The 57,083-nt window shown below is 66.5% G+C and carries 50 protein-coding genes and 1 pseudogene (2 of these 51 cut by a window edge); 27 read left to right on the forward strand and 24 right to left on the reverse strand.

Features of this window, described 5'->3' with window-relative positions; all coding sequences use genetic code 11:
- Both ACO1P8_RS18400 and ACO1P8_RS18405 read right to left on the reverse strand, forming a co-directional pair.
- On the reverse strand, positions 1-602 hold the 5' portion of the coding sequence (locus ACO1P8_RS18400) for a Bug family tripartite tricarboxylate transporter substrate binding protein (RefSeq protein WP_486297332.1). It extends 370 nt beyond the left edge of the window; only the first 602 of its 972 coding nucleotides appear in the window; its start codon is at positions 600-602; the stop codon falls past the left edge of the window.
- A gap of 105 nt (positions 603-707) precedes the next feature.
- Positions 708-2,546, reverse strand: a complete 1,839-nt coding sequence (locus tag ACO1P8_RS18405; RefSeq protein ID WP_486297333.1) for a gamma-glutamyltransferase family protein — start codon at positions 2,544-2,546, stop codon at positions 708-710.
- A 139-nt stretch (positions 2,547-2,685) separates the two neighbouring features.
- On the opposite strand from ACO1P8_RS18405, the gene ACO1P8_RS18410 reads away from it, so the two are divergent.
- The 3 genes from ACO1P8_RS18410 (at position 2,686) to ACO1P8_RS18420 (ending at position 4,802) form a co-directional block, all read left to right on the forward strand.
- Positions 2,686-3,786 (forward strand): LysR substrate-binding domain-containing protein, encoded by a 1,101-nt coding sequence (locus ACO1P8_RS18410; RefSeq protein WP_486297334.1) that lies wholly within the window; start codon positions 2,686-2,688, stop codon positions 3,784-3,786.
- Between the two features lie 238 nt (positions 3,787-4,024).
- Positions 4,025-4,495, forward strand: a complete 471-nt coding sequence (locus ACO1P8_RS18415; protein WP_486297335.1) for a Spy/CpxP family protein refolding chaperone — start codon at positions 4,025-4,027, stop codon at positions 4,493-4,495.
- A gap of 22 nt (positions 4,496-4,517) precedes the next feature.
- Positions 4,518-4,802: a hypothetical protein gene (locus ACO1P8_RS18420; protein ID WP_486297336.1), complete on the forward strand. Its 285-nt coding sequence runs from the start codon at positions 4,518-4,520 to the stop codon at positions 4,800-4,802.
- Between the two features lie 61 nt (positions 4,803-4,863).
- Here ACO1P8_RS18420 and ACO1P8_RS18425 read toward each other — a convergent pair whose 3' ends face one another.
- The 3 genes from ACO1P8_RS18425 to ACO1P8_RS18435 form a co-directional block, all read right to left on the reverse strand.
- Entirely contained in the window at positions 4,864-5,847 is a 984-nt protein-coding gene (locus ACO1P8_RS18425) for a Bug family tripartite tricarboxylate transporter substrate binding protein (RefSeq protein ID WP_486297337.1), read from the reverse strand.
- Positions 5,848-6,028: 181 nt separating this feature from the next.
- Positions 6,029-6,568 (reverse strand): 3-isopropylmalate dehydratase small subunit, encoded by a 540-nt coding sequence (locus ACO1P8_RS18430; protein ID WP_486297338.1) that lies wholly within the window; start codon positions 6,566-6,568, stop codon positions 6,029-6,031.
- Positions 6,561-7,871, reverse strand: coding sequence for an aconitase family protein (locus ACO1P8_RS18435; RefSeq protein ID WP_486297339.1), 1,311 nt, complete (start codon positions 7,869-7,871; stop codon positions 6,561-6,563). The genes ACO1P8_RS18430 and ACO1P8_RS18435 overlap by 8 nt, the downstream gene beginning before the upstream one ends.
- A gap of 94 nt (positions 7,872-7,965) precedes the next feature.
- Here ACO1P8_RS18435 and ACO1P8_RS18440 point away from each other — a divergent pair, with 94 nt between their 5' ends.
- Positions 7,966-8,937, forward strand: a complete 972-nt coding sequence (locus tag ACO1P8_RS18440) for a LysR family transcriptional regulator (protein ID WP_486297340.1) — start codon at positions 7,966-7,968, stop codon at positions 8,935-8,937.
- Between the two features lie 26 nt (positions 8,938-8,963).
- On the opposite strand, the gene ACO1P8_RS18445 is transcribed toward ACO1P8_RS18440, so the two are convergent.
- From ACO1P8_RS18445 to modA, 4 genes are all read right to left on the reverse strand, one after another.
- Complete coding sequence (locus ACO1P8_RS18445) at positions 8,964-9,356, reverse strand: winged helix-turn-helix domain-containing protein (protein WP_486297341.1); 393 nt, start codon at positions 9,354-9,356, stop codon at positions 8,964-8,966.
- A gap of 82 nt (positions 9,357-9,438) precedes the next feature.
- A complete protein-coding gene (gene modC, locus ACO1P8_RS18450; protein WP_486297387.1) occupies positions 9,439-10,548 on the reverse strand; it encodes a molybdenum ABC transporter ATP-binding protein in 1,110 nt (369 codons plus the stop codon).
- Between the two features lie 11 nt (positions 10,549-10,559).
- Entirely contained in the window at positions 10,560-11,237 is a 678-nt protein-coding gene (gene modB / locus ACO1P8_RS18455) for a molybdate ABC transporter permease subunit (protein WP_486297342.1), read from the reverse strand.
- 12 nt (positions 11,238-11,249) lie between these two features.
- Positions 11,250-12,005 (reverse strand): molybdate ABC transporter substrate-binding protein, encoded by a 756-nt coding sequence (gene modA / locus ACO1P8_RS18460; protein ID WP_486297343.1) that lies wholly within the window; start codon positions 12,003-12,005, stop codon positions 11,250-11,252.
- A gap of 225 nt (positions 12,006-12,230) precedes the next feature.
- Here modA and ACO1P8_RS18465 point away from each other — a divergent pair, with 225 nt between their 5' ends.
- A complete protein-coding gene (locus tag ACO1P8_RS18465; RefSeq protein WP_486297344.1) occupies positions 12,231-13,343 on the forward strand; it encodes an alpha/beta fold hydrolase in 1,113 nt (370 codons plus the stop codon).
- 81 nt (positions 13,344-13,424) lie between these two features.
- Here ACO1P8_RS18465 and ACO1P8_RS18470 read toward each other — a convergent pair whose 3' ends face one another.
- Positions 13,425-14,924 (reverse strand): NAD(P)H-hydrate dehydratase, encoded by a 1,500-nt coding sequence (locus tag ACO1P8_RS18470; protein ID WP_486297345.1) that lies wholly within the window; start codon positions 14,922-14,924, stop codon positions 13,425-13,427.
- Between the two features lie 83 nt (positions 14,925-15,007).
- Positions 15,008-15,772 (reverse strand): sulfite exporter TauE/SafE family protein, encoded by a 765-nt coding sequence (locus ACO1P8_RS18475; protein WP_486297346.1) that lies wholly within the window; start codon positions 15,770-15,772, stop codon positions 15,008-15,010.
- A 79-nt stretch (positions 15,773-15,851) separates the two neighbouring features.
- On the opposite strand from ACO1P8_RS18475, the gene ACO1P8_RS18480 reads away from it, so the two are divergent.
- The gene (locus ACO1P8_RS18480) at positions 15,852-16,751 is read left to right on the forward strand and encodes a LysR family transcriptional regulator (protein WP_486297347.1); all 900 of its coding nucleotides are present in this window, start codon (positions 15,852-15,854) and stop codon (positions 16,749-16,751) included.
- On the forward strand, positions 16,748-17,044 hold the full coding sequence (locus ACO1P8_RS18485; RefSeq protein WP_486297348.1) for an Rdx family protein: 297 nt from the start codon (positions 16,748-16,750) through the stop codon (positions 17,042-17,044). Before ACO1P8_RS18480 ends, ACO1P8_RS18485 begins: the two co-directional genes overlap by 4 nt.
- A gap of 13 nt (positions 17,045-17,057) precedes the next feature.
- Here ACO1P8_RS18485 and ACO1P8_RS18490 read toward each other — a convergent pair whose 3' ends face one another.
- From ACO1P8_RS18490 to ACO1P8_RS18500, 3 genes are all read right to left on the reverse strand, one after another.
- Positions 17,058-18,428: an MmgE/PrpD family protein gene (locus ACO1P8_RS18490; RefSeq protein ID WP_486297349.1), complete on the reverse strand. Its 1,371-nt coding sequence runs from the start codon at positions 18,426-18,428 to the stop codon at positions 17,058-17,060.
- Between the two features lie 144 nt (positions 18,429-18,572).
- The gene (locus ACO1P8_RS18495; RefSeq protein ID WP_486297350.1) at positions 18,573-19,601 is read right to left on the reverse strand and encodes a tripartite tricarboxylate transporter substrate binding protein; all 1,029 of its coding nucleotides are present in this window, start codon (positions 19,599-19,601) and stop codon (positions 18,573-18,575) included.
- A 27-nt stretch (positions 19,602-19,628) separates the two neighbouring features.
- Positions 19,629-21,047 (reverse strand): MmgE/PrpD family protein, encoded by a 1,419-nt coding sequence (locus ACO1P8_RS18500; RefSeq protein ID WP_486297351.1) that lies wholly within the window; start codon positions 21,045-21,047, stop codon positions 19,629-19,631.
- Positions 21,048-21,256: 209 nt separating this feature from the next.
- On the opposite strand from ACO1P8_RS18500, the gene ACO1P8_RS18505 reads away from it, so the two are divergent.
- Positions 21,257-22,144, forward strand: coding sequence for a LysR family transcriptional regulator (locus ACO1P8_RS18505; RefSeq protein WP_094841840.1), 888 nt, complete (start codon positions 21,257-21,259; stop codon positions 22,142-22,144).
- Between the two features lie 13 nt (positions 22,145-22,157).
- Here ACO1P8_RS18505 and ACO1P8_RS18510 read toward each other — a convergent pair whose 3' ends face one another.
- Positions 22,158-23,327, reverse strand: coding sequence for an alpha-hydroxy acid oxidase (locus ACO1P8_RS18510; RefSeq protein WP_486297352.1), 1,170 nt, complete (start codon positions 23,325-23,327; stop codon positions 22,158-22,160).
- Between the two features lie 418 nt (positions 23,328-23,745).
- Between ACO1P8_RS18510 and ACO1P8_RS18515 the strand changes: the two genes are divergently transcribed.
- The 3 genes from ACO1P8_RS18515 to ACO1P8_RS18525 are packed head-to-tail and all read left to right on the forward strand — an operon-like array spanning position 23,746 to position 29,590.
- Positions 23,746-26,961: an efflux RND transporter permease subunit gene (locus ACO1P8_RS18515; RefSeq protein ID WP_486297353.1), complete on the forward strand. Its 3,216-nt coding sequence runs from the start codon at positions 23,746-23,748 to the stop codon at positions 26,959-26,961.
- A 2-nt stretch (positions 26,962-26,963) separates the two neighbouring features.
- Positions 26,964-28,166 carry an efflux RND transporter periplasmic adaptor subunit gene (locus tag ACO1P8_RS18520; protein WP_486297354.1) on the forward strand — a complete coding sequence of 401 codons (1,203 nt, stop codon included), beginning with the start codon at positions 26,964-26,966 and terminating at the stop codon, positions 28,164-28,166.
- Positions 28,163-29,590 carry an efflux transporter outer membrane subunit gene (locus ACO1P8_RS18525; RefSeq protein WP_486297355.1) on the forward strand — a complete coding sequence of 476 codons (1,428 nt, stop codon included), beginning with the start codon at positions 28,163-28,165 and terminating at the stop codon, positions 29,588-29,590. The genes ACO1P8_RS18520 and ACO1P8_RS18525 overlap by 4 nt, the downstream gene beginning before the upstream one ends.
- A 63-nt stretch (positions 29,591-29,653) precedes the next feature.
- Here the strand turns inward: ACO1P8_RS18525 and ACO1P8_RS18530 are convergent, their stop codons facing one another.
- The 3 genes from ACO1P8_RS18530 to ACO1P8_RS18540 all read right to left on the reverse strand — a co-directional run bounded on the left by ACO1P8_RS18530 (position 29,654) and on the right by ACO1P8_RS18540 (position 32,801).
- Positions 29,654-30,526: an isocitrate lyase/PEP mutase family protein gene (locus ACO1P8_RS18530; RefSeq protein WP_486297356.1), complete on the reverse strand. Its 873-nt coding sequence runs from the start codon at positions 30,524-30,526 to the stop codon at positions 29,654-29,656.
- 189 nt (positions 30,527-30,715) lie between these two features.
- The gene (locus ACO1P8_RS18535; RefSeq protein ID WP_486297357.1) at positions 30,716-31,771 is read right to left on the reverse strand and encodes an isocitrate/isopropylmalate dehydrogenase family protein; all 1,056 of its coding nucleotides are present in this window, start codon (positions 31,769-31,771) and stop codon (positions 30,716-30,718) included.
- Between the two features lie 52 nt (positions 31,772-31,823).
- Positions 31,824-32,801: a tripartite tricarboxylate transporter substrate binding protein gene (locus ACO1P8_RS18540; protein ID WP_486297358.1), complete on the reverse strand. Its 978-nt coding sequence runs from the start codon at positions 32,799-32,801 to the stop codon at positions 31,824-31,826.
- A gap of 219 nt (positions 32,802-33,020) precedes the next feature.
- Here ACO1P8_RS18540 and ACO1P8_RS18545 point away from each other — a divergent pair, with 219 nt between their 5' ends.
- Positions 33,021-34,490: an NAD-dependent succinate-semialdehyde dehydrogenase gene (locus ACO1P8_RS18545; protein ID WP_486297359.1), complete on the forward strand. Its 1,470-nt coding sequence runs from the start codon at positions 33,021-33,023 to the stop codon at positions 34,488-34,490.
- A 277-nt stretch (positions 34,491-34,767) separates the two neighbouring features.
- Entirely contained in the window at positions 34,768-36,348 is a 1,581-nt protein-coding gene (locus tag ACO1P8_RS18550) for an NEL-type E3 ubiquitin ligase domain-containing protein (protein WP_486297360.1), read from the forward strand.
- A 17-nt stretch (positions 36,349-36,365) separates the two neighbouring features.
- On the opposite strand, the gene ACO1P8_RS18555 is transcribed toward ACO1P8_RS18550, so the two are convergent.
- Together ACO1P8_RS18555 and ACO1P8_RS18560 are read right to left on the reverse strand one after the other, a co-directional pair.
- Positions 36,366-37,157 carry an SDR family oxidoreductase gene (locus ACO1P8_RS18555; RefSeq protein WP_486297361.1) on the reverse strand — a complete coding sequence of 264 codons (792 nt, stop codon included), beginning with the start codon at positions 37,155-37,157 and terminating at the stop codon, positions 36,366-36,368.
- A gap of 64 nt (positions 37,158-37,221) precedes the next feature.
- A complete protein-coding gene (locus ACO1P8_RS18560; RefSeq protein ID WP_486297362.1) occupies positions 37,222-37,854 on the reverse strand; it encodes a LysE family translocator in 633 nt (210 codons plus the stop codon).
- A 211-nt stretch (positions 37,855-38,065) separates the two neighbouring features.
- On the opposite strand from ACO1P8_RS18560, the gene ACO1P8_RS18565 reads away from it, so the two are divergent.
- Together ACO1P8_RS18565 and ACO1P8_RS18570 are read left to right on the forward strand one after the other, a co-directional pair.
- The gene (locus ACO1P8_RS18565; protein WP_486297363.1) at positions 38,066-38,626 is read left to right on the forward strand and encodes a hypothetical protein; all 561 of its coding nucleotides are present in this window, start codon (positions 38,066-38,068) and stop codon (positions 38,624-38,626) included.
- A 231-nt stretch (positions 38,627-38,857) separates the two neighbouring features.
- Entirely contained in the window at positions 38,858-40,456 is a 1,599-nt protein-coding gene (locus ACO1P8_RS18570; RefSeq protein ID WP_486297364.1) for an NEL-type E3 ubiquitin ligase domain-containing protein, read from the forward strand.
- Positions 40,457-40,492: 36 nt separating this feature from the next.
- Here ACO1P8_RS18570 and ACO1P8_RS18575 read toward each other — a convergent pair whose 3' ends face one another.
- The gene (locus ACO1P8_RS18575; RefSeq protein ID WP_486297365.1) at positions 40,493-41,194 is read right to left on the reverse strand and encodes a TetR/AcrR family transcriptional regulator; all 702 of its coding nucleotides are present in this window, start codon (positions 41,192-41,194) and stop codon (positions 40,493-40,495) included.
- Positions 41,195-41,448: 254 nt separating this feature from the next.
- Here ACO1P8_RS18575 and ACO1P8_RS18580 point away from each other — a divergent pair, with 254 nt between their 5' ends.
- The 11 genes and pseudogenes from ACO1P8_RS18580 to ACO1P8_RS18630 all read left to right on the forward strand — a co-directional run bounded on the left by ACO1P8_RS18580 (position 41,449) and on the right by ACO1P8_RS18630 (position 53,071).
- Positions 41,449-42,237: an alpha/beta fold hydrolase gene (locus ACO1P8_RS18580; RefSeq protein ID WP_486297366.1), complete on the forward strand. Its 789-nt coding sequence runs from the start codon at positions 41,449-41,451 to the stop codon at positions 42,235-42,237.
- 41 nt (positions 42,238-42,278) lie between these two features.
- Positions 42,279-43,559, forward strand: a complete 1,281-nt coding sequence (locus ACO1P8_RS18585; protein ID WP_486297367.1) for a metal-dependent hydrolase family protein — start codon at positions 42,279-42,281, stop codon at positions 43,557-43,559.
- An 8-nt stretch (positions 43,560-43,567) separates the two neighbouring features.
- The gene (locus tag ACO1P8_RS18590) at positions 43,568-44,512 is read left to right on the forward strand and encodes a branched-chain amino acid ABC transporter permease (RefSeq protein WP_486297368.1); all 945 of its coding nucleotides are present in this window, start codon (positions 43,568-43,570) and stop codon (positions 44,510-44,512) included.
- A gap of 28 nt (positions 44,513-44,540) precedes the next feature.
- Entirely contained in the window at positions 44,541-45,749 is a 1,209-nt protein-coding gene (locus tag ACO1P8_RS18595) for a branched-chain amino acid ABC transporter permease (protein WP_486297369.1), read from the forward strand.
- Entirely contained in the window at positions 45,746-47,032 is a 1,287-nt protein-coding gene (locus tag ACO1P8_RS18600; protein ID WP_486297370.1) for an ABC transporter substrate-binding protein, read from the forward strand. The genes ACO1P8_RS18595 and ACO1P8_RS18600 overlap by 4 nt, the downstream gene beginning before the upstream one ends.
- A complete protein-coding gene (locus tag ACO1P8_RS18605) occupies positions 47,029-47,883 on the forward strand; it encodes an ABC transporter ATP-binding protein (protein WP_486297371.1) in 855 nt (284 codons plus the stop codon). The genes ACO1P8_RS18600 and ACO1P8_RS18605 overlap by 4 nt, the downstream gene beginning before the upstream one ends.
- Positions 47,873-48,394: pseudogene (locus ACO1P8_RS18610) on the forward strand (ABC transporter ATP-binding protein); the annotation flags it as partial. The gene ACO1P8_RS18605 and the pseudogene ACO1P8_RS18610, both read left to right, overlap by 11 nt.
- A gap of 477 nt (positions 48,395-48,871) precedes the next feature.
- On the forward strand, positions 48,872-50,137 hold the full coding sequence (locus ACO1P8_RS18615; protein ID WP_486297388.1) for a Tm-1-like ATP-binding domain-containing protein: 1,266 nt from the start codon (positions 48,872-48,874) through the stop codon (positions 50,135-50,137).
- The gene (locus ACO1P8_RS18620) at positions 50,118-50,948 is read left to right on the forward strand and encodes a phosphoenolpyruvate hydrolase family protein (protein ID WP_486297372.1); all 831 of its coding nucleotides are present in this window, start codon (positions 50,118-50,120) and stop codon (positions 50,946-50,948) included. Before ACO1P8_RS18615 ends, ACO1P8_RS18620 begins: the two co-directional genes overlap by 20 nt.
- Before the next feature lie 12 nt (positions 50,949-50,960).
- A complete protein-coding gene (locus tag ACO1P8_RS18625; RefSeq protein ID WP_486297373.1) occupies positions 50,961-52,631 on the forward strand; it encodes a flotillin family protein in 1,671 nt (556 codons plus the stop codon).
- Entirely contained in the window at positions 52,628-53,071 is a 444-nt protein-coding gene (locus tag ACO1P8_RS18630) for an SRPBCC family protein (protein WP_486297374.1), read from the forward strand. The genes ACO1P8_RS18625 and ACO1P8_RS18630 overlap by 4 nt, the downstream gene beginning before the upstream one ends.
- Positions 53,072-53,157: 86 nt before the next feature.
- On the opposite strand, the gene ACO1P8_RS18635 is transcribed toward ACO1P8_RS18630, so the two are convergent.
- The 3 genes from ACO1P8_RS18635 to ggt form a co-directional block, all read right to left on the reverse strand.
- On the reverse strand, positions 53,158-54,672 hold the full coding sequence (locus ACO1P8_RS18635) for a glycosyltransferase family 39 protein (protein WP_486297375.1): 1,515 nt from the start codon (positions 54,670-54,672) through the stop codon (positions 53,158-53,160).
- Between the two features lie 222 nt (positions 54,673-54,894).
- Entirely contained in the window at positions 54,895-55,128 is a 234-nt protein-coding gene (locus ACO1P8_RS18640; protein WP_486297376.1) for a SlyX family protein, read from the reverse strand.
- Complete coding sequence (gene ggt / locus ACO1P8_RS18645) at positions 55,128-56,831, reverse strand: gamma-glutamyltransferase (RefSeq protein WP_486297389.1); 1,704 nt, start codon at positions 56,829-56,831, stop codon at positions 55,128-55,130. Before ggt ends, ACO1P8_RS18640 begins: the two co-directional genes overlap by 1 nt.
- Before the next feature lie 167 nt (positions 56,832-56,998).
- Between ggt and ACO1P8_RS18650 the strand changes: the two genes are divergently transcribed.
- A protein-coding gene (locus ACO1P8_RS18650) for an MASE1 domain-containing protein (RefSeq protein ID WP_486297377.1) crosses the window boundary here: on the forward strand, positions 56,999-57,083 show its beginning. Its footprint extends 1,190 nt past the window's final position; the window shows 85 of its 1,275 coding nt (coding positions 1-85); it begins with the start codon at positions 56,999-57,001; its stop codon lies beyond the right edge, outside the window.

Consider the following 57,083-nt stretch of genomic DNA (forward strand, 5'->3'; position numbering starts at 1 on the left):
AGCTGCGTACGGCCCGCCACCGTATCCAGCACGGCGGGCGCGCCGCCGCGATACGGGACGTGCACCATCTGCACGCCGGTCGCCTTCTGGAACAGCGCGGCGCTCAGGTGGTTGGTGGAACCGGCGCCGGCCGATGCATACGCGATCATGCCGGGGTGGGCCTTGGCATAGGCGATGAATTCCGCGACGTTCTTCGCCGGCACCTCGGGATTGACCACCATCGTGTTGGTGACCAGCGCCAGTTCGGCGATCGGGCTGAAGTCCTTCACGCCGTCGAAAGGCATCGTCGCGTACAGCGCCTGGTTCATGGTGTGCGTGCTCATCGAACCGATCAGCAGCGTATAGCCATCGGGTTTGGCGCGCGCCACATACGCCGAACCGATGTTGCCCGACGCTCCCGAGCGGTTCTCCACGACCACGGACTGGCCGAAGGATTGGCTCATATGCTGGGCCAGCAGGCGGGCCAGGATGTCGGTGGAACCGCCGGCGGCCCAGGGCACGATCAGGGTGATCGGCTTTTCCGGATAGGCGGCCAGGGCCAGGCCCGGCAGGATCGCCAGCGCCACGGCGGCGGCACGCAGGAAACGTTGTATCGATTTCATCTGAAAAATCCCCACGGATAGGTCGCGCGCGATGCGGCTGTCGCGCGCTGGGTGAACACATGGCCACGGCCCGCATGCCGCGACCACGCAAAAACAATCGGTGTGCTAGCGGCCCACGGCGTACCCTTGCATGCCGCGTGGATTGGCGCCCGCGCGCAGCAGGCGGCCGCCACCGGCCTCCGGCTCGCGTGTGCAGGCGCTGATACGTCCTTCCGACCAATCGGCGCCCGCCTTGACCTCATGCCCGGCCTCGCGCAGCGCCTCCAGGGTGGCGATCGGAAAGCGCGATTCGGCGGTAATGCGATTCAGCGTGGTGGTACGCGGCCAGAATGAACCGGGGAAGTGATCGATATGCCAGGACGGGGCCTCGATGGCTTCCTGCAGGTTCATGCCGTGCAGCGCGTGGCGCAGGAAGAAAGCCACGGCCCACTGGTCCTGCTGGTCGCCCCCCGGCGTACCGAAGGCCATGTATGGCTCGCCGTCGCGCAGCGCCATGCCGGGCGACAGCGTGGTGCAGGGGCGCATGCCGGGCCGCAGGCTGCCCGGCAACCCTTCTTCCAGCCAGGTCATCTGCAGCCGCGTCGTGATGGAAAAGCCCAGTTCCGGCACGGCGGGACTGGAAGACAGCCAGCCGCCCGAGGGCGTAGCCGCCACCATATTCCCGTCACGATCGATGACGTCGATGTGGCAGGTATCGCCCACGAACACCTCGCGTTCCAGCCATTCTTCGACCGGCGGCAATTGCGCGAACGTCGGTTCTCCGACGCCGAAGCGGGTATCCGATTGCGCCAGCGTGCGCGCGGCCGCGGCCAGATCGGGCAGCCGGAATTCGCGGCCGCCGGGACGTCCCGGACGCAACTCCGCGGAGGACCGCGAGCCGATCGAAGCCGCGCGCTCGCGCGCATAGTCGTCGGACAGCAGCGCATCCAGCGGCACATCGACCGCATCCGGATCGCCATACCAGGCCAGCTTGTCGGCGAAGGCCAGTTTGGCGGCCTCCGCCACCTTGTGCACGAATTCGGGAGAGTCGGGGGCGGTGTTCTCGATGCCCAGATGTTTCAGTATCGCCAACTGCTGCAGGAAGACCGGGCCCTGGGACCACGGGCCGCACTTGGCCACCGTATAGCGGCCCAGCTGGGTTGTCACCGGAGCTTCATAGCGTGCCTTCCAGGCCGCCATGTCGTCCAGCCGCAGCAGCCCCGTATTGCGCTCGCCCGTCGTGTCGCGGATTGCTTCCGTGCGGTAGAAGCGGTCGATGGCCTGTGCCACGAAACCGCGGTACCAGATATCGATGGCGGCATCGATGCGCGCGCGGCGGTCGCCCTTGGCGCTCGCCTCGTTCAGAATGCGGGTGTAGGTGTCGGCGATGGCCGGCGTGCGGAACAGGTGCTCCGGATGCGGTACCTTGCCGCCCGGCATCCACACCGCCGCGGACGATGACCACTCGTCGCGGAACAGCGCCTGCACCGCGTAGATCGCCTGTACGATGCGCGGCACCAGTGGGAACCCGTTGCGCGCGTATTCGATCGCCGGACGCAGCACGTCCGCCAGTTCCCAGGTCCCGTGATCGCGCAGCAGCGTCAGCCAGGCGCCGAACGCGCCCGGCACCGTTGCCGGCAGCAGGCCGATCCCGGGCACCAGATCCAGTCCAAGCTGCCTGAAGTACGCGGGCGTAGCCAGCGCGGGCGCGCTGCCCTGCCCGCACAGCGCCTGGATGCGGCGGTCTTTCTCGTTCCAGAACAGCATCGGCACCTCGCCGCCGGGACCGTTCAGATGCGGCTCCACGACCTGCAGCACGAACCCCCCCGCCGCCGCCGCGTCGAAGGCATTGCCGCCACGCTCGAGCACGCTCATCGCAACCTGCGACGCCAGCCAGTGCGTGGTCGAAACGACGCCGAACGAACCCCGGATTTCGGGGCGGGTAGTAAACGCGGAGGTGGCCATGGCGATTGCCTTGTTCCTGAAACACTTGGAAGTATATTGATCCGGCAATAACGGAAGCGATGTTTTTTATAATGGGTCCATAACCAAATGGCTATGGCGTGGACGCCCGGCCGTCCCCGTCCGAAGGAAATCCGTACCCATGCAAGCCACGCCCTCGCGCCTGTTATCCCGCCTGAAGCTGCGCCACCTGACACTGCTGACCAGGATTTCGCCGGGCGATTCGCTTACCCGCGTCGCCGAATCGCTGGGCGTAAGCCAACCCGCCGCGACCAAATCCCTGGCGGAAATCGAAGACTTGTTCGGCGGGCCTCTTTTCCTGCGCACCGCGCGGGGTCTGCGCCCGACTCCGCTGGGCGAACTCGCGGTCGTGCGTGCCCGCCATATGTTGCAGGACATCGACCATTGGGCCTTGGAAATGGACGCCTTGCGCGGCGGTCATTCGGCGCATTTGCACGTCGGCGCCATCCCGTTTATCTCGGCGCGGGTGCTGGTACCCACCATCGAACGGCTCTACGCACGCTACCGGATCACGGTAAGGCTGGAACGCGCCACGACCGACCAGTTGCTGCAATCCCTGCGGGCGCACGAACTGGACTGCGTGATCGGCCGCGCCTCGGTCATGATAGGCATGGACGAACTGCACCATGAAGTGCTCTATCCGCAACGTCCGGCATTGATCGCCAATCCCCGCCTGGCCCGCCGCCTGGTCCGGCGCCGTCCCGACTGGCGCGAAATGGCGGAACTGAATTGGATCCTGCCCGCCCCCGCGACGCCCATCGGCAACATGGTCAGCGAGCTGTTCACGCGGGCCGGCGTGCGGCCTCCGTCGCCGCGCATCCAGACCTACTCCATGGACGTCATCTCGTCGCTCATGCGCAACGACGATAGCCTGGTTTCCATCGTCCCCGAAGACATCGCGGACGATCTGGCTCGCGGCGGCCACGTCACGCGGGTGGCATGGCCCTTCGACTGGTCGCTGCCGCCGATCAGCCTGATACGCCGCCGCCGCGACGTCGCACTGGAAGCGGAAGAACGCTTCGTCGACATCCTGCGGTCGGTCTGCCGCGAAACGATTGCCGGGCCGTCGCCCTGGGATGAGCGGCCCGGTCCACCGCTGCCGGATGCGGCCACCGCCGCAACGGCAGGGACTTCCGCCATGCCCTCGGCGCCGGCAGCGCAGGCCCGCGCCAGGCCACCGCGGCGCGGGCCTGCGCGCTCGCACACTTTGGAGGACTCGTAAAGAATGGCAAGCCGGCCGCTCGCTGCCTTGGCCGCGATTGGGCCGGGACGCTCGAGAAAGGCCGTCGATGCACATTCGACGTGGCAAAGCTGACAGTACGATTCATCACCAAATAACGGGGACGGCGCAAATTCCGCTCACCTCCGATCAGTATCCTTGGCAACGCTTCGCCCCCCGGAGCAGGCCCGCGGGGCCTTCCGGACCGGGCTTTCCAAGTCGCTTTCCCAAGGAGATCAGAATGAAACTGCGCATCACCATGCTGGCCGCCTCGCTGCTGTTCAGCGCCGCGGCCATGGCCCAGACCTCGGCGGTCACAGCCACCGGCGCCACCGCGCCCGCCCAGGCCAACGCGCGGGTCGAACAGCACATCAAGACGCTGCACACCCAGCTGAAGATCACGCCCGCCGAAGAACAGCAATGGGCGGTCGTCGCGCAGACCATGCGCGACAACGCCATGCAGATCGATCAGTTGATCTCGTCGCGCGAGAAGAGAGGCACGATGACGGCCCTGGACGACCTGGATTCCTATGCCCGGATCACTCAGGCCAACTCCGACGGCGTGAAGAAGCTGGCCGCCGTATTCGCGCCGCTGTACAACGCCATGCCGGAAGACCAGAAGCGCAACGCGGACAAGGTTTTCGCCGAATCCCACGAACGCCACGTCGCGCACAAGCAGCACAAGGCCGCCCCCGCGCCCAGCCATGGCTGAACGCCGTACGAAGGATCCCCATATGAAACAAGCCATCCTGGCCGCCCTGGCCGGACTCGCCGCCGCCGGCGCCGTCCCCGCGGCCCACGCCCAGCTCAGTATCAATCTGGGCATCGGCACGCCGGTCTATACCGCTCCGCCTCCCATCGTCGTCGCGCCGCGGCCGGTATATGTCGCGCCGCCGCCGGTGGTGTATCGAGGACACGACCACTGGGGCCATTACCGCCGCCCCGTGGTGGTCGAACATCCTGACTGGCACCATGGCCATCATGACGACCACGGCCATCACGACGACCATCACCACTAGGAACGCCTGATCCCGGCGCGCGCCTCGCCCCGGCCCGGCGAACGGACGGGTGGCGAGGCGTTCATTCCAGCGTGATGTGCATCCCGTCCCCCAACTGCCGTATGGTCGAGACGTAGTGTTTCAACATCTCGTCGAACTGCTGGGGCGTACTGGACTGCGGCTCGGCACCCAGGTCATTCAAGCGCTTGCGCACCTCCGGCAAGGTCAGGACGCGGGCGATCTCCTTGCTGAGTTTCTCGCGCACCTGCATCGGCGTCTTTCCCGGCACGAGGGCGCCGAACCAATCGTCGGTATCGAACTCGCTCATCCCCGGCTGATTGACCACGGCCACGCCGGGCATGAATTTGTCCGCCGCGGCCGAGGTCGCGCCCAACACCAGCAAGCGTCCATCCCGCGCCAGCGGCAAGGCATTGGGTCCCGGGGCGAACGCGTATTGCACACGGTTCTGCATGACATCCGTGACCGCCTCCGGCGTGCCGCGATACGGTACGTGCACGGCGGCGAACCCGTAGACCGCGGCGAACTGCGCGGCGTGCAGGTGGCCGGTGCTGCCCATGCCGGCCGACCCGTAGCTGACGCCTTCCGGCCGTGCCTTGGCGTAGGCCGCGAGTTCCTCCAGCGACTTCACGCCCAGGCTGGGGGAGACCACCAGGAAACTGGGCGATCGCGCCATCAGGCCTACACCGGCCAGATCTTTCAAAGGATCGTAGGGCAGCTTGCGATCCAGTGCGGAACGCACGCCGAAGGCGCTGGGCGCCACCAGCACGGTTTGCCCGTCCGGCTTGCTGCCGACCACGTAGGAGGCGCCGATGACGCCGCCCGCGCCCGCGCGGTTTTCGACGATCACGGGAACGCCCCATGACTGCGTGATGTGCTGCGCGACGACCCGCGCAAGGACGTCCGTGGTACCGCCGGCGGTGGCGGGCACGACAAAGCGGATGGGACCGTTCGGATAGGGATCCGCGGCATGGACGGCGCTGGACGCCAGGCAAAAGAGGCTGGCAGCCAGCGCCGCGCGCAGGAAACGCGATCGAGATAGATACATGATGGCAACAGGCGCGCGACCTCGACGGCGCGACGCCACTCCTGTGACGATTGAACACAGCGCCGCCCGGCTCCATAACGATCCGTCGCGGCGTTCCCCGCATCGGTGCCGTGCATTGCTATCCGCCGGCACCTATGCTTTTGCCGTCTCCACCCTCTACGAGGTGGGACCTTCAATATCTTCAGGCGCGAGCGTCTTCCTCGTGCCGCGTTTCCCACCAGTGCCGGAGCCAGCCTTCGTTGCCGCCGCACGCGAGCAGCTCGCGCAGCGCCTGCGGCACGGGGGGCAAGGCGCGCTCGACGCCGCGCGTGTGATTGAAGAAGCGACCAGTCAGAAAATCCACCTCCAGGTCATCGCCTGTCTGGCAGTACGCCGTGACATCCTCGCAGTGGTTCAGCACGCGCAAGCCGGTACTGATCGCCGCGCGGTAGGCCTGCACGGACATCGACTCGCAAACCAGGCCCAGTCCCAGCGCCTGCATCGCCACGTAGCCATTCCCCTTGGGCCCCATCCCGAAATTGCGGCCGGTGACGATAATGTCGCCCGGCCGGCTGCGCTGCGCGAAACCGGGATCGGTCTCCTCGAACAAATGCGGCGTCAATACGGCAGGATCCATTTCGCGCGCGGTAATGAAGTGCGCCGGAATCACGCCGCCCGGATGCGGCACATCGTCGCCCAGTTTGTAGCAGCGGCCGCGCAATATCCATTGATAGTCATTCATAGGCAGCCTCGCTAAGGCGGTACAGGGCGGGATCGGACTCCAGGCCGCGTGGATCGGCGATGGCGCCGGCCACCGCCGACGCCGCCACCGTGGCCGGGTTACCCAGGAACAGGCGCGCATCGACAGGCCCGAAGCGCCCGGCGTTGTTGTTCGTCGCGGTGGATATGGAGACTTCCCCCGATGCGAGCGGGCCCACCACGGCGTCGTTGCAAGGCCCGCATCCTGCCGGCAGCAGCATGGCCCCGGCGTCGAGCAAGACCTGCATCACGCCCTCTTCGGCCAGCCTCCGCGTCGACCGTTCCGTACCGGGCACGATGAACAGGCGCACGTGCCCGGCAACGCGCCGGTCCTTCAGGATGCTGGCCGCACGCAGCATATCTTCATAGGTGCCCGATCCACAGGAGCCGATGAAAGCATGGTCGATACGGGTGCCCGCGGCTTCGCCGATATCGACGGCATTGCCGACATTGCCGGGCAGGGAAACCTGCGGAGCAATCCGGTCCAGGACGATCAGGTGCCGCGATTCGAATTCCGCATCCGCATCGCTGTAGACCGGTTCGAATTCGCGCTGCGCATGTCGCCTGCAGTACGCCAGGATCGTGTCGGACGGCGGCACGAACACGCCCGCGGCACGCATTTCCGTGGGTGTGCTGCACAAGGCAACGCGCGCGCCGAAGCCGAAGGCATCCAGGTCGCCGCCGAACTCCACCACGCGGTAATCCAGATCCACATCCATTGCCTTGCGCTTGACCTGGCGTGCCAGGTAAAAGCCGATATCGCGGGCCATCACCCCGCCCGCCAGCCCCCCGCGCAACTCCACCAGCACGGTACGCGGCACCTCCACCCAGGTCGTGCCCGTCGCGAGCACGCGCGAGATCTCGTTGCCAACGCGCATCCCGAAGGCACCCACGGCGCCGGCATTGGTGGCATGGGTATCGTTATCGAAATAGAACATGCCCGGCAGCACCTTGCCCTCTTCCATCGGGAAGATATGGCCATGGCCGCCGCGGCCGGCGTCGTAGAACTGGTCCACGCCCCATTGCGCCGCCGCCTTGCGATTGAAAGCGCCCCGCTCGGCGGCCCGGGCGCTGCCGTAGACCACATCGTGGTCGCTGACCATCATGACTTTGCGCGGATGCATCACGCGGCCTATGCCAATACGGTCCAGCTCCACCTTGGCTTCTTTGATCAACCCATCGTGGATCATCACCATATCGGGCTGCGGGTACACCAGGTCACCGGCACGCACACCGGGTTTACCCGAGGTTCGAGCCAGTACTTTTTCGATCGCGGTATAGCCCATATCCATGGTCCTGCGGGGGAAGCGATGGCACAGTGTCATCCCGCACAGTTGATAAGTAAAATAACAGTCAACTATCCACTCATTGCAGAACTTTATGAATCTGAATCTGCGCCAGTTGGAGGCCTTCGTCCTGCTCGCGCGCCTGGGAGGGTTTTCCCGGGCCGCCGATCAGCTGCATCTGACGCAGGCCGGGCTCAGCATCCTGATCCGCCGCCTGGAGGAAAGACTCGACACGCGCCTGGTCGAACGCACCACCCGCAGTGTGGCCCTGACTCCCGCCGGCAACCAGGTGCTGCCCATCGCCGAACGCATGCTGGCCGATGCGCAATCCGTCCTGGCCTGCGGCCATGGCGCGGCCGCCGACCAGGCGGGCCGCATTTCGCTGGGCCTGGCGCCCCAGCTCGCCGGCACCGTCCTGCCGGAAGTGTTGAAGGCATTCCGCGACGATTATCCGCGCGTGTCCGTGGTCTTTCGCGAATGCGTGAACGAAGAAATCATCGGCCGCATCTATGCGCGAGAGATCGACTTCGGCCTGGGATTCGGCATACAGAAGAACAGCGAACTGGACAGCCAACCCTTGGCGGAGGACACGCTTGCGGTCGCGCTGCCGCCAGGCCACCCTTTGGCCCGCAAGCGCGTCGTGCGCTGGAAAGACATCCTGCAGGAGCCCATCATCACGCTTACCGTGGGCAGCACGGTGCGCACCCTGACCGAAAATGTCTTCATGTCCGCGGGACACGCATTGCGCCCCGCCTATGAAGCCACCAATACGATCACGGCCCTGGCCCTGGCCCGCGAAGCGCTCGGCGTGGCCGTCGTGCCGACCAGCATCGGGCCCGCGGCAAGCGCGCAGGACATGATGCTCAAGCCGTTGCGCGACCCCGTCGTACGCCGTTCGCTGAATCTGATCACGCGACGCGGATCGGTGCTGTCCGATCCGGGACGGCGATTCATCGACCTCTTCGCTGCCGCCATCGCCAAGATCGATCCCTATCCGGGCAATGCGCGGAAGGTGCCCGCCTCGGACGGACACGCATCAAGCAGTTCGCGGCGGTCCCGAGCCTGATCCGTGTGAGCGCACCACGCGTGGGATCAAGGCTTCATCAGCGAGGCCAGTTCCCGTATCTGCTCCGTGCAAGCATCGTAAGCGCGGATTTCTATGCCGCGATACAAGGCGACGATACGCTCGCCCACCGGCGTCAGGGTGCTGCCGCCGCCGCTGGCGCCCCCCGGACCGGACTCGGTGGCCGGTTCGGCCAGCGCACGGTTCAACTCGTCCACCAGCAGCCAGGCCCGGCGATAGGACATGCCCAGGCTGCGCGCCGCCGCGGAAATCGAACCGTGTTCGGCGATGGCCTCCAGCAGCGCCACCTTGCCGGGCCCGATGGCCAGCAGGTCTCCTTTGCGTATGCGCAAACGAAAGCGGGCGTCGGGCTGTCCCGCGAGGGTGCCTGGTTTTGGGCTTTTGGTGGAAGAACTCGCCATGGCTGCAAGAATACTTCAACGGCGCGAGCCGCAAGCACGCCAGGCGAAGAAGCCATGGAACCGTCGTCGACGGCGACTTCGTTCACGCCAACAGCGACACCGACTTGATCTGCGCCCAGAGCCGCTTGCCTGGTCCGACCTGCAGGCGGTCGTGCGAATAGCGCGTGATGCGCGCGAGCAGCGGCGTGCCGTCCACGTCCAGCCGCACCATGACGTGGGCGGGATTATCCGCCGGCGCGCTATTGCGCACCTGCACGGGCAGTACATTGAGCATGCTGCTGTCGTCCTGCCGGCTCAGCGCAAGGCTGACATCGCGCGCCTTGACGACCAGCCGCATCGGGCAGCCGTGCGGCACGGCGCCGTGGACGACGCGCAAGGTCGATGAACTTGCCGGCAGCGCGACGGATAGCAGGCGATAGGCATCGTCATAGCCCGCGGCAACTCCCTGGACCACAACCGAGGCATCGTCGGCCCGCGCCGGCGGCAGGCCGAGGTCGGCCAGCGTTTCGGCAATGGGCCCGCTGGAGACGGCCTGGCCGTCTTCCATCAACACCACGTGGTCCGCCAGTCGCGCGACTTCCTGCGCCGCATGGCTGACGTAGATCATGGGGATATCCAGTTCGTCATGCAGGCGCTCCAGGTAAGGCAGGATTTCCTGCTTGCGGCGTTCGTCCAGCGCGGCCAGGGGCTCGTCCATCAGCAGCAGGCTGGGGCTGGTCAACAATGCGCGCGCGATGCCGACACGCTGCCGTTCGCCGCCGGAAAGGCCGTCCGGCATGCGCGCCAGCAAATGGTCGATGCCCAGCAAGGCCGCCGCGTCGGCCGGATGCACGCGCCGCGCGCCTGGCGCCACGCGCTTGTAGCCGTAATGCAGATTGGCGCGCACATCCAGATGGGCGAACAGGTTCGCATCCTGGAATACATAGCCCACCGCCCTGCGGTGCGCCGGTAGCGCCAGTCCGCGCGCGCTGTCCTGCCAAACCTCGCCGTTCACGCGCAAATAGCCGGGATCGGGCGTCGCCAGGCCTGCCAGGCAGCGCAGCAGGCTGGTCTTGCCGGATCCCGAAGGCCCGAACAGCGCCGTCACGCCGCGGCCGGGCAGGCGCAGATCGACATCCAGGCAGAAGCGTCCCTGCCGCAAGCGGAAACGTGCCTGTATCGCATCATCGCGCGCGGCGCGCGGCCCTGGGATCGTCGTGGCGCTCATACCCGGCTCCAGGGATCGCGGCGCCGCCCGTACAGCAGCAACAGGATGATGAACGACAGCGCGACCATCCCCGCTGCCAGGACGTGCGCGCGGGTATATTCCAGCGCCTCCACGTGGTCGTAGATCTGCACGGACACCACTCGCGTGCGGCCCGGAATATTGCCTCCTATCATCAGTACCACGCCGAACTCGCCGACCGTGTGCGCGAAACCCAGTACCGCGCCGGTCAGATAGCCCGGTCGCGCCAGCGGCAGCGCGACGGTCCTGAACCGGTCCCACGGCCCGGCGCGCAACGTGGCCGCGGCTTCCAGCGGCAATCGGCCAATGGCGACGAAGGCGTTGTATAGGGGTTGCACCACAAAGGGCAGCGAATACACCAGCGACCCCACCACCAGCCCGGCGAAGCTGAAGGGCAAGGTGCCGATACCCATGGCCTGCGTCAACCGGCCCACATAGCCGTTGGGGCCCATCGCCAGCAGCAGATAGAAGCCGATGACGGTGGGCGGCAATACCAGCGGCAGCGCCACCACGGCGCTGACCGGACCGCGCCAGCGTGACGACGTCCGTGCCAGCCACCAGGCGATCGGCGTGCCGATGACCAGCAGCAGCAGGGTCGTCAGCCCCGCCAGCTTCAGCGTCAGCCAGATCGCGGCCGCATCCTCGGCGTTCAGCATGGTTGCTCCGTATCAGCGCTTATAGCCGTAGGAAAGAATGATCGCGCCGGCCTCGGGAGTTTTCAGAAAGTCGACGAAGGCGCGCGCGGCGGGATTGTCGCGCCCCTTGGCGAGGATAACCGCATCCTGGCGGATCGGATCGTGCAGCGATTCGGGCACGATCCAGGCGGAACCGCCGGTCAGCTTGCCGTCCTTGTACACCTGGGACAAGGCGACGAAACCCAGCTCGGCATTGCCGGAAGCGACGAACTGCTGGGCCTGGCTGATGTTTTGGCCCTCGACGATCCGGGCACGCAGGGCGTCCATCAGGCCCAGCTTTTGGAGCGTCTGCACCGCCGCCAGGCCATAGGGAGCGGCCTTGGGATTGGCGATCGACAGATGGGCGAAACCGCCTTGCCGCAGTATTTGCCCTTCGTTGTCGACATAACCCGGCTTGGCGGACCACAGGGCCAGCGCGCCCGTCGCGTAGGTAAACCGGCTGCCGGGCACGGTGTCCCCTTCCCGCTCCAGCCTTGCCGGCGTGCTGTCATCGGCCGCCAGGAAGACCTCGAAGGGCGCGCCGTTCTTTATCTGCGCGTAGAACTGCCCGGTCGCGCCATACGCGGCTGCCACGGTGTCCCCGGTCCTGGCGTGAAATGCCTGGGCGATCGCCTTCATGGGCGCGGTGAAATTGGCCGCCACAGCCACCTGGACTTCGGCGGCCGACGCCGTGCCGGCGAACAATGCCGCGGACAGGCCCATGGCCAGGACGATGGATTGCAATTTCATGAAGACTCCTGTTTCCAAGGGCCAGCACCGGACGGCCGGACCCGTTATGTTTGTCGATATACGACGGGCGATATAGTACGCATAAGCCCGTGGCCGCGCCAGCCCATTCCGGGCCCGGTACCGCCGCACCGGCGGATAGCGGGCCGACTTTTCCCGTCATCTTTTAGAATCGATACACGGCGCGCTGCGCGCCTTCACGGGTACACGCCAATGCCGATGCTTCGCATGCCTGAATCGCTGGCCCGCCGCCTCCAGTTGCTGGCGCACGCCTGGCTACGGCGCGCGGCCGTGCTGGGCGCCCTGGCGCTGACGGCCTGCGCCAGCTCCTACCAGCCCATGGGGCCGGCACGGGCGGTTCCCGCGATAGAGGGCAATACGCTGGTCTCGATAGACGGCGCGCGCCTGCCGCTACGCACGTGGCAACCGCCGTTGCCGCCGTGGGCCGCCATCGTCGCCCTGCACGGGATGAACGACTATTCCAATGCGTTCGACAACGCGGGACGCTATTGGGCCAGCCTGGGCATTGTGACGTATGCCTACGACCAGCGCGGATTCGGCGCCGGTCCGCGTCCGGGCATCTGGGCCGACACCGCGACCATGATCGCCGACCTGAACGCCGCCGTGGACGCCGTGTCGGCCGCGCATCCTGGCCTGCCCGTGTACGTATTGGGTGAAAGCATGGGCGGCGCGGTCGTCGCCTCCGCGCTGGCCGCCGCCCCGCCCGCGTCGGAGGCGCCCTTGTCGCGACGCGTGGCGGGGGCGGTCCTCTCCGCGCCCGCCATGTGGGGAAGACAGGTCATGAACCCTTTCTACCGCTTCACGCTCTGGGTCGGCTACAACACCGTGCCCGGCATGGAGGTCGAACCGCCGCGCGGCCTGAAAATCATGCCGTCGGACAATATCGAGATGCTGCGCGCGCTGGGCGCGGATCCGCTGGTCATCAAGCGCACGCGCATCGATGCGCTGAAGGGGCTGGTCGACCTGATGAGCAGCGCCGAAGCCGCCCTGCCCGCCATTCCGGGCAACGTCCCCCTGCTGGTGCTGTTCGGCCGGCACGAGCAGGTCCTGCCGGACAAGGTGGTCGCGGAAACCTTGAAGCGCATCGAAGACGCGCCCGGCGATGCGCGCCCACGGGTAGCGGTCTACAAGGACGGCTACCACATGCTGCTAAGGGATTTGCAGGCCGAGACCGTCTGGCGCGACATTGCCGCATGGATGCGGGCGCCCATGGTGGCCGCGCTGCCTAGCGGCGCGGAACAGCGCCAGCAGGCCGCGCAGGCTCCGCCAACGCGTCCCGGGGCCCCGCAAGCGTATGCGGGCGGCAACGCCCCGCCATAAGCCCTGCTCTGCACGCCGTCATTCGCAAGCCGCAATTCGCCGGCTCTGCGGTGTGCGAGGTTCCGCCCCACGAAGGGGCTTTCAGGCGGGCAGCCCGACGGTCCGCCCGCTAGCCGCCCGGTCTTTCAAGGCGCGCAATACCCCCGGTATCAGCCCAGGCAGGTCCTCGGCAATCAATCCGGGGCCATGCGCGGCCGCGGCCGCCCCGTGCATCCAGGCCGCCGCGCAGGCGGCGTCGAAAGCCTCCATGCCTTGAGCCAGCAACCCCGCGATCATCCCCGTCAACACGTCGCCGCTGCCGCCGGTGGCCAGATCGGGCGGAGCGTTTCCGTTGATCGCGGCACGGCCGTCCGGTGCCGCGATGACGGTATCCGCGCCTTTCAGCAGCACCACGGCGCCGCTGCGCTGGGCGGCGCGCCGTGCGCGGCCCAGTTTATCGCCGGCACGATCGAACAGGCGGCCGAACTCGCCCTCGTGCGGGGTCAGCACGCAAGGCCCGCGTATGGCGTGAAACAGCGTGGCCGATTTGTCGGCGAAGGCGGTCAGCGCATCTGCGTCCAGCACCACCGCGCGGCGGGTGGCCAGCGCGGCCACCGCATGCGCGCGCGTGGCGTCGGATATGCCTGCCCCCGGCCCGATGGCGATGGCATTCTTGCGCGCATCCGACAGCAGGTCGGCAAACGACGTGTCGTCCGCGATCGGCTGGACCATCACGCTGGTCAGCGCGGCTGCATAGACCGGCCATGCGGCGCGTGGCGCGGCCAGCGTCACCAGCCCGGCGCCCACGCGCGCGGCCGCCAGCGCGGACAGGCGCGCCGCCCCGGTCATGACTTCACCGCCCACGACGACGGCATGGCCGCGCGCATACTTATGACCGTCCACGCAAGGCCAGGGAAAGCGCGGCAGCCACCATGCCGGGGCGTTCTCGTACGTATGCGTCGCCATGGTCTCGAGCACCGATCGCGGAATGCCGATATCGGCCACTATTAGCTCGCCGCACAGGGCGCGTCCCGGCAACAGCAGGTGACCCGGCTTCTTGCGGAAGAAGGTGACGGTGCAGGCCGCGGGCATGGCGGTGCCCCGCACTTCGCCCGTTCCCCCATCGACGCCGCTGGGCGTATCGATGGCGCATACCGGCAGCCCGCGATCGGCGGCCGCACGCAGCGTGGCCGCCGCGGCGCCCTCCACCGGACGCGCGAGGCCCGCGCCGAATATCGCATCGATGACCAGGCCCGCGCCCTCCAGCACCGAAGGGGCCATGGGCAGCACGTCGCCCTGCCACAAGCCCGCATGATGCGCGGCGTCCCCGCGCAGGGCATCCACGCGGCCCAGCAAGGCCAGCGTGACGGGCCAGCCGGCCGCCGCCAGATGGCGGGCTACGACGAAACCGTCTCCGCCGTTGTTCCCGGGACCGCAGAGGACCGTCACCGGACGCAAGGTCCAGCGATCCCGCACGGCGCGCGCGACCGCCGCGCCCGCGTTTTCCATCAAGACGATGCCCGGATGTCCCGCCGAGACCGCGGCCTGGTCGGCCATCGCCATTTCCTTGGGCGTCAGCAACACATGTTCGTCTTTCACCATGGGCCTCCGTCGATACATCGTGAATGCGGCCACGCGCCGCGGCATTCATCGAATGTAGCGCAGTTGCCCGGCGGAAGATGCCTTCAACCGGCCAATAGCAGATGCAGGCCAAGCGTGCCGATGCCCAGGAAGAAACACCGGCGGAACACGACCGGGCTGACGCGGTGACGCAGCCATTGGCCGGCCGTCATGCCCGCCAGGGCGGGCGCGAGCGCGAGCAGCGAAGCCCAGGCCTCTCGGCCGCCCAATTGGCCGCCATGGATCAAATCGCCAGCCAGCGCGATGGTCGAAGCGGTGAAGGCCAGTCCCATCGCCTGCACCAGTTCGTTGCGGTCCAGGCCCAGCGCCTGCAGGTAAGGCACGGCTGGAATGACGAATACCCCGGTCACCGACGTGATTGCGCCGGTGGTGGCCCCTACCACCGGTCCCGCCCAGCCTTGCGCGCGCGCGGGCACGCTCAGCCGCACGGCGCTCAACCCGACCGCAGCGTAGATCAACAGGGCCGCGCCCAGCGCATGGCCGGCCCAGGAAGGTTCCCGTCCCCCCAGCCAGAAGGTCGCGAGCCAGGTACCGATGGCCACGCCGGCCAGCATGGTCCACAAGCGGCGCAGCAGGTACAGGAAACGTCCTCCGGCCGCCAGCTGCCAAAGGTTGGTGACCATGGACGGAATAATGAGCAATGCCGCAGCCTGTGGCGGTGCCATAGCCACACTGAGCAGCGCGATCGATACGGTGGGCAGTCCCAACCCGATCACGCCCTTGACCAGACCCGCCAAGCCGAAGCTGACCACGACCAGCAGAACCAGGGCAACGCCGCCATCGCGGTAGAAATCGAACAAGCTATCCATGGCCGGCATCATGCTACGGCCCCACCGCCCGGAAAAGCGGGATTACACTGAGGCAGCCTTCGTTAAAAACGAAACCTCCATGCACTTTGACCTTACCGACCTGCGGCTGTTCCTGCACACGACCGACAGCGGCAGCATCACGGCGGGCGCGGCGCGCAGCCATCTCGCGCTGGCGTCGGCCAGTGCCCGGCTGCGCGGCCTGGAGGCCTCGCTGGGTACCGCATTGCTGACGCGGGGCAGGCGCGGCGTGCAGCTTACGGCGGCCGGACACGCCCTGGCCTACCATGCGCGCAGCCTGCTGCGGCACGTGGACCGGATGCAGGAGGACCTGGGCGATTACGCCAGCGGATTCAAAGGCCGCATACGGCTGCTGTGCAACACGGCGGCCGCCACGGAACACCTGCCCGAGCCGCTGGGCACGTTTCTGCGCGCACATCCCAACATCGACATCGACCTGCAGGAACAGCCCAGCCATCGCATCCTGCCGGAATTGCGCGAGGGCACGGCGGATGTAGGGATAGTTTCGGATGCCGTCGACCTGAGCGGCCTGTACATCACGCCCTTCCGGCGCGACCGGCTGGTTTTGCTGGCCTCGCGCGGCCACGCGTTGGCGCGCCGCGCGCGCGTGCGCTATAGCGAAACGCTGGATTACGACCATGTGGGTCTGCCCATCTTTACGGCGCTCGGCGTCTACCTCGACGACCAGGCGGCGCGTATCGGCCGGTCGCTGCGGGCGCGCGTCCGGGTGCAGGGATTCGATGCCGTGGCGCGACTGGTCATCCAGGGGACCGGCCTGGGCATCATGCCGGAGTCGGCCGCCCGCCGCTGGAGCGGGCACGGCGGCGCGCGGCTGCTTATACTCGACGAAACCTGGGCCGACCGGCAGTTGATGCTGTGCGCGCGAACGCTGGAGGCCTTGCCCAACTACGCGCGCGCGCTGATCCAGGCTTTGCAGCCGCCGGCCGGAGACCCGACATGACATCGTCCACCCCTCCCCGCGTTGCCATCACCTATTGCACGCAATGCCAATGGCTGCTGCGTGCAGCGTGGATGGCGCAGGAACTGCTTTCCACATTCGGCACCGATCTGGGCGAAGTGGCGCTGCTGCCCGGCACCGGCGGCATTTTCCAGGTCCATTGCGGCGGCGCCCTGTTGTGGGATCGCAAGGCGCGCGGCGGGTTCCCGGACGCCAAGACGCTGAAGCAGCTGGTACGCGACCACATCGATCCCGGCCGCGACCTGGGCCACGTGGATCGCGTGCATCCGGCGTAACCTCGTCGCACGCCTACTTCATGTAGAGCTTGCGCAGCGCCCGCACGTCCTTCATCTTGTCGATGTTCCACAAGGCATCGAGCAGTTCGGCGGCGCGGCCCTTGCCCAGGACGGGCGCCAGCAAGTCCATGGCTTTCTCGTTTTCCTCGGCCGGCGACAGCGGGTTTTCGAAGCTTCCCTTGGCGGCCATCGTCTGTCCGTGCAGTACGCGGCCGTCCTTCAGATGCACCTGCATCACGCAACGCCAACGGCGCTGCACGTCCGTCAACGAGGGATCGCCCACCGCCTGCACACGGGCGCGCATTTTCAGCACCCTCGGGTCCTTCATCCTATCGAAATCATGCGCGGACTTGAAGGTCAGCTTGCGATCGAGCAGCATCACCGCCAATAAATGCTGCACCGATATATCCGGCATCGGACGGTTGTTGACGATTTCCAGCTCCTTATCCGGTATGTTCGCCACGACCTTTTCGACGTCGTCGGCGCCGAAACCATGCTCGGCCATCAGGTCGTTCAGAACGTGCATGGGACCCTGGATGGGACCTCCGATCGGCCAGCGCTTGATCGACGCGCGCAGCATTTCGTAGTTTCTGCCCAGGTCGCGCGACAAGTCCTCGCGGTCGAAATCCTCCGGGGCAAAGGTATGGAAGAAATCGCGTTCGCCCGAGAAAATATCCTCCACGCCGGTCCAGCCCGCCGCCGCCATCAGTGCCGCCTGCAGGCCGTTATGAGCCGGCATGCCGCCCATGGCATAGGCTTTTTCGATGTGTTCGGGGTCGCGGAACATGGTGTATAAACCCGCGGTCTGCTGCCCGGCGTAAGACAGCATGTAGCGAACCTGCAGCGGGCTCAGTTCCAGCAAGGCCCCCGCGGCGGCGGCCGCGCCGAACAACTGGCCGGTGGCGCCGGCGTGGTGGCCGGAGCGCAGATAAGGCATGGGCTTGAGGGTCAGCAGCATGCGGGCGCAGACGTCGTAACCGAGCACCACGGCGCGCAGCAGCTTCTCGCCGCTCATGCGGCCGCGCTCGGCGATCGCCAGAGCCGAAGGGACCACACTGGTGCCCGGGTGCGTCAGCGACGGCGGATGCGTATCGTCGGTCTCGTCGGCGTGCCCGAACATGCCATTGGCCAATGCGGCGTTCTGCGCGGTGGTGACGATGCGCGTGCCGATCACGCCGGCTTCCTCGCGGCCGCCCAACGGCTTGACGTAGTCGATTGCCTTTTTGCCCGGCAGCAGCCGCGATCCGGAAATCATGGCGGCAAAGGTATCGACAAGATGCAGCCTGGCCCGGTCGGCCACCTTCGCGGGTATCTTGCGCGACGCCGCGGCCGATACGTACCGGCTCAGCTTCTGCATGACCGGGGAAACATCATTGTTCTTCATCGATCGGAATCCTGTATGGCTGTATGGGAACGCTTGAAAGGCCGGCCTGGCGCCGGCCCGTAGGGATAAGCGGCGATCGACCGCGCGCCGCGGATACGGCGATCGACCGCGCGCCGCGGATACGGCTATCGATCGCGGTCATGCCTAATCGGCGTGGATGTTCATCTTGCGGATCAGCTCCGACCAGGTGGCCGTTTCGGTCTTGATGGTCCGCGCGAACTCCTGGGGCGTATCGATGCTTAGCTCCAACCCTTGCTTGGCCATGGCATCGCGAATTTCGGGCAACTGGATAACCTTCTGCGCGGCGGCCGACAACCTGGCTACGATCGCATCCGGCGTACGGGCGGGCACCAGCAGGCCATACCAGGACGTCACGTTAAAGCCCGGCAGGCCGGACTGGTCCAGGGTGGGCAGCTCCGGCGCCACGTCCGAGCGTTTCAATCCTGTCACCGCCAGCGCGCGCAGCTTGCCCTCCCTGACGTGTGGCATGACCGCCGAGACACTGCCGAACATCAGCTGGGCTTGTCCACCCAGCAAGCCGATGGTCGCCGGGCCGCCGCCCTTGTAGGGAATGTGGGTGATATCCGTACCGGTGCGTGCCTTGAACAGCTCGCCGGCCAGATGCAGGGGGCTGCCAGGGCCGCTGGACGAATAATTCAACTGGCCGGGCCTGGCCTTGGCCAGCGCGATCAGGTCCTGCACTGAATGCACCGGCAGCGATGGATTGACGACCAGCACATACTGCGCGGATGCCAGCATGGTGACCGGCTTGAAATCGCGCTGCACATCGAAGGGCAGGTTCTTGAACAGCGACGGATTCATGGTCAATGCCGTATTGAATCCCATCAGCACGGTATAGCCGTCCGGTTCGGCCTTGGCCACGATATCCGTCGCGATATTGCCAGAGGCGCCGGCGCGATTGTCGACCACGATGGGCTCGCCCAGCACGTCGCCCAGCTTGGGCGCCATAATGCGCGCCAGGGTGTCGGTGCCCCCGCCGGGCGGAAACGGCAGCACCAGGCGGATCGGCCTGGCCGGCCATTTGGCATCGTCGGCGGCGTGCGCCGGCGCCGCGGCCAGCGGCCCACCCAGCAGCAGGGCGATGGCCGCGCGCGCCAGTCCGGTACGCGAACGGCGCGCGAACGCGCCTTTCGCCTGGATTGCGAAATTCATGATGTGTCTCCTTCACCTGCCAGGGTGTTATGCAGCCGTCTCCGCGGCCAGTTCGCGCGTGATTTCGCGCACATCCTTCACCTGCTCCAGCCGCCGGACCAGCGCGATGGCGCGCTCCGCCTTGTCGGCCGGCCAGCCGCCGAACATCGCGCATTCACGGAATTTTTCCGCGACCTCCTCTTCCGACATGGGATTGGCCTTGTTGCCCTTGCCCGCGTCGACACGTCCGCCGTAACGCGTACCGTCGTTCAACTCGATCTCCACATGCGAGGTGACGATGGTATGGTTGTCGCGCCTGGCCTCTTCGGGCGTGAAAGCGGTGTACTCGACCTTGCCGATGGCGGCCTGCACATCCGGCCGCATCACGTATTCGTCATGGAACTGGTTCAAGCCGCACTTGCGCTCCAGCAGCAGCGCGGCCAGGCAGAACTCCAGGCTGAACTTGGCCTGCAGCTCGGTCGTCGGACGATGGTGCAGCAGCGTATGGTGAATATTCTGGCTGGTCTTCACGCGGATGCGGACGACGTCCCCGGGACGGATATCGTGGTGCCTGACCAGCTCCAGCATCTGGGTCATGGCCGGATGTCCCAGGCTGCCGGTGGGGAAGGCCTTGAGCCAGATGCCGCGATCGACGAAGGACCATGGCCGGCCCAGCTTGTCCATCAGACGGGATGCCTCGTAGCCGCCACCCAGGGCCTGGAAGAAACCGCGCCTGGCTTCCAGGATGATCGGAGATGCCGTAAAGCCGCGCTGCTGCAGATCCGCGGCGAAAATGCCCACCTCCGCCGACCGTCCCGCATGAAACGGCTTGACGGATTGGCCGAAGTTTTCCTGCAGGCCGCCGGCCTGGCTGGCTGCGATGCCCAGGGTGGTCGCGATACCGTCGGCATCCATTCCGTAAAGGCGCCCGACGCCTGCCGCCGCACCCAGCATGCCGCAGGTGGCGGTCGCGTGAAAACCGTTCAGGATGTGGTCGACGTGCGTCGCGTCGAACAGTCGGCAGGCCACTTCCACGCCGACCTGATAGGCGAGCAGTACGTCGCGGCCCGACGCGCCGCGCGCTTCGCCGGCGGCGAGCACCGCGGACAGCACCGGGGCCGTCGGGTGCACCCCCTGAAAGCGCCCGGTTTCCGCCTGCAGCGTATCGTCGTAGTCGTCGGCGTGCATGGCCGTGCCGTTGGCCAGGGCGGCGAAACGCGGCGATAGCTTCAGCGCGGTACCGAGCGCGCTGGCCTCGCCGCGGCAACCCAGGTCCGCCAGATAAGCGGCCAGTACGCGTCCGGGCTGGGAGACCGCGCCGGGCAGTGCCACGCCCAGCGCGTCGAGGATGGCTTTCTTGCCCAATTGCTGGACTTCCCGGGGGATGTCCTTTTCCTGCGTGCCCACCACGAACTCCGCGACATGGCGGGTCAAGGGTGGCGCACCGGCGGCGCCGGTCGTCGTCATGCTTTTGCTCCTTCCTTATCCGCCGCCCTCGGGATGAGGGCCGGCGTTTTTTTTTTGAATATGCGCGAAGAATGCAGAGGAGCGACAATCGTGTAAAGTGCAAATATTGTTAGGATTCTTGCGATTTACGCATCAGCACGGCGCCGCCGGTATGTATGCCCCGGCCCCGACATATCTGACGCGCCGCAACACACCCGGGCTTTCTTACGATGAATTTCGACCTGGCAGACCTGCGTGCCTTCGTCGCCGCGAGCGACCATGGCAGTTTCCGCGCCGCAGCGGAAATCCTCTGCATTTCACAGTCGGCGCTCAGCCGCCGTATCGAGAAACTTGAAAACGCACTGGGCCTGCGCCTGTTCGAACGCACCACCCGCCGCCTCGAATTGACCACCGCGGGCCGCGGCTTCGTCCACAAGGCCCGGCATGTCCTGAACGAACTGGAAAGCGCCTTGCTGGGCACGCGGGACCTGGCCGACCGCATGTCCGGCGAAGTCACGATCGCCTGCGTCCCATCGGCGGTGGCATTTTTCCTGCCGCGCGTGATCAAGGCCTATCACGACGAGTATCCGCGCATTCGTCTGCGCATCCGCGACGAAACCTCCGCTGAAATCCTGACCACCGTGGCGCGCAGCGAAGCCGATTTCGGCCTGACCTACATCGGCACGCAGGAGCCGGACGTGGAATTCGAACCGCTGATCGAAGACCCCTTCGTGCTGGCCTGCTCCCGGGAACATCCGCTGGCGCGCAAGCGCAAGGTGCGCTGGGCAGAGCTGGCCGACCATGACTACATTGCCGTCGCGCAAGGCAGCGGCAACCGCATGCTGATCGACCAGGCGCTGGCCAATACCGCCGCGCTGCCCCGATGGTTCTGCGAAGTCCAGCACGTGCCCGCGCTGGTCAGCCTGGTGGAAGCGGGGGTGGGAGTGGGAGTCGTGCCCAAGCTGGGCATGCCGCAGCTGGGACACGCGACGCTGGTCAGCGTGCCGCTGGTGGATCCGCCGATTTCACGCACGCTCGGATTGATACGGCGCCGCGGTCGCGCCCTGTCGGCGGCCGCGCAGCGCCTCTACGACGTCATCCTGCAGTCTCATCTTTAGACTGCGGGAGTCCTCACGCGCCCGGGAAAGTGCCCGGCATCAGGATGTCGCGGCCGATATCCTGGATATCCCGATGGCCGCACAGGGCCATCGTGACGTCCAGCTCGTTGGCCAGGATCTGCAGTGCCTTGGTTACCCCTTCGCGCCCGCCCGCCCCGAGGCCGTACAGGAAGGACCGTCCGATCAGGGTGCCGCGCGCGCCCAGCGCCACGGCGCGCAGGATGTCCTGGCCGGAACGTATGCCGCTGTCCATCCACACCTCGGTCCTGCCGCCCACCGCATCCACGATGGAAGGCAGCATGCTGATCGCCGACATGGCACCGTCCAGCTGGCGCCCGCCGTGGTTGCTCACGATCAACGCGTCGGCGCCGGTGTCGACGGCCAGTCTCGCATCATCCGGGTCCAGGATGCCCTTGATGATGAGCTTGCCGCCCCACTTCCGCTTGATCCATTCGACATCGCCCCAATTCAGCCGCGGATCGAACTGCTCGGCCGTCCAGGACGACAGCGACGACATATCGCCCACGCCCTTGGCATGGCCGACGATATTGCGGAAGGTACGCCGCGGGGTGCGCAGCATGTGGTAGCACCAGGCCGGCTTGCCGGCCATGTTCAGGATATTGCGCAGCGTCAGACGCGGCGGCGCCGTCAGGCCATTGCGCAGATCCTTGTGCCGCTGGCCGAGGATCTGCAAATCCAGCGTCAACATCAGGGCGGAACAATTCGCGGCCTTCGCGCGGTCGATCAGCCGCTCGATGAAATCGCGGTCGCGCATCATGTAAAGCTGGAACCAGAATGGCTTCGTGGTGTTTTCCGCCACATCCTCGATCGAGCAAATACTCATGGTGGACAAGGTAAACGGCACGCCGAAAGCTTCGGCCGCCTGCGCCGCCAGGATCTCGCCGTCCGCGTGCTGCATGCCGGTCAAGCCGGTAGGCGCGAGCGCCACCGGCATGGCGGTGGGAATGCCCGCCATCGTCGTGGCGATGGTGCGGTTATCCATATTGCGCGCCACCCGCTGGCGAAAGCGGATCTTCTGCAGGTCGATCTCGTTGGCGCGGTAGGTCGATTCAGTCCATGAGCCGGAGTCCGCATAGTCATAGAACATCCGCGGTACCCGCTTCTGGGCGATTTTGCGCAGGTCTTCAATAGTGGCGACGAAGGATCGAGGCGGCAAAGGCATGGTCGATGTAGGCGGTGTCTGTAAGCAACGGTTCAAATACGGCGAGGCGAGAGCTTAACCCAGCGCCCGGACGGGCGCGATTTGCGGCGCGACACGCCAGCGGATGAGGACGGTCACGGCCCGCAATGGTGCCCTACCCCGCGGCGGACACGCCGGCGTTCGTCCAGATGATGGACATCCGGGAGTACATCAGGGCAAACCCCCTGTTCGCCCGTCTTGCACTTTGCTGCGGTATGCCTAAGAATACCTGTTACTTTTCGTAGTCTGTTCAGGCTCGCCGCGGTTCCTCCACTCGCCAAGACGCGGCCGCTCGCGGGCGGCCGGTTGGCTCGCGCGCGCCCCGTCCACCGACGCCCCGCCGGGGTGCCCGCATCATGCTGCTGCCGTTGTCTGATCCGCTTACGTCCGGGGGCCTGCCGTGTCGGTAGTGCAATTGGCGTTGCGGCGCCCCTACACGTTCATCGTAATGGCGCTGCTGATCATCCTGGCCACGCCTTTCGTGCTGATGCGCATGGCCACGGACGTCTTCCCGGAAATCAACATCCCGGTCATCAGCATCATCTGGAACTACAACGGCCTGTCGGCCCAGGAAATGGGCCAGCGCATCGCCGCGCAGAACGAACGCAGCCTGACCACCACGGTAAGCGATATCGAGCACATCGAATCGACCTCGCTGGCCGGCATTACGGTCATCAAGATCTTTTTCCAGCCGACGGCGAACATCCAGACCGCCATCGCCCAGGTCGTGGCCGCCGAGCAGACCCAGGTGCGCCAGTTGCCGCCCGGCATCACGCCGCCTCTGGTGATCAAGTATTCGGCGTCGAGCATCCCGGTGATACAGTTGGGCCTGTCCAGCCCCACGATGCCGGAACAGGCGTTGTTCGACACCGCGCTGAACACCCTGCGGCCGCGCCTGATCACGATACCCGGCGTGGCCGTGCCCTTTCCCTACGGCGGGAAGAACCGTGTGATTTCGGTCGACCTGGACCTGCAGGCGCTGCAGGCGCGCGGCCTGTCGCCGTCCGATGTGGTCAACGCCATTAATGCCCAGAACCTGATCCTGCCATCGGGCACGGCCAAGTTCGGCGAAACCGAATACAACGTGCGGATGAACAGCTCGCCGGAAACCATCGCCGGGCTGAACAACTTGCCGGTGCGCGCGGTACCGGGCGGCGCCACCACCTATGTACGGGACGTCGCCTATGTGCGCGACGGCTACAACCCGCAGACCAATATCGTGCGCCAGGACGGCGTGCGCGGCGTTCTGCTATCGGTGCTGAAGAACGGCGGCGCCTCCACGCTGGACATTGTGTCCGACCTGCGCGCATTGCTGCCCAGCGTGGTGGCGACGATGCCGCCGGAAATCAAACTGACGCCGTTGTTCGACCAGTCGGTATTCGTCAAAGCCGCCGTCAAGGGCGTCATCATCGAGGCCTTGATCGCCGCCCTGCTGACGGCCGCCATGGTGCTGCTGTTCCTGGGCAACTGGCGCAGCACGCTGATCATCGCGTTGACGATTCCGCTGTCCATTTTGACCTCCATTTTGGTGCTCAAGGCGCTGGGCGAAACCCTGAACCTGATGACGCTGGGCGGCCTCGCGCTGTCGGTGGGAATCCTGGTCGACCAGGCCATCGTCACCATCGAGAACGTCGAGCGGCACATGCATCTGGGCAAGCCGCTGGACACCGCCATCCTGGACGGCGCCAACGAAATCGGCGTCGCGGCCTTCGTCTCGACGATCTGCATCTGTATCGTTTTCGTGCCGATGTTTTTCCTCTCCGGCGTGGCGCGCTTTTTGTTCGTGCCACTGGCCGAGGCCGTGGTGTTCGCCATGCTGGCCTCCTACATCCTTTCGCGAACCCTGGTGCCGACGCTGGTCATGCTGCTGATGCGCAACCAGGGCCACGCGGACCCGGCCGCGCGGCCCAGCGCCTTGCAGCGCGTATACCGTGCCTTCGACCAGCGCTTCGAGCGCATGCGGCGCGCCTATACGCTGGTGCTGTCGGCGCAACTGGCGCGGCGCAAGGCATTCGCCTTGGTCTTCCTGGGTTTCTGCCTGCTGTCGTGCCTGCTTTACCCCTTCCTGGGACGCGACTTCTTCCCCACCGTCGACGCCGGCCAGATCCGCCTGCACGTCCGCATGCCCACGGGTACCCGCATCGAAGAAACCGCGCGCCTGGCCGACGAAGTCGAAAACCATATCCGCGAACTGATACCGCCCAAGGACCTGGAAACCATCCTGGACAATCTGGGCGTCCCCAACAGCGGCATCAACCTGTCCTATAGCAATGCCGGTACATTCGGCTCGCTGGACGGCGAAATCCTGATGTCCCTGCGCGACGGCCATGCCCCCACCGAAGACTACATCGCCCTGCTGCGCGCCGAACTGCCCAAGCGCTTTCCCGGCCTGGAATTCTTCTTCCAGCCCGCCGACATCGTCACGCAGATCCTGAACTTCGGCTTGCCCGCGGCCATCAACGTCAAGTTCACCGGCGCCGACGTCCAGGCCAATGCCGACCTGGCCCACGAACTGGTCCGCTCGATACGCGGCATTCCCGGCGCCGTCGATGCCCACGTCCACCAGCGGCTGGACCTGCCCACGCTGAACATGGTGATGGACCGCACACGCCTGCAACAGGTCGGCCTGAGCGCGGCCAACGTCGGGCAAAGCGTGCTGATCGCCCTGTCGGGCAGCTCGCAGACCGCTCCCGCCTTCTGGCTGAACCCGCGCAATGGCATCGTCTACAACGTGGCGGTGCAGGCGCCGCAATACCAGATCGACGGCATGGATCAGTTACTCGCCCTGCCCGTGGGTGCGCCCGGCGCAGCCGGCGGCGGCAACACGCAGTTGTTGGGCAATCTGGTCGACATCCGTCCCGCGCGCCAGCCGGCGGTGGTGTCGCGCTACAACATCCAGCCCGCCATCGATATCTACGTCGGCGTGCAAGGCAAGGATCTGGCCAGCGTCGCCTCGCAGGTCTCCAGGCAGGTCGACGAGATCCGCCACAAGCTGCCGCGCGGCAGCCAGGTGCAGATCCTGGGACAGGTGCGGACCATGCAGGATTCCTTCGTCGGCCTGGGCGTCGGCCTGGCGATGGCCATCGTCCTGGTCTACCTGCTGATCGTGGTGAACTTTCAATCCTGGATCGACGCCTTCATCATCATTTCCGCCCTACCCGCCGCGCTGGCCGGCATCGCATGGATGCTGTTCATCACCGGGACGACGCTGAGCGTGCCCGCCCTGACCGGCGCCATCATGACCATGGGCGTGGCCACGGCCAACAGCATCCTGCTGGTGTCGTTCGCGCGGCAGCGCCGCGAGGAAGGCGTGCCCGTGCTGTCGGCCGCGCTGGAGGCCGGCGCCACGCGGCTGCGCCCGGTGATGATGACCGCGCTGGCCATGATCATCGGCATGATTCCCATGGCCCTGGGCCTGGGCGAAGGCGCCGAACAGAACGCGCCGCTGGGCCGCGCCGTGATCGGCGGACTGCTGTTCGCCACCGTATCCACGCTTTTCTTCGTCCCGGTGGTCTTTGCCGGCGTACATCATCGACTGGGACGCCGCAAGGCCGGACCCGCCGGCGCCGGCCCCACGCCGCCGCTGGCGCCCGACACCGCGCGGCGGGAGATTTGAGCATGCCGGAGCAGCGACACAATCAATTGGGGATACACCCGCTGGCGCCGGACGAGGCGGGATCGGGCGAGTTGCTCAAACGGGATCAGGCGGTGCGCCGCACGCGTCTGCTGGTGCTGATCGTCCTGATTCTCCTGGCGCTGGGCGCGGCGCGCACGGTGGTCAGCCGGATCCGCAATGCCAGCGAGCTGGAAACCGGTACGCGTGAACGCGCGATGCAGTATGTCCAGACCACCCTGCCCAGCACACCGGAGAACGGCCAATCGCTGGCCCTGCCCGGCACGCTGCAGGGCTATGTGCAGGCGCCGCTTTCCGCGCGGGCCAGCGGTTACCTGAAGCGCTGGACCCGGGATATCGGCAGCCGCGTGGAGAAAGGCGACCTGCTCGCGGAAATCGAAACGCCGGAAATCGATCAGCAACTGTCGCAGGCCATCGCGGCGCGCGAACAGGCCAAGGCGGCCCTGACCCTGGCCAACAGCACACTGGCGCGGTGGGAAGCCCTGCGCCGCAAGGACGTGGTATCGCAACAGGACCTGGAAGAAAAGCGCGGCAGCGCGGCCCAGGCTTCCGCCAATCTCGCGGCGGCCCAGGCCAACGAGCAGCGCCTGCGTCAGCTGGAAGGCTTCAAGCGCATCGTCGCGCCCTTTTCCGGCATCATCACCCGCCGCAATGTCGACGTCGGCGACCTGATCGACGCCGGCAGCGGGCGGCCGCTGTTCCTGATGTCCCAGACCGACCCGCTGCGGGTGTACATCAACGTGCCGCAGCGCTATGCCCAGCAGGTCAAGCCGGGCGAGCACGTCACGGTTACGCAGGCCGAACTGGGCGGACAGAAATTCACGGGAACGATAGCCCGCACCGCCGCCTCCATCGACCTTTCCACGCGTACCATGCAGGTGGAGATCAGCCTGCGCAATCCCGATAGTGTCCTGCTGCCCGGCGCCTACGTGTCGGTGGCCCTGGACCTGCCGGCCGGCGACACACTGGCCGTACCCACCAATACGCTGCTGTTTCGCCGCGAAGGCACGATGGTGGCCGTGGTGGGCCCCGACGGACGCATCGACCTGCGCCGCGTGACGCTGGGCCGCAATTTCGGCCAGAGGATCGAAGTCGTCGACGGTGTGCAAGCCACCGACCGTATCGTGCTCAACCCCGCCGACTCGCTGGCGACGGGCGACGTGGTACACGTCGCGCAGGCCAAATGAGCAGGCATCGCGCCAGGGCCCTGCCGCTCGCGGCCTGCATGCTGCTTTCCGCCTGCGCGGTGGGCCCGGACTACCGGAAACCGCAGGTGGAACTTCCCGTCACGTGGAAGCTGGACGCGCCCTGGCGCCAGGCCGCCCCCGCCGACGCCCTGGACAAGGGCGAATGGTGGCTGCGCTACGACGATCCCACGCTGAACGGCCTGCAGGCGCAGGTGCTTGCCGCCAATCCCACGCTGGCCATCGCCGCCGCGCGATTGACCCAGGCGCGCTCGAATGCCGATGCCAGCCGGTCCGGATTGTTTCCGCAATTGAGCGCCGGCGCGCGGGTGGCGCGCTTCAAGATCTCGGGCAACCGCCCCTTGACCAACTACGCGTCGCCGCAGTACTCGACCGTCCAGAACGACTACGCCTTTTCCTTCAACGCCAGCTACGAGGTAGACCTGTTCGGCCGGGTATCGCGCTCGGTCCAGGCCACGGCCGCCACCGCGCAGCAGGCCGAGGCCGACCTGGCCAATGCCCGGCTGGTCCTGACAGCCGAGCTGGCCGCCAACTACGTCAACCTGCGCGCGCTTGACACCGAGATCGACGTCGTCAACCGCTCCGTGGCCTTGCAGCGCCGGGCCCTGGAGTTGATCACGGCACGCTACGACGGGGGGGCGGCCTCCGGCCTGGAAGTCGCCCAGCAGCAGGCACTGCTGGACAACACGCTGACGCAAGTCGACGTGCTGGCCAAACAACGCTCGCAGTTCGAGCATGCCATCGCCTCGCTGACCGGCACGCCCGCCCCGAACTTCGAGTTGCCGCCGCGGCCCCTGACCGCCGCCATGATGCCGCCGGCCATCCCCCTGGGCCTGCCCTCGGACCTGCTGGAGCGCCGACCCGACATCGCCGCCGCCGAACGCGCCATGGCAGCTGCCAATGCGCAGATCGGCGTGGCGACGGCCGCCTTTTACCCCAGCATCATGCTCAACCCCAGCGTGGGCGCGGACAGCCGCGAGATCGGTGCCCTGCTGGATGCGCCCAGCCTGCTGTGGTCCATCGGCGTGTCGGCCGTGCAAACGGTTTTCGATGCGGGGCGCACCCGCGCCAACGTCAACTTCGCACGCGCCGGCTACGACGCCACGGTCGCCAACTACCGCCGCGTCGTGCTGGGCGCCATGCAGGAAGTCGAGGATGGCATCACCGGCCTGGCCGCGCTGGACCGCGCCAGCGCCCAATCGCTGAAGGCGGTGGCCGATGCCCGCAAGGTCCTGGACATGGCCGCCGACCGCTACAGCGGCGGCGCCACGACCTACCTGGACGTGATCACCGCGCAACAGGCGGTCCTGAACACGGAACGGCAGGCCGCGCAGTTGAAGGGCCAGCAGTTGTTGGTGTCCGTGTTCCTGGTCAAGGCGCTGGGCGGAGATTGGAAGCGCCAATGAAGAAAAAAGGCGCCGGTCCCTGCGGGACGGCGCCTTCCGGCCCGGGCGCGCGGTGGCGCCGGGCTACTTGTCCGTGTATTTCTTCTCCAGCTCGTCATACAGCGGCTTTTGAACCAGCCGCTGGCGCTCGAGGAATGGCGCGACCAGCGCGGGATCTTCCTTCAGCAGGCCATCGCGCTTGAGCATGCCCAGCGCGCGCTGCATGCCCGCCACGGCGCTCTGCAAGGCGGCGTTGGCGTACAGGATGATCCCGTAGCCCATCTGACCCAGTTCTTCGGCCGTCAGCGCGGGCGTCTTACCCCCGATCACGATGTTGATCAGTTGTGGCTTGTTCAGCAGCTTGGGCAAGGCACGCACTTCGTCCAGGCTTTCCGTCGCTTCGACGAACAGGATGTCCGCACCGGCATCGGCGAAGGCCTGCGCGCGTTCCACCGCCGCGTCGAACCCCAGCACCGCGCGCGAGTCCGTGCGCGCGATGATCAGGAAATCCGGATCCCGGCGCGCGTCGGCCGCGGCGCGGATCTTTGAAAGCATCTCGGGCAGCGGCGCGACTTCCTTCCCGGAAAAGTGACCGCAGCGCTTGGGAAACAACTGGTCTTCCAGCTGGATGGCGTCCGCGCCGGCGTGTTCCAGCGCGCGCACGGTGTGCCAGACGTTGACGGCATTGCCGAAACCGGTGTCGCCGTCGACGATGATGGGCAGGTCCACCGCTTCACGCAGGCGCGATGTGGCATCGGCCACGTCGCGCAGGCCGATGATGCCCAGATCGGGCACACCGTAGTGCATATTGGTCAGCCCGGCCCCGGTCAGGTAGACCGCCTCGAAGCCCTGGTCGGCCACGACCCGGGCGCTCATGGCATTGAAGGCTCCGGGAACGAGCAGGCCGTTGCGCTGCTCCACCCGGCGGCGCAGGCGCTGTTTCGTTGTTTCGCTCATGATGATGTCTCGTATACGCGTTGATTGCAGGGCCGTGGCGGCCCGCCACGCGCGCCGGCGCGGGATGGCGCCCGCGCGGCGCGGCCGTTGCAGTCTAGTCAGCTGGCGGCGCGAGGTCAATCGCGAGCCGCGTCCACACATCGATGAAGCGTATTCATCTATAACAATCGCCCCGGCGGCGACGGCCGATCACCCCAGGCGCTTGACCCACGCGGCGCCCGTCTCGCGGGTGCCCAGCGTGCCGCCCACGTCCTGGGTGCACTCGCGTGCCGCCCCGGCCTCCGCCAGCGCGCCTTCGATCGCGGCAGCGGCGTCCGTGAAGGCCTGCGTGCCCTTGCGCTGCCCGTACCAGTTCAGCAGCATGGCGGCCGATAGCACCTGCGAGGCCGGGTTGGCGATGTTCTGTCCCGCGATGTCGGGCGCGGAGCCGTGCGCGGCCTGTCCCATCGCATGATCGCGGCCGGCGTTCAGCGAACCGCCCAAACCCAGGCTGCCCGACATTTCCGCCGTCAGGTCCGACAGGATGTCGCCGAACATATTCGTCGTGACCACCACGTCGTAGCGATCCGGCGCGCGCACCACATGGGCCATCATCGCGTCCACGATCACGTCGTCGACCCGAACTTCCGGGAATTCCTTGCCCACCTTATGGCATTCCTCGATGAACATGCCGTCGCCGATCTTCAGGACGTTGGCCTTGTGCACGATGGTGACGTGTTTCTTGCGCGTCATCGCCAGTTCGAAGGCGGAACGCGCGATGCGCTCGCAGCACAACCGCGTGATCCGCCGCAGCGACACGACCACGTCCGGCGTGATCAGCATTTCGCTGCCGCCCGATTCGATGTTGCGGTCGGCGTAGAAGCCTTCGGTGTTCTCACGCACCACCACCAGGTCGAACTCGCCCAGCCGCACCGGAACGCCCTTGTAGGTACGTGCCGGCCGAATGTTGGCATACAGATCCAGCTTCTTGCGGAAGTACATCGACGGATTGATTTCGCCCTTGGCTTCGTCCTTGAAGTCGTAGGTGGACATCGGGCCCAGCATCAGGCCGTCGGCCGCCCGCACCTTCTCGAGCAGCGCCGGCGTGACGGTGGCACCGTGGCGCGTCAGGCTTTCGTGGCCGGCGATGTCGAAATCCAGCTGCAGGCCCAGCTTGAAGCGGCGGTCGACGGCTTGCAGCACGTCCACAGCCACCGCCATGGTTTCAGGACCGATCCCGTCGCCGGGCAGGACTACGATTTTCATATGTTTTCCTCGATTGGAGACGGGCGCGATGCCGCGAAAGCGAGCGCGATGCTCAATCCAGCTTCATGCCCGATTGCTTGACCACGCCCTTCCACAGCGCCAGTTCGCTACGCAGCACGCCGGCGAAGTCGGCCGGCGTGCCCTTGAACGATTGCGCGCCTTCATCGGTCAGGCGTTGATGGACCAGGGTGGCCGCCGCGGCGTCGTTTACGGCGGTGTTCAGCTTGTTCACTACGTCCGCCGGCGTGCCGGCGGGGGCGAGCACGCCCCACCAGGTGCTGACGTCGAAGTCCGCGACGCCCGCCTCCGCCATGGTGGGCGTATCCGGGAACAGGGGCGACCGTGTCTTGCTGGTGACGGCCAGCAGCGTCACGCGATGGTCCTTCACCTGCGGCAGGATGGTCGGCACGGTGGCGAAGAACACCTGCACGCGTCCGGCCAGCAGATCCAGCGTGGCCGGCCCGCTGCCCTTGTACGGCACGTGGGTCATCTGCACCCCGGCCCGTTGCTTGAACAGTTCGCCGGACATATGGTTGATACTGCCGTTGCCGGCGGAGCAGAAGTTGATGGTGTTGGGCTTCTTCAGCGCCAGATCGCGCAGCTGCGCGATGCTGTCCACGGGAACATCCTTGTTGGCCACCACCAGCAGCGGGCCGCGGCCGATCAAGGCGATGGGTTGGAAGGATGTCTCCACGTCATAGAGCGTCGTGCCTTCCGCCGCGGCATTGGTCACGAAGGTGGACGTGGCGAATAGCAGCGTGTAGCCGTCCGGGGCGGCATGCGCCACCACGTTGGCGCCGATCGAGCCGCCGCCCCCGCCGCGGTTTTCCACCACGATGGCCTGCCCCAGTTTCTCACCCAGCGTACGCGCCATGTCGCGCGCGATGCTGTCGGTACCGCCCCCGGGCGCGAACGGCACGATCAGGCGGATCGGCTTGTCCGGGAAACCCTGTGCGCCGGCCAGCGCCGGCAACAGCGCCGCGACGGCGAGGAGCCATCGGCGCAGAGAAAGAAACCGGGGTTTGAACACGTTGGGTGTCTCCATGGAAGGACGCGGAGCGATCGGGCCGCCCCTTTTTCGGTCTTATGCATATCTTTGCATACAAAAAATTCCGATGCAAGATGAAACCGGGGCCGGGCTCGCACTGGGCTTACCATAGGACTGATCACCCACGGCCTGCGCAAGACCCTAACCGCTACGCGACGGTGCACCGCGCCCAGGCGCCGCCGCCTTCTTCAGGAGAATGCAGTGACCTCCCTGACCCAACGACTGGAACGACCCGACCTGCTTCGCGATGCCTGCTACATCGACGGCAAATGGCATGGCGCCGGCAAGGGGCCCACCATCCCCGTGAACAATCCGTCCACCGGCGAGATCATCGTCTCGGTTCCCCGGCTCGGCCGCGCCGAGACCGAGCATGCCATCGAACGCGCCGCCGCCGCCCTGCCCGCCTGGTCGGCCCGGCCCGCCAAGGAACGGGCCGTCGTCCTGCAGCGCTGGGCCCAACTGATGATGCAACACCAGAAGGACCTCGCCGCCATCATGACCGCGGAACAGGGCAAGCCCGTCACGGAAGCCGCCGGCGAGATTGGCTACGCCGCTTCCTTCCTGGAATGGTTCGCGGAGGAAGCCAAGCGCATGGACGGCGAAGTGCTGCAAAGCCCCAAGGCCGGCCAGCGCATGATGGTGCTGAAGCAGCCGGTGGGCGTCACGGCCGCCATCACGCCGTGGAATTTTCCGGCCGCCATGATCACGCGCAAGCTGGGCCCGGCGCTGGCCGCGGGCTGCACGATGATCGTCAAACCCGCCCAGCAGACGCCCCTGACGGCCCTGGCCCTGGCCGTCCTGGCCGAAGAAGCCGGCGTGCCGGCCGGCGTCATGCACGTCATCACAGGCAGCTCCAGCGATATCGGCGCTGCCTTGTGCGAAAGCGAGACCGTGCGCAAGCTCAGCTTCACCGGCTCGACCGAAGTCGGCCGCAAACTGATGGCCCAGTGCGCGCCCACGATCAAAAAACTATCGCTCGAGCTGGGCGGCAACGCGCCGTTCATCGTGTTCGACGATGCGGACCCCGAAAAGGCGGTCGATGGCATCCTCGCATCCAAATTCCGCAACGCCGGCCAGACCTGCGTCTGCGCCAACCGCATCTACGTGCAGTCGGGCATCTACGACAAGATCGCCCAACGCCTGTCCGAAAAAGTGACCGCGATGAAAGTGGGCGACGGCTTCGAACAGGGAGTCACGCAAGGGCCGCTGATCGACGAAAACGCCGTCAAGAAAGTTCGCGAACATATCGAGGATGCCACGCGCGCGGGCGCAAAAGTGGTGGTCGGCGGAACGACCCATGCGCTGGGCGGCACCTTCTTCCAACCGACGGTCGTGCGGGATGTCACGCAGTCCATGCTGTTTGCACGGGAGGAAACCTTCGGTCCGGTGGCGCCGCTGTTCAAATTCGACACGGAAGAGGAAGCCCTGAAACTGGCCAACGACACCATCTTCGGTCTGGCGGCCTACTTCTATACCCGCGACAACGCCCGCGTGTGGCGGGTGTCGGAAGGCCTGGAGTACGGCATCGTCGGTATCAACACCGGCCTGATCTCCAACGAGGTGGGGCCGTTCGGCGGCGTCAAGCAATCCGGCCTGGGCCGCGAAGGCTCGCGCCACGGGCTGGATGAATATGTGGAATTGAAGTATCTGTGCGTGGATATCGCGGGTTGATCCAGGGCCCCCGCGCCGGCGGAAGAGAGGCTCGCGGGGTGGCGCCGACGCCTTCGGGCATCCGCCGCCCCGCCACCGGCGTGAACATATGCGTGCCCGTAGTTACGAAAGCGGCCAGATCAACTTCGGCCGTACATCCATGAGAAGAGTGACCCTAGAACCCACGGCATATCCCTCTTTCGCGTCCCATGCCACTGGCAGCAGCGTGGAACCTGCCGCGGGACCTTTGCCTGCGGACGCCAGCGGCGAAAGGGGCCGACTCGTCAATTTCGCCAACGTGATCGACATCGTGGTGGTCGGGAACCCCACCGAACAGGAGCTCGGCCAGCTGGAACACCATATCCGGGGCCTCTACTGCCTACAGACCTGCGGCAGTCTACTGCGAGACCTGTGCCGGCTGACCGAACAGCACGGCAGCTACCCCGTGATCGTCTTTCGCGCAGAGGCCCGTGACCAGCCTGTCACGCTGGAACGCGACCGCACCGCTCGGCCGGGCGCGCGCATCGATCCGCGCACCGAGCCAGGCGCAAGTTCAGCAGGCAGGCTCGACGAAACCCCCGAAATAATCGGCGTGATCGCGTCCCTCGCCGACGAGCTGCTGCGCGTCCAGCAAGCACAAAAGACCAACGCCGGGCTGCTCGACATACTGCCGGCGTCGGGGCACCTTAGCCTTGCCACGGATGAAGCGACGCCTGCCGCCCAGGCCGTAGCGCATCGCGAGACGCCTTGCATGCCCAGTACCTGCGGCCCGGCACGCAGCCCCTCCCCCTTGCCGCTTCCGGAGAGGCCTTCCGTCCTCCATGTGGATCGGCGAACGCAGGCCATGACGCGCCATTCCTGGCAAACAGCGCTCTTGCCATGGCTAGGCGCGGAGGACAATGCGGTCGCCGACGAATGGCTTACCATCGAGCGGGCCGCCCGCACCGAGCGGGATCGCGAAGGTATCGGGGCGTTCAAGGATTTCCTTGTGCTGCTGGCGGTCACAGACGCGCAACGGCATCGCGCGCAACGTATCGAGGTCGCCAACTGGCTGCGTCGGGCCGCGCTGCCTGCAAGCGCGCAGTTGCGTGCCGACGCCTTCGAAGCCTGCTTCGAAGGTGCGGGTAGTTGCCAGGACGGCGCCTTGTCCACCTGGAACAAGCTTTCCATGCTGGCGATCGAGGCCGATGTGCGCGAAGGGCGCTACCGGGGACGGCTTGCCGACTTGCATGGTGTCGCGCTGTCCATCTTCAGGATGAACGAACTCGAAAAAGTCGCTGGCGCGAAGGTCGAGCAACTGTACGCCGCAGAACAGCGGCGCGCCGAAGCGGAGCGGCGGCTTCCCGAAGAGGACCAACTGGGCTCCGACGACATCGTCGACCCGCTGGAAACCTATCTGGGGTATCAGGTTGGACTGCGGGAAGCCCTGAATCTTCCCATCCCCGTCACCCGTATGAACTTTTCCGATATGGCGCTGATCACCGCGGAAGACATCGACCAGGCATTGGAAGCCATAGGGCGAGCCGAGAAGGAACGCTTCCCGGCCTGGCTCCTGCTGGACTTCGACCCATTCCTGGAGGAAGTCCGGCAGCAGCTGGGGCCGCAGGCGTCGGCAAAAATCGTCGACGCCGCCATCGAGCGGTATGAGGCAACTGCAAAATACCGCGTTCCGGACAGACTGCATGCCCTGGGCCTGCCGGACAACGACATCGAACGGCTGAAGATGAGTGCCCGATTATCGCGGGAGATCCAGTACGCGGCCTGGCTGCCGCATGCCAACCAGGCGCTTGCGCACGCGGGCCTGCCCGCCTTGCCTGAACCGGATAAAGACGAAAGACGCCCCACCACGGTGCTGCCCGCCGATGCGCTGATGGTTTAAGCGCTCGAGGCGACCATTCAGATCGTGGGCGCCAGGCCGCCCGTCATCGGGACCACCGCGCCTATGACATAACTGGCGCGGTCGCTCGCCAGGAAGACCGCGACATCGGCGACCTCCTCCGGCTCGGCATAGCGCCCGAGCGGAATACTGGCTTCCCCCTTCTTGCGCGCTTCATCGATGCTGACGCCATGGGTCTTTGCCTCTACGGCCAGCCCTTCCTGTACCCGCTCGGTCACCGTGGCGCCCGGGTTGATCGCGTTGATGCGGATACCGAACTGCGCGTAATAGTGGGCGGAGCCTACGGTCGCCAGCATCAAGGCGGCGTTGGCGGACCCGCCCGCCAGATGCGTAATGGTGGGCGTCTTGCCGCCCGAACCGATGATGTTGACGATCGCACCCTTGGCATTGCGCGCGCGCAGGCGCTTGAGCACTTCGTCCTGGGTGTGGATGTAAGTGAAGAACTTGGCGTCCATGGCAGCGCGCCATTTGTCCGACGTCAGGGATTCCGGATCGTGGCGGCGTGCCGCGCCGGCGCTGTTGACCAGGATATCGATGGGCCCCAGGGCACTTTCGATGGCCGCCACGGCGCGCGCCGCCTGAGCGGCATCCGCCAGATCCGCCGAAACCGCAAAGGCCTGGCCGCCGCCCGCCCCGCCCAGCTGCGCCATGGCGCCGTCCAGCGCGGCTTGCCCGCGCGCCACGATACCGACACGCACGCCTTCAGCCAGCAGGGCCTTGGCCACGGCCAGGCCGATACCCTTGCTGCCGCCGGTGATCATGGCGGTCTTGCCTTTCAAACCGAGATCCATCGCTCGAAACCTCCAAAAAAAGGCGTGCCGGGATAACGGTGTCGGCCCGTGGCGCCCGATAGAACTATTTCTGCTGGTCCATCATCATGCGCACGGCCAGGCCGCCCAGCACGCCCCCCATCAGGTACCGCTGGGTCGCCATCCAGGTCGGATTGCGCGCAAACCACGCCGCGATGTGGGCCGCCGAGAGCGCGATCATCAGATTGACGGTAAAGCTGACCGCCGTCTGCGTCAGGCCCAGCATGACGCTCTGCGCGAAAACCGAGCCGTGTTCGGGCACGATGAACTGTGGGAAAAACGAAACATAGAATATCGCCACCTTGGGATTGAGCAGATTCGTCAGAAACCCCATGGCAAACAGTTTGCGCGCCGAATCGGCGGGCAAGGCGCGCGGCTCGAAAGGCGAACGCGCGCCAGGCTGGACCGCCTGCCATGCCAGCCACAGCAGATAAACGGCGCCCACCCACTTCAAGATCTCGTAAGCCAGCGGCACGGTCTTGAAGATCGCCGACAGCCCGGCCGCCGCAGCCAGCATGTGAACCAGGAAACCGGCGACCACGCCGAACAGGGAGATGACGCCCGCCATCCGCCCCTGGCACAGGGATCGCGAGATCAGGTAGATCATGTTCGGGCCAGGGGTCAGCACCAGCAGCAGGCAGGCGCCGGAGAACAAAAGCAGGTCGTGGAGTGGAATCACGGCGGCGATAAATCCGGGTGAGGAATCGTGCGGGTCGGCCCCATCGCCATCGGACAAGTCCGACGCGGCCGGCGTCCGGTATTTTCGTCGATTCGCGCAGCCGGGTCCATGCACGATTACCGAGGCGGGCGCCGTCCCGCTGCGACAACCCGGGAAACGCGACGGGCATGGCCGTTACTGACCGCCCCCTGTCAACTTCAGAGGACATCCCATGCACATTTCCGACACAATACCCCTCGCCAGGACATCCGCCGGCGCTTTGCCGTCCGCGCGGACGAACCGCGCGAACGATCCCGGCAGCTGCGGCGACAGGCCTGTCGTTGGATCCGGGCACGCGGAATCGACCGTCCATGCCTCCTCGCCCACGGGCCGGCTCGTCAACGTCGCGGACCTGATCGACGTCATGGTCAGCGGCAATCCCACTCCGCACCAATTGGGCCAGTTGGAAACCCATTTCCGGACGATCAATGCGATTCCTGACGGCAGCCATGCATTGCGCTTACTGCGACTCGTGACGGAACGGTGCGGCCGATACCCCACCATGGTGTTCCGTCGCGGGCATGACCACCGCCCTGTCAGGCTGACGCCGCAGCTGACCGACCGCCCGGGCAAGGCGGCCGGACCGCGATCCCGGGCGCCGTCGCACGGCACCGAGCGGGCCGTGGAAGAAACGACCATCGCCGGGTTGATCGAGTCGGTCGACGCATATCTTCAGCGAGCGCAGCTGGGACTACTGGCGGGGATCGGCACGCACAGACCGCGACAGAAATAAGCTGGCACGCCGCGGGCGACAGCGGCGGCCGTTCCACGGGCATTACCGGCGCACGCGCGATAGCGGACATGGCGGCGACGGACGCGCTTGCCATGGCACGCAACCGCGCCGCATCGGGCGCCAAGCCCGGAGAACTTTCCCGGCGGGGCTGCTACTCAACGCCGGCTATCGCACGCCTCCATTTGCGCCCCGCGCCGTATTTCCCACAGCCCTCCTCCCGTGGAATCCGCCATGCACACCACCAACACTGGTGGCCGGCCCTTCGGCGCGGCCATCAGCCCATTCACCGGCAACCTGCAGCCGCATCCGGGAAACCTCTCCCCCACCGCGAACCCGACGGCGCTGCCGGTCTCATTTGCCGACCTGGTCTATGCGACGGTGACGGGCGAGCCCAATCCGATGCAACTGCTGTCGGTCGAGACGCACTTCCGCGATCTCGCGCGCATGGAGGAAGGCGCGACCGCGCTGCGCCAACTGCGCGCCGTCTGCACCCAGCACGGTTGCTATCCAACGTTGGCGTTCTGCGCGGATTCCGTAGCCATTCCGCTGATCACCGCGCCGTCGGCGCCCGCCGTCGCCATGTCCGACGCATACGAGACGCTGCGGACGGCGGTGGCCGAGGTCTCCCGCCTGCAGCTGCGCCTGGTTGCGCATAGGTACATTTCCCTGCTCGCGGGCACGATCGCGCAGGCTGCCTATCCCCTGCCGACGGAGACATGCGCAGTACCGGCCACGCCGGCTGTCGCGGGCGGCCTCGTCCGCTACACGCCGCGGCTGGAGGCCGTCGGCGCCCTACATGGACAGGTGCAGTCCTACCTGGCGACGCAACAGCAGGCCGATCGCCCCCTGGGCGGCATCGTGGAGCAATGGCTGGGCCGGCAGGACGGCGAACTGGCATCGCGCTGGAACGACATCGACGCGGGGATGCGCGTTCGGAGCGCGGCATCTCCCGCGCTGGCATTCAAGAAATTCCTGCTGGGCCTGACATACACGCACGTCTACCGCCTGGAAAGCGCGCGCGACGAAGTCTCGCGATGGCTGATCTCGGCCGCCACGCCGGAACGCGAATCGCTGCGCGCCGAAGCCCTGCGCATTTGCGATGAAGCGACTGCGATGTGCAGAGACAACACCTTGCTGACGTGGAACCGCCTGAAAATGCTCATGTACAAGGACGATGCCCTTGGCGGACGCTACGCGGGCAGGCTGGGCGAACTCTGCCAACTCGCGCTGCGCATGCTGCGCTGGGAAACGCTGGAGTCGATCGGCCAGGCGAAGATCCTGGCACTGCACAACGAGAACAAAATGCGACGGGACAACGGCGTTCCGATGATAAACGTCGATCCCGTGGAGATCATGTTGGATTACCAGGTTCATCTGCGAGAGGAATTGCAGTTGCCGCTCAGCGTGACGGAAATGGTCTTCCCCTCGTTCAGCGCCCTGGTCGAGGACGACATGCGCACTGCCCGGGACGTCATCAGGCAGGTGGAGTTGGACTCTTTCTATAACTACCTGATGCTGGACTTCAGTCCCTTCCTGGCGGAAGTGCAGCGCCAGATTGGGCCGGACAGGTGTCAGGAAGTCGAGAATGCCATCTACGCCGGCCTCGATATGCTCGACGAACACGTGGCCACGCATCTGCGCGACGGCGGCCTGCTGACGGGCAACCCCGGGGCGGACGACGATGTGCGCCGCGAGATGGGGGTGCGCGTCGGCAGGGAGATCCGCTACAACGCCTGGCTGCCTTACGCCAACGCCGTACTGGCTGCGTCGGGCCTGGCGCCCATGCCCGCGCCGGACACGCCGCAGCCCGCCGTACCGCCGGCCCGCTGACCTCCGACCCGCCTACCCACCGCGGGCGCACCCCGCTCATGACCCCTGCGCGGCGGCCTTGCCCCGGCCATTGGCGCCGCGCCGTGCAGGCGCCGCGGCCTTGCCATCCCTGGTCTCTTTCAAGGTGGCATCGATCAGCGCCCCCACCATCCAGAAAACGATGGCCTCGACCTCTTTGTTCTTCGCGCCCCATATATCCTTAAGGATGATATGCGGCTCGATCCCATAGATGATGGACAAAGCCATCTGAAGGCGGTCTATTGCCTTGGCCGGCACCTGCTTGCGGAAGGGCTCCACGGCGTGCGCAAGGATGCGGATGCGGTGGCCCCGTCGATAGGGTTCTTCCTCCAGAATGCCGGCGCGCTCCAGCGCCTGGTGCTCCAGGGCCAATTGCGCAGCGGCGCGCATGTGAGGTTCGAATTCCTTAAACCGGATGAAGGTCGACTCGAATAGCTCCATGATGCGGGCGCGGCCGTCGGCCTGCGACGATGACCACGACCGCACCGGGCCCAGGGCCGTGTCGACCATCGCCGTGATCAGGCGGCTGCGGGTGGGAAAGTACCGGTAGGCGGTGGCGCGCGATACCTGCGCGCGCTTGGCCACTTCCGCCACGGTCGGGGTATGCCCCTCTTCGATGAGGCTGCTGGCCGCTTCCATCAGCAGCTTCCATGTGCGCGCGCGCGGGCCGCGAGTCGGTGCCTCGGGCACGGCGGTCATTGCGTTAGGGGAATATCCCATGCTCGTGTGTCCAGATTTTTATTGACAGCCGAAAAACCGTCTTCTAGCATGATTCAGAAAACGAGACACGTATCTTAAATCGGATCTTGTGTCTCAATCAGCGGCAATACTGTCAATTCCAAAAAAATAGATTCCTCGTCGAGGAGACAAACCGTGTCGATCGCCATCGTTCGCGCAGCCGGCACTTGTCCGGCTGACGGAATGCCGGTGCGCGCCTTTTACGCCCGCCCTATCGCCGCCGGACATCCGGCGCCATGAGTACCGAATTCGTCAATCGCATCGCGGTGGAGATCGATGGCCAGGGCGATGCGGTGGTGTGCATCCATGGGCTGGGTGGATCATCGAACAACTGGACGCCCGTCATGGGCGCCTTCAGCCGCTTCCGCACCCTGCGCATCGACCTTCCCGGCAGCGCGCGCTCGCACGCCGTACCGGGGCCCATCGACATCGATAGCCTGGCGCAGGCCGTGCGCGATGTCTGTGCCCGCCTGGGCGTGGAGCGGGCCCATCTGGTCGGCCATTCGCTCGGCACCATCGTTTGCTTCAAGCTTGCCACCGCGTCGCCGGAACTGGTCCGCAGCCTGGCCTTGTTCGGCCCCCTGCTCTGTCCGCCCGACGGCGCGCGCCCCAACATCCGGGCGCGCGGCCAGCGCGCCCGGGACGAAGGGGTGGCCGGCATGCAGGCCATCGCCGATGCCATCGTGGCGGGCGCCACCTCGGCCGACACACGGCAGCACCAGCCCACGGCCGTTGCGCTGGTGCGCGAAAGCGTAATGCGCCAGGACCCGGAGGGCTACGCGCGCAGCTGCGCCGCCCTGGCCGACGCGCAGGCCGTGCCGGTGGAGAGCATCGCGTGCCCCACGCTGCTGGTCACCGGAGACGAGGATGGTGTCGCACCGCCGCAGGCCGTGCGCGCGATCGGCGAACGGATACGCGACAGCCGCGTCGCGATTTATCCGCGCTGCGGGCACTGGACGACGTTCGAACGTCCCGATGCCTGCCTGCGCGAACTGAAGGATTTCTATTCCGCGCACGCGCGCTGAAGCGTGCCGTTTTTCGCACACCCAATCGCCAGGAGACCGCCATGGCAGAGGTGCTGTTTACCAACGTTCGCGTATTCGACGGAACCGGCGCGCTGCCCTACACGGGCGAGGTGCTGGTGCAGGGCAACCGCATCGCGCGCGTGTCGCGATCCACGCGCTCGCTCACCATGGGCGGGGTCACCGTGGTCGACGGCGCGGGAGCGTTCCTGATGCCCGGGATGACCGAGGCGCACACGCATTTCTCGTGGAACGACCAGCCTTCGCTGGACGCCATCCAGCGTATGCCGGTGGAAGAGCACGTCATCTGGTGTATCGACGTGGCGCGCCGCTATCTGGACATGGGGTGGACCTCCTGTGTGGGCGCGGCGACGGCCAAGCCGCGGCTGGACGTGGTCACGCGCAACGCCATCCGCGACGGGCGGGTTCCGGGACCACGCTACCTGGCGGCCAGCCAGGAAATCACCACCACGGGCGGCCTTGGCGATTCGACGCCGCCGCACATGCCCTATCCGGAACTGAGTTTCGGCGCCATCGTCAACGGCCCGGAAGAAATGCGCAAAATGGTGCGGCAGTTCGTGAAGTACGGCGTCGACCAATTGAAGATCAACCTGTCGGGCGAGTACATCGCGGGACTGCCCGCCGAAATGACGCAGTTCTCCGAAGAGGAAGTGGCCATGTGTGTCGCCGAGGCCAGGCGCTTCGGCAAGCGCGTGGCGGCGCACGCGCGATCCTGCGAGTCGATCAAGCAGTGCATACGCCATGGTATCGACATCATCTACCACGCCAGCTTCACCGACGAAGAGGCGCTGGACATGCTGGAAGCGAAGAAAGACCGCATATTCGTCGCGCCGGGCCTGGCCTGGCTGGTGAATACCTCGTATCACGCCAGCGAGTGGGGCCTGACCCCCGAGATCACGGCGAAGATGGGTTACCACCGCGAGCTGGAAGTGGCGGTGGAATCGATGAAGAAGATGCACCGTCGCGGCATACGCATCCTGCCCGGCGGCGATTACGGGTTCGCCTGGACGCCCCACGGGACCAACGCCACCGATCTCGAATATTTCGTCAAGTACGTCGGCATGTCGCCGCAGGAAGCCTTGCTGTCCGCCACCACCCTGGGCGGGCAGATCATGATGCAGGGCGGCGAGCTGGGCCAGATCCGCGATGGCTACCTCGCCGACTTGCTGCTGATCGACGGCGATCCCCTGGCCGATATCCGTATCCTGCAGGACCGCAAGCGCATCCTGGCGGTGATGAAGGACGGCGAGTTCCATCGCGCCCCGCAGATCGTCAGCGCCCGCAGCACGCGCTGGGCGGCCTGAGGCACGACGTGAAGCGCTACACGTCCTGGACCCTGGCGGGCGCCCTGCTCGCCATGCTGCTCGGCCTGGCGGCCGCGGCCATCGCCGATAACGCCCGGCTATTCGGCCTGTCGCTGCTGAACGGCCTGACCCTGGCCGCGCTGTATTTCCTGGTGGCCAGCGGCTTCACGCTGGTATTCGGACTGATGCGCAACGTCAACCTGGCGCATGGCTCGCTTTTCCTGCTGGGCGGCTACATCGGCTACACCGTCGGCGATGCGACCGGATCGTGGTTCCTGGCACTGGCAGCCGGCTTCCTGTCCGCCGCGCTGGCCGGCCTGCTTCTGCAACTGCTGGTCTTCCAGCATATGGAGGGACAGGACCTGCGGCAAACGCTGGTCACGCTGGGGCTGTCCATCGTAATGGCAGATATCTACCTGTGGATCTGGGGCGGCGAAGCCTATCAGTTCGATCCTCCGCGCTGGCTGCTGGGCGTGGTAAGCGTGCCGGGCGTGGGCAAGTACTCCGGCTTCCGCCTGGTCGTGCTGCTGTCGGCGATCGCAATCGGCATTGCCCTGTGGCTATTCCTGAACCGGACACGCGTCGGCATGATGATACGCGCGGGCGTGGACAACAAACGCATGCTGTCGGCCAGCGGCGTCAATGTGCAGAAGGTCTTCGCCATCACCTTCGCCGTCGGTGCGGGCCTGGCCGGCTTTGCGGGCGTCATGGGCGGCACCGCGCTGTCGATCGCGCCGGGCGAGGACGTGCGCTATCTCCTGGCCTCATTGATCGTGGTGATCGTCGGCGGCATGGGCAGCATCGCCGGCCCCGCCGTGGGTGCCTTGCTGATCGGCCTGGCCGAGACCTTCGGCCTGGCCTATGCGCCGACCTATGGCGTGGTGTTCACCTTTCTTATCATGGTCGCCGTGCTCGCCTTCCGCCCCCAGGGGCTGATGGGCAAGCGCGCCTGACCGCGCGAACGGGAGCGGGAAGCGCGATATGAGTGCGGCGAAATGGCGGCGGGTGATGTCCCACGGGGCGGCTGCGTATTCCCCCATCGGCACGGCGTCCTTGCCGGCGGCCGAGGGCGCACGCGCTGCCGAGGGCGCGGCGGCTGCGCCCGCCGGGCAGCCGGGTGCCGGCGGCACGGTACGCGCGCTGGCGGGCGGATCGCCCCGCGCCGCGATCCTGCACGCCTGCGTGGCGCTGGCGCTGCTGCTGTACCCCGTCGTGGCCACGCCTTTCTTCACGTTCCAGGTAGGGGCGCAATCCCTGGTACTGGGCCTGATCGCGCTCTCGCTGGCCCTGTTGGCCGGATACGGCGGCATGGTCACCCTATCGCAGATGACCGTCGCCGGCATTGCGGGCTATGCGGTGGCGCTGCTGGGCACCAATGCCGACGCCGCGCACAGCCTGGGATGGCCATGGTGGCTGGCCGTCGTGGCCGCGCTGGTCATCGGCACCTTATCGGCGACCCTGATCGGCATGCTGGCGGTACGCACCGAGGGCATCCATACCATCATGATCACGCTGGCCATCGGCGTGGCCTTCTTCTACCTGGTGCAGCAGAACTACACCGTCTTCAACGGCTTCCAGGGATTGGCGCGCATCCTGCCGCCCGCGCCGGGGAGCGCCGACCTGCGCGCGCCGATACCGTTCTATTACATCAGCCTCGCGTGCGCCACGCTGGGTTATGCGGCGGTCGCCTATGTGGCGCGGGCGCCCTTCGGCATGGCCCTGCAGGGTATCCGCGACAATCCGCGCCGCATGCGCGCCCTGGGCTTCGACGTGACGGCGCACCGCGTCGCCGCGCACGCGCTCGCCGGCCTGATCGCCAGCGTCGGCGGCGTGCTGCTGGTCTGGTACAACTCGCAGATTTCCCCCGGCTCGGTCAATACCACGTCCATGATCAATATCCTGATCATCGCCGTGCTGGGCGGCATGCGGCATCCCGCGGGCGCCTTCCTGGGCGCGCTGCTGTTCGTATTGCTGCAGAACTTCGCCATCGATCTGGTGGACCGCGAACGGTTCAACCTGGTGATCGGCGGCGTGTTCCTCCTGGTTTTAATGGTTTCGCCGGATGGCCTGCTGGGCCTCCGGCGGCGCTTGCGCGGGCAGGCTCGCCCCGCCGTGCAGGCTCATGCGAAGGACGCCGGCACGGGGCCCTCCCCCGCTGGGATAACCACGAAAACCAGGAGACATCCATGAGATACGCCCACACCGCATCACTCCCGTACCCACGGCGGCGTGCCGCGCTGGCCGCCGGCACGCTGGCGCTGGCCCTCGGCGCCTTGCTGGCTGCCCATCCCGCCAAGGCGCAGGAGGTCATCAGGATCGGCGCCCTGGCCACGCTGGAGGGGCCGTTCGCCGTTCCCGGCCAGGACGGCATGCGCGGCGTGGACCTGGCCGTGGCGCAGCACCAGGGCATGGTTGCCGGCAAGAAGATCGAGATCATCAAGGCTTCATCCAACGGCAATCCGGATACCGCCGTCAACGCGGCACGCAAACTGGTGGAACAGGACGGCGTGCAGATCCTGATCGGACCGCTATCGGGCTCCGAAGGCATCGCGGTGAAGAACTACGCCAAGACGCATCCCGAAGTGACCTTCGTCAACGGATCGTCGGCGGCGCAGGGCACGACACTGCAGGAACCGGCGCCGAACTTCTTCCGCTTCTCGACCGATGGCGCGCAGTGGCAGGCGGGCCTGGGCACCTATGCCTACAAGGACAAGGGCTACAAGCGGGTCGTCTCCGTGGCGGAAGACTATTCCTTTCCCTACTCGCTGCTGCAGGGCTTCATGATCGAGTTCTGCAAGGCGGGCGGCAAGGTGGTGGACAAGCATTGGGTGCCGCTGGGCACCAAGGATTATTCCTCGGTGATCGCGCGCCTGCCCGACAATATCGATGCCATCTACGTGGCGCTGGGCGGTTCCGACGCGGTGAATTTCTTTTCCCAGTACGAGCAGGCCGGCGGCGACAAGCCGCTGATCGCCGGGTCCATCACCATCGACCAATCCGTGCTCGGCTACAAGGGCAAGCGCCGCGATGCGCTGATCGGTACGCCCTCGGCGGGCCCCATCGCCGACAACTACGGCGACCCCGCCTGGAAGAAGTTCGTGACCGATTACCGCGCCGCCTACAAGGACGGCTTGCCCAGCCCCAGCCTGTTCGCGCACGCGTATTACGTCAACACCAAGGCGGTGCTGGACGCGCTGGAACAGGAAAAGGCCGACCTGTCGAACAACCAGGCCAAGCTGCGCCAGACCTTGTCGACCATGACCGTGTCCACGCCCACCGGCAACGTCACGCTGGACGAGAATCGCAACGCGATCGCCAATATCTTCCTGACCGAAGTCGCGAAGAACAGCGATGGCACGCTGTACAACAAATTCGTCAAGGTCATCCCCGACGTGAACCAGCGCCTGGGGCTGTCCAAGGCCGAATTCGACAAGATGGGACTGGGCTCGCGCACCAATCCCGAATGCAAATGAACGGCATGCACGCGGCCACCGGTTCCTCCGCCGGCGCCCGTCAGCGGGACGACAACGCCGGTGGGCCGCAAGCCGGTTCTCCGACGCGGCGCGCCGGCCATTCCCATGCGCTGGAACTGCATGGAATCACCCGCGCGTTCGGCGCGCTCAAGGCTATCGACGGTGTGTCGTTCAATGTCGAGGCCAGCCAGCGCTACGCCGTACTGGGATCGAACGGCGCCGGCAAGACCACCCTGTTCAACATGATCACGGGCGATTTTCCGGTGACCGCGGGCCGCGTGCTGCTCTTCGGCGAGGACGTGACGGCGCTGCCGCCCTGGGAGCGCGTCCGGCGCGGGCTGCGCCGTACCTACCAGTCCTCGCTGCTGTTCCGCGACCTCAGCGTACGGGACAACCTGTATCTGGCGGTATGCGGTGTATCGCGCGGACGATTCAGCCTGCGGCGCACGGCGCGGACTTCCGCATCGGACCAGGCTACCGAGGAGCTGCTGGCCCATGCGGGACTCACGCACCGGGCCGACACGCCGGTCGCGCTGTTGTCGCATGGCCAGCAGCGTCAGGTCGAGATCGGCATGGCCTTGGCCGGCGCCCCGCGACTGATCCTGTTCGACGAGCCGGCCGCGGGGCTGTCTCCCGCAGAGAGGCGCGAACTGGTGGCACTGCTCAAGACCCTGCCGGGGCACATCGGCTACGTCATCATCGAACACGACCTGGAGATCGCGCTATCGGTCGCCACGCGCGTCACCGTGATGCACAACGGCCGCGTGCTGCGGCACGGTACGCCGCGCGAAATCGAAAGCGACCCGGACGTGCAGGCCATCTACATGGGAGAACGCCAGCATGGTCACTGACGCACGCAATACGGCGGCGGGATCGCCGGCCTCGCCCGGCGGCGGTGCACCCGTACTGGAGGTCGCCCGCCTGAATGTCCATTACGGCAGCGCACACGCGCTGCACGATGTCTCGCTGACTCTGCCGCGCGGCGTGCTCGCCGTGGTGGGCCGCAACGGCATGGGCAAGACCACGCTATGCAATGCCATCACGGGACTGGTCCCCGCGCGCGGCGCCGTACGGCTGCACGGCCGCGACATCCTGGGCAAGCCGCCTCACGCGATCGCCGAAATGGGGATCGGCTACGTGCCGCAAGGGCGACATGTTTGGCCATCCCTGACCGTGGACGAGCATTTCCGCCTGGCATCCCGCAGCGCGCGCCGCGGCGAATGGACGACGGACCGCGTGTATGCCACCTTTCCCCGGCTGGCGGAGCGGCGCCACAACGGCGGTGCGCAGTTATCCGGCGGCGAGCAGCAGATGCTGGCCATCGGCCGGGCGCTGCTCTTCAATCCGACGCTGCTGGTGATGGACGAGCCCACCGAAGGTTTGGCGCCTGTCATCGTCGAGCAGGTCGCCGCCATGCTCAAGCAACTGGCCGGCGAAGGCCAGATCGCGGTCCTGCTGATCGAACAGAACCTCGGGGTAGCCATCGACGTGGCCGATACCGTCGCCGTCATGGTCAATGGCCACGTGGCGCGGGTGATGCCCGCCGGACAGCTGGCCGCCGACCGCGACCTGCAACAGCGACTGCTGGGCGTCGCCTCCGCGTCCGAAGCCGGTCCGGTCGATACCGCCCCGCCGGCGGCTCCGCCCGCAGCCGGCATGGTGGAAGTCCTGACGATACGACGCGAGCATGCGGACGACGCCGCGGCCCAGCCCGTCGCGATGGGCGGCTTCAGCCGTTGGCGGGATAGCGCGCCGCCGGTATCGCCCGACGATGCGGATCGGGCCGTCGGGGCCGATGCCGGATCGCCGTTGCCGCCCATTCCCTCGGCGCATCCGCCAGTGAGCGATGCCGTGAACCGTGCCGCCTACGTGGTTGGCACGTTCGATACCAAGGCTCGCGAGCTGTTCCTGCTGCGCGATTGCCTGCAGCGCCAGGGACTGAGAACCGTCACCGTCGACGTCTCGACGTCCGGCCAGCCTTCGCCCGCCAGCGTGCACCCGCGCGAAGTGGCCCGGCACCACCCCGACGGCGAGCGCGCGGTATTCAGCGGAGACCGCGGGTCCGCCGTCTCCGCGATGGCGAAGGCGCTCGCGCGCTTCCTGCCCTCCCGCCGCGACCTGGGCGGTGTCATCGGCGCGGGCGGATCGGGCGGCACCGCGCTGGCCAGCGCAGGCATGCGTGCCCTGCCCATAGGCGTGCCGAAGGTACTGGTGTCCACGGTCGCCTCCGGCGACGTGCGCGGCTACGTGGGCCCCAGCGACATCTGCATGATGTATTCCGTCACCGATGTCGCGGGCCTGCATCCCATCAGCCGCCAGGTGCTTTCCAATGCCGCGCATGCCCTGGCCGGGATGATCCTCCACCGCGCGCCGCCGCACCCCGGCCGCGCCGCCGTGGGCCTGACGATGTTCGGCGTCACCACGCCCTGCGTGCAGGCGGTCGCCGCCGAGCTGGGCGCCGACTACGACTGCATGGTGTTCCACGCCACCGGCATCGGCGGCAACTCCATGGAGAAACTGGTCGAATCGCGCCTGCTGCAAGGCGTGATCGACGTGTCCACCACGGAGATCGCCGACGAAGTCGTGGGCGGCGTGTTCTCTGCCGGGCCGGGACGCCTGGATGCCGTGATCGAAACCGGGATTCCCTACGTCGGTTCCTGCGGCGCGCTGGACATGGTGAACTTCATGGCGATGGACACCGTGCCGGAACGCTTCCGCGGGCGCAACCTGTATCGGCACAACGACAACATCACGCTGATGCGCACCACGCCGGAGGAAAACCGCCGCATCGGTGCCTTCCTGGCCGACAAGCTGAACCGCATGACGGGCCCGGTGCGCTTCCTGCTGCCCGAAGGCGGCGTCTCGGCGGTGGACATGCCGGACCAGCCTTTTTGGGACCCGGAGGCCGACCGCGCGCTATACGCGGCCATCGAACAGGGATTCCGCCCGACGCCGGGGCGCCAGCTGCGCCGCCTGCCTTATCACATCAACGACCCGCGCTTCGCGCAGGCGCTGGTCCAGGCCTTCCGTGAGATTCAGCCGGACACCCGGTCCGTTTCCTCCTCCCCAAGCCAGGAGACCCATCATGCCGCGCATCGCGCGTGAAACCATCCTCGAACGCCTGCGCGGCATGATTGCCCGCGGCGAGCCCGTTATCGGCGCGGGCGCCGGCACGGGCCTGTCGGCGCGCTGCGAAGAAGCCGGCGGCGTCGACCTGATCGTGATCTATAACTCGGGACGCTACCGCATGGCGGGACGCGGATCGCTGGCCGGGCTGATGGCCTACGGCAACGCCAACGAGGTCGTACTGGAAATGGCGCACGAGGTCCTGCCCGTGGTCCGTCATACGCCGGTGCTGGCCGGCGTCAACGGCACCGACCCTTTCATGATCGCCGACGTCCTGCTGCCGCGGCTGCAGGCGCTGGGATTTTCCGGCGTGCAGAACTTCCCGACGGTAGGCCTGATCGACGGCGTCTTCCGCGCCAACCTGGAAGAAACCGGCATGAGCTACGCCATGGAGGTCGATCTGATCGCGCGGGCCCGCGCGATGGATATGCTGACCACGCCCTATGTGTTCAGTGCCGCCAACGCGGCCGATATGGCCCGCGCCGGCGCCGACGTGGTGGTATGCCACCTGGGATTGACCACAGGCGGCGATATCGGCGCGCGCACGGCGCCCACCCTTGCCGAATGCGTTCCGCGCATCCAGGCCTGGGCCGAGGCGGCGCGCGCGGTGCGCGGCGACGTGATCGTGCTGTGCCATGGCGGACCGATCTCCACGCCCGCCGACGCCGCCTACATCCTGTCGCAATGCCCGCAGTGCCACGGTTTTTTCGGCGCGTCCAGCATGGAGCGTCTGCCGGCCGAAACCGCGCTGACCGACACGGCGCGGCGCTTCAAGCAAATCACCCGATAAAAGAGGCTCATCATGTCAGGCTCACAATTCGGCACCTTCCTGCTGATCGTGCTCGCGATCGCCATCGTTGCCGCCATCGTCATCGGGCTGCTGCACTGGCTGTACCTGCGGGCATCCAAGGAACGCGCCTTCGTCCGTACCGGGCTGGGCGGCCAGCGCGTGGTGCTGGACGGCGGCGCGCTGGTGCTGCCCATCGTCCACGACGTCATCCCCGTCAATATGAACACACTTCGACTGGAAGTCTCGCGCGGGCGGGACAAGGCGCTGATCACCAAGGACCGCATGCGGGTGGACGTCATCGCGGAGTTCTATGTGCGGGTGCAGGCCAGCGCGCAGGCCGTTTCCGATGCGGCGCAGACGCTGGGCCAGCGCACCATGGCGCCCGAACAGCTGAAGGAGCTGCTGGAGGGCAAGTTCGTCGATGCGCTGCGCACCGTCGCCGCCGAACTGACGATGGAGGAACTGCACGAGCGGCGCGGCGACTACGTGCGCCGCGTGCGCGAGGCGGTCGCCGATAACCTGACCAAGAACGGCCTGGAACTGGAAGCCGCCTCGCTGACCCAGCTGGACCAGACCCCCATGGAGTTCTTCAACCCCAGCAATGCCTTCGACGCCGAGGGGCTGACACGACTGACCGAACAGATCGAACGACGCAAGAAACAGCGCAACGATATCGAACAGGACACCCTGATCGCCATCCGCAACAAGAATCTGGAGGCCGAGAAGCTTTCGCTGGATATCGACCGCGAATCCGAAGGCGCCCGCCTGGCACAGGAACGCGAACTGGAAATCGCCCGTGCCGAACAGCGCGCCACCCTGGCACGCGAACGCGCCGAGCGCGACAAGGAAGGCCAGCGCGCGCAAATCGCCGCCCAGCAGGCCGTGGAAGAGGCCCGGCTGCGCGCGGAACAGATCGTCGAATCCAATCGCATCAACAAGGACCGCGAGCTGCAGGCGGCCGAGATCGAGCGCCGCAAGGCCATCGAATTGGCCGAGCAGCAGCGCTCCATCGCCGTGGCCATGCAGTCCAAGTCGCAGTCGGAGGCGCAGGCCGCGGCGGACGCGGCGCGCGCGCTGGCGGTGGCCGCGGAAGAGAAAATATTCACCGCGCGCGAGCTGGAAATGGCCGAAAGGCGCAAGCGCATCGAGCTGGTTGCCGCGGCGCAGACGGCCGAACGCGAAGCCCTGGGCCTGCGCGTGGCCGCCGAGGCGGAACGCGCAGCCAGCGAGGATCGCGGCTACGCCATGCGTGCCGAAGCGGAAGCACAGGCCGATGCGGAACGCATACGCCTCGCCGCCGCGCGCATCCGGCATGAAGTGGAGGGCGAAGGCCTGCGCATGATGAATGAATCCTCCAACATCCTGACGCCGGAAGCGCGCGCATCGGCGCTGCGCATGCGGCTGTTGGACAAGGTAGAGGGGATCATCCGCGAATCGGTCAAACCGATGGAGAAGATCGACAGCATACGCATCATGCATGTCGACGGGCTGGCACCCGGTACGGGTGGCCACGACCAGGGCGGGAATTTCTCCGACGCGGTGGTCAACTCGGCGCTGCGCTTTCGCGCGCAGGCGCCCATCGTCGACCAGCTACTGAAGGAAATCGGTTTGGACAGCGCCGATATCGGCCGCATGGCCGCCGCGGGCACCCTGGCCGCGCCGGCAGGAGAAAAGAAACCATGACGACGATATTCATCTCCAGTGTCATCGATGCGCCCGCCGCCGATGTGTGGGCGGTCGTCCGCGACTTCAACGGCATGCCGCAGTGGCACCCGCTGATCACGGACTCCCTGATAGAGAACGGCCTTACCCCGGACCGCATCGGCTGCGTGCGGTACATCCATACCCGCGACGGCGGCCTGATCCGCGAGCAACTGCTCGCCTTGTCCGACTATGACTACACGTTCACGTACGCGATCCTCGAAAGCCCGATGGGGGTGTCCGACTATGTCGCGACCTTGAAGCTGACACCCGTCACGGACGGCGATCGCTGTTTCGGTGAATGGAGCGCCGAATTCACCGCGCCGCCGGACCGGGAGGACGAACTGAAGCGATTCGTCGGAGAGGACGTCTTCCTGGCCGGCTTTCATGCGCTGCGCGCCCGCATGGCGCAACGGCGCTGATGGGGCATCGCATCCGCGCGCGGCGGACGGGCGCATCCCTGGATGACCGCGCTGAATGCCCGCCGCCGCGACGGCAAGCGAAAGATTTATCCCGCCGCCACACCTGCCCCGCCCTCCTTGCCGGGTGGCATGACAAACAGGATGTAATGGCGTTCGGGCATCCGGATGCCCCATGACGTCTTGGCGACCGACACCGTCAGGGGGGGCGCGCCGCTGAAGGCGGCCGCCGTGTCGCGGCAAGTCCTGTCGTCGTCGCGGCAGACGAACAGGGCACCTTCGCGCCGCACGTCCGCTTCCGTGACCCAGGGCGTGGTGGAGGCGTCGAAGATGTTCCAGTAGTGGATGCGCTCGCGGGCATAGAACGCCACCGCCCGAGCTTCCTTATCGTCGCCGGCAACCATGCGCAAGGGCTGTCCCGTGCGACGATCCCATACCTCGTGCGCGGCGCGCGCCAGCGCCAGACGCGGCTCCATCGCCAGCTTGTCGCGATGCACGGCCTTCAGATAGCCGCCCGCCGCCGACAGCGCCAGGACCATCGCCCAGTACACCGCCATCACGGCCGGAATGCGCCGCGCATCCACCCGGATACCCGCATTGCCGAGCACTGCCAGCCAGAAGACCGTGATCGCGAACCACTGGGTATTGCCCCACAAAGAGGAAAGATGCGTCCGGGTCGCCATGGCCAGCGCGCATATCGCCAGGAACGTCCCCATGGACAGCCACCACAGGTCGCGATTCAGCGAGCGGCGCACATAGCCGTGCAGCATCAGCTTGGCCGCACGGTCGCGCGAATGCCGCGCCAGCAAGAGCACGAAGACCATGCCGGGCAGCAGATAGGCCACCTGCACCAGGCCATACAGCACCATATCGCCCGCAACGGCCGTCAGGGGCCGGGCGATTTCGCCCATGCGTTCGTGCGCATAGCCGAACGTGGGCATGCCGTTTTCGACCAGCCAGCGCAGGTGCGGCCACAGCACCACAATGCCAGCCATCACGGCCAGCAGCACTTGCGGCTGCATCAGCCTGGCGCGCCATCCGGGCCGCGCCAGGCCCGCCAGCGCCAGCCCGGCCAGCAGCGCGACGGAAAAGTACTTGCCCAGCATGGCGATACCGGCGGCAACGCCCATCGCCAGCGCTGCCTTGCGCGTGCCGGTCTGCACGTAGCGCACGAAGAAATAGGCCGTCCACGGCCATAGCGACAGCAGCACGGTGTTCGCGTTGAATTTGATCGCCAACGTGGTGTAGACGGGCGAAACCGCCATCGCCAGCCCTGCCACCGCGGCCTCGCGCGCGGGCAGGAAACGGCGCGCCAGGGCCACGACGCCGCAGACACCCAGCACCGCATTCACCACAGAAAGCGCGAAGTACGCCGCGTCGGTATGCGGGAACACGCTGAACCAGGCGGCCGCGATCCATGCGAACAGCGGCGGGTGCTTGTGGTAGCCGGCCTGCCACGCAATGCCCCAGCTGTAGTTCTCCAGCATATCCCCGGCCCAATCGAGATTGGACCGATAGAGACTGGATGCGACGGTCCAGACGGCGGTGTGGATGGCGAGCAGCACGGCCAGGCGTACTGTGCCGGTATCGGAATCCGCACGCACGCGGCTTCCGGAAGAGTAGAAAGGAAGGAGGATTTCTGCCATGGGCCCGATCAATAACGACAGGAATGGGCATAACCATTCCGGCGCCATTAGGACTTTCTCGGGCCATCTCGTTCCACATGGGGCCGCGGGCGCACGGGCCGTGCCGTGGAAACGCGGCACGCCGGCCCGCAAATTCGTACAAACCGCCCCGCCCCTCGTGGAACTTCCATCAAAGCAATGTCAGTAATGCGGCGGCACTTCATCCCGCAGGCTGCGGAACGCCCCCTTGGCCTCGTCCGTGTCCGCGAGCTGCTGGCGTAGCTGGCCGAGGCGCTGCGCCAGCTTTTCGATCTGCGCCTGCTGCCTGTGCACGACCTGGTTCAGCTGTTCCAGCAAATCCTCGGCGAAACCCGCCTTGATCTCCAGTTCCTTGACGCGGCGCGCCAGATCCTCGCGCGTGTCTTCCGTGTCCATCAGTACCCCAGTGCCGCCCCGGCCGGGCGGCGTTCGTCGTTGGCGCCGTACAGATAGCCCGGGCGCACCGCGCCCGACACCGACGCATCGTTGCCGGAGCTGGCAGCGCCCTGGCCGCGCGACCCGTCGGGCAAGCCCACCAGCACCAGTTCGGCCGCGCCCCAGGGCGTCTGTTCAACCATTTTGTAGCCCATACCGCGCAGAATGTTCAGCGTGTCGGGCGACAACCCGTATTTCTCGTAATAGACCTCGTCCGGAAGCCATTGGTGATGAACGCGCGCCGCGTCGACGGCTTCCTGCGGGGCCATGCCGTGGTCGATGACGTTGAGCGCCGTTTCCAGCGTGATCGTGATGATGCGCGATCCGCCCGGCGATCCCAGCACCATGTAGGTCTTACCGCCCCGCGTCACCAGCGTCGGGGCCATGGACGACAGAGGCCGCTTGCCCGGCTCGATGGCATTGGTGGCGCCCTGTACCAGCCCGAACAGGTTCTGTGCGCCGATCTTGGTGGTGAAGTCGTCCATCTCGTCGTTCAGGAAGAAGCCGGTACCGGGAGCGATCACGCCGGCGCCAAAGCGGCCGTTCACCGTATATGTCGTGGAGACGGCATTGCCGTCCTTGTCGACAATGGAGTAATGCGTGGTCTCCGTTTTTTCGTGCGGCGCCATGCCGGGCTGGACTTGCGCCGACGGCGTCGCGCGGTCGCCCGCGATTTTCTCGCGTACCGCGGCGGCGTACGACTTGCTCAACAGGCGCCCCAGCGGATTGTCCACGAAGGCGGGATCGCCGAGGTAGGTATTGCGATCCATGTAGGCGTGCCGCATGGCTTCGACCATCACATGAACGGATTGCGCCGATCCATACCCCATGGCGCGCAGATCGTAGCCGGACAGGATGTTGAGGATTTCGCACAAGGTCGTACCGCCCGAACTGGGTGGCGGCGCCGACACGAACACATAACCCCGGTAGTTGCAGGTGATGGGGGCGGTTTCGGTGATCCTGTAGGCCGCGAAATCGGCCGCCCGGATTACGCCGCCCCCTTGGGTTGAGGCCTTCTCCACGGCGGCGGGAATCCGCCCTTTGTAGAAGGCATCCGGCCCGCGGTCGGCGATCGCCTGCAGCGTCCGCGCCAAGTCCGTCTGCACCAGCCGGTCGCCCGGCTGCAAGGGCGTGCCGTCCGGCCGCAGGAAGACCTTGGCTGCTTCCGGGTCGCGGCGAAACATGGCGATGCTGGTGTCGAGGATATCGGTGTCCGCGCGCGTCAGGACGAAGCCGTCGCGCGCCAGCGCGATGGCCGGCGCCATGACGGCCTGGCGGGACAAACGGCCGTACTTGCGCAGCGCGGTATCCATGCCCAGGACGGTGCCGGGCGTGGCAACCGCCCGATAGCCATACAGGCTGGCTCCCTCGATCAGGTCGCCCTTCGCGTCCAGGTACATATTGCGCGATGCCCCCGCCGGCGCGGTTTCGCGAAAGTTGATGAAGGTATCGCGTCCGTCGGCCAGATGGATCGTCATGAAGCCGCCGCCACCGATATTGCCGCAACAGGGATTGACCACGGCCTGGGCATAGCCCACCGCGACAGCCGCGTCGATGGCGTTGCCGCCATTTTTCAAAATATCGACGCCCACCTGCGAGGCGAGGTATTGCGATGTCACGACCATCCCATTGCGCGCCTCGACCGCCGGGCGCGATGCAGCCATGCCGGCCGGCAGCAATCCGGCCCATAGCACGGCGGTCGCCACGCAGGCCGCGATGTGTCGAAAACGCTGAATTGCCATCATTCCATCCCCTTGCAATCGATGTCTGACTACCCGGCGGCCATTGTAAGATGCGTCCGATGTTTCGAAGTCCTTCCTACCCTGGTGCCATGACACATCGCCGCGTGTTGTGTTTGCTGATCTTCTCGCTGGGATATGTATGCCTGGCCGCCATCAGCATGCGCGAACGCGACG

It is taken from the genome of Bordetella sp., assembly GCF_057362025.1.

Excerpts from the sequence above, each read along its gene's own strand:
- ACO1P8_RS18405 (WP_486297333.1), bottom strand. The coding sequence starts at position 2,546 with ATGGCCACCTCCGCGTTTACTACCCGCCCCGAAATCCGGGGTTCGTTC.
- ACO1P8_RS18410 (WP_486297334.1), top strand. The coding sequence starts at position 2,686 with ATGCAAGCCACGCCCTCGCGCCTGTTATCCCGCCTGAAGCTGCGCCAC.
- ACO1P8_RS18415 (WP_486297335.1), top strand. The coding sequence starts at position 4,025 with ATGAAACTGCGCATCACCATGCTGGCCGCCTCGCTGCTGTTCAGCGCC.
- ACO1P8_RS18420 (WP_486297336.1), top strand. The coding sequence starts at position 4,518 with ATGAAACAAGCCATCCTGGCCGCCCTGGCCGGACTCGCCGCCGCCGGC.
- ACO1P8_RS18425 (WP_486297337.1), bottom strand. The coding sequence starts at position 5,847 with ATGTATCTATCTCGATCGCGTTTCCTGCGCGCGGCGCTGGCTGCCAGC.
- ACO1P8_RS18430 (WP_486297338.1), bottom strand. The coding sequence starts at position 6,568 with ATGAATGACTATCAATGGATATTGCGCGGCCGCTGCTACAAACTGGGC.
- ACO1P8_RS18435 (WP_486297339.1), bottom strand. The coding sequence starts at position 7,871 with ATGGGCTATACCGCGATCGAAAAAGTACTGGCTCGAACCTCGGGTAAA.
- ACO1P8_RS18440 (WP_486297340.1), top strand. The coding sequence starts at position 7,966 with ATGAATCTGAATCTGCGCCAGTTGGAGGCCTTCGTCCTGCTCGCGCGC.
- ACO1P8_RS18445 (WP_486297341.1), bottom strand. The coding sequence starts at position 9,356 with ATGGCGAGTTCTTCCACCAAAAGCCCAAAACCAGGCACCCTCGCGGGA.
- modB (WP_486297342.1), bottom strand. The coding sequence starts at position 11,237 with ATGCTGAACGCCGAGGATGCGGCCGCGATCTGGCTGACGCTGAAGCTG.
- modA (WP_486297343.1), bottom strand. The coding sequence starts at position 12,005 with ATGAAATTGCAATCCATCGTCCTGGCCATGGGCCTGTCCGCGGCATTG.
- ACO1P8_RS18465 (WP_486297344.1), top strand. The coding sequence starts at position 12,231 with ATGCCTGAATCGCTGGCCCGCCGCCTCCAGTTGCTGGCGCACGCCTGG.
- ACO1P8_RS18470 (WP_486297345.1), bottom strand. The coding sequence starts at position 14,924 with ATGGTGAAAGACGAACATGTGTTGCTGACGCCCAAGGAAATGGCGATG.
- ACO1P8_RS18475 (WP_486297346.1), bottom strand. The coding sequence starts at position 15,772 with ATGGATAGCTTGTTCGATTTCTACCGCGATGGCGGCGTTGCCCTGGTT.
- ACO1P8_RS18480 (WP_486297347.1), top strand. The coding sequence starts at position 15,852 with ATGCACTTTGACCTTACCGACCTGCGGCTGTTCCTGCACACGACCGAC.
- ACO1P8_RS18485 (WP_486297348.1), top strand. The coding sequence starts at position 16,748 with ATGACATCGTCCACCCCTCCCCGCGTTGCCATCACCTATTGCACGCAA.
- ACO1P8_RS18490 (WP_486297349.1), bottom strand. The coding sequence starts at position 18,428 with ATGAAGAACAATGATGTTTCCCCGGTCATGCAGAAGCTGAGCCGGTAC.
- ACO1P8_RS18495 (WP_486297350.1), bottom strand. The coding sequence starts at position 19,601 with ATGAATTTCGCAATCCAGGCGAAAGGCGCGTTCGCGCGCCGTTCGCGT.
- ACO1P8_RS18500 (WP_486297351.1), bottom strand. The coding sequence starts at position 21,047 with ATGACGACGACCGGCGCCGCCGGTGCGCCACCCTTGACCCGCCATGTC.
- ACO1P8_RS18505 (WP_094841840.1), top strand. The coding sequence starts at position 21,257 with ATGAATTTCGACCTGGCAGACCTGCGTGCCTTCGTCGCCGCGAGCGAC.
- ACO1P8_RS18510 (WP_486297352.1), bottom strand. The coding sequence starts at position 23,327 with ATGCCTTTGCCGCCTCGATCCTTCGTCGCCACTATTGAAGACCTGCGC.
- ACO1P8_RS18520 (WP_486297354.1), top strand. The coding sequence starts at position 26,964 with ATGCCGGAGCAGCGACACAATCAATTGGGGATACACCCGCTGGCGCCG.
- ACO1P8_RS18525 (WP_486297355.1), top strand. The coding sequence starts at position 28,163 with ATGAGCAGGCATCGCGCCAGGGCCCTGCCGCTCGCGGCCTGCATGCTG.
- ACO1P8_RS18530 (WP_486297356.1), bottom strand. The coding sequence starts at position 30,526 with ATGAGCGAAACAACGAAACAGCGCCTGCGCCGCCGGGTGGAGCAGCGC.
- ACO1P8_RS18535 (WP_486297357.1), bottom strand. The coding sequence starts at position 31,771 with ATGAAAATCGTAGTCCTGCCCGGCGACGGGATCGGTCCTGAAACCATG.
- ACO1P8_RS18555 (WP_486297361.1), bottom strand. The coding sequence starts at position 37,157 with ATGGATCTCGGTTTGAAAGGCAAGACCGCCATGATCACCGGCGGCAGC.
- ACO1P8_RS18565 (WP_486297363.1), top strand. The coding sequence starts at position 38,066 with ATGCACATTTCCGACACAATACCCCTCGCCAGGACATCCGCCGGCGCT.
- ACO1P8_RS18570 (WP_486297364.1), top strand. The coding sequence starts at position 38,858 with ATGCACACCACCAACACTGGTGGCCGGCCCTTCGGCGCGGCCATCAGC.
- ACO1P8_RS18575 (WP_486297365.1), bottom strand. The coding sequence starts at position 41,194 with ATGGGATATTCCCCTAACGCAATGACCGCCGTGCCCGAGGCACCGACT.
- ACO1P8_RS18580 (WP_486297366.1), top strand. The coding sequence starts at position 41,449 with ATGAGTACCGAATTCGTCAATCGCATCGCGGTGGAGATCGATGGCCAG.
- ACO1P8_RS18585 (WP_486297367.1), top strand. The coding sequence starts at position 42,279 with ATGGCAGAGGTGCTGTTTACCAACGTTCGCGTATTCGACGGAACCGGC.
- ACO1P8_RS18595 (WP_486297369.1), top strand. The coding sequence starts at position 44,541 with ATGAGTGCGGCGAAATGGCGGCGGGTGATGTCCCACGGGGCGGCTGCG.
- ACO1P8_RS18600 (WP_486297370.1), top strand. The coding sequence starts at position 45,746 with ATGAGATACGCCCACACCGCATCACTCCCGTACCCACGGCGGCGTGCC.
- ACO1P8_RS18605 (WP_486297371.1), top strand. The coding sequence starts at position 47,029 with ATGAACGGCATGCACGCGGCCACCGGTTCCTCCGCCGGCGCCCGTCAG.
- ACO1P8_RS18620 (WP_486297372.1), top strand. The coding sequence starts at position 50,118 with ATGCCGCGCATCGCGCGTGAAACCATCCTCGAACGCCTGCGCGGCATG.
- ACO1P8_RS18625 (WP_486297373.1), top strand. The coding sequence starts at position 50,961 with ATGTCAGGCTCACAATTCGGCACCTTCCTGCTGATCGTGCTCGCGATC.
- ACO1P8_RS18630 (WP_486297374.1), top strand. The coding sequence starts at position 52,628 with ATGACGACGATATTCATCTCCAGTGTCATCGATGCGCCCGCCGCCGAT.
- ACO1P8_RS18640 (WP_486297376.1), bottom strand. The coding sequence starts at position 55,128 with ATGGACACGGAAGACACGCGCGAGGATCTGGCGCGCCGCGTCAAGGAA.
- ggt (WP_486297389.1), bottom strand. The coding sequence starts at position 56,831 with ATGGCTGCATCGCGCCCGGCGGTCGAGGCGCGCAATGGGATGGTCGTG.